Genomic DNA, 56,493 nt, shown 5'->3' with positions numbered 1-56,493 from the left:
GCGCTTCAGCGACCCTGTAGACAATGTTTGGGTCCTCCACCTGGGTTATCGCATCCCATCTTCAGGACGGTTAGAGCCACGGCGCCATCACGCCGCTCTGGACTCTGTGTTTGCTATGGCAGGGAGCACCTTTATTTTGCGGTGGAGACCGCCTGGTTTTTGCTTGCAGTATTTTTCAACGACAGTGCAAACTGCCGATGGAGACGTGTTGCCAAATCGACCGGATGCTTCCCGATATAGGACGTTGTCACGTTGGAAACTTACAAACAATATCAATCATCACGGTTCGATGTGTGACGCACTGTTGCCGCTGTACAACAGCATGACATATTTGCAGAGCTTTGCCGCGATACTCCTTCGCCTTTCGCCTGCAGGGATAATAGTGGAAGAGCGCTCCCACCCGGTTGCCTCACGCAATCGACCGGCGAAGACACTTGTGCCGCACCGTGTAGCGCAAGGAGACGACAGACAAACGGACATGATGTGCCAGATAACGGTACGCAAGCGATGGGATGTTATTGATGCCATTTCCCGAAAGGGTGACGACAAGAAGTTTCACCCCAACACGGTCATTGCGTCTCCTGCTTACCCTGACCGCTGGCACATTGGCTTTCGTCCCATCTCCTGTCTTGGCGTCCGAAAAGGTCACCGGGCAATCCAGTGCAGGTTCGCAAGACAAGCAGACATCCCATCCCTTGCGGGAGCAGGCTCAACTGCGGCAACAGCCACGCGAGGCAGTGCAATCGACAAGCGGAAAACATCGCCCGCCCCATTCCGTGCCCTCAAAACACGACGCGTTGGCTGTCGGCGCGGGGCAGAAAGCACCACCTGCAGAGATGATCTTCGTCACTGGCACACGCCTGACGCAATCGCGTCTGACCAATGTCATGGCTGGATCGTCACTGAGTGGCGAACAGATTGGCCGACGAGGCTATACCGATCTCGGGCTTGCCCTGCTGCGCGAAAACCCTGCCGTCAGCGTGCCTGACAATTCCTCACTCGGCACACAGAACATGTTTGGTGCCGGACAGTCCTTTGTGAGCCTGCTCAATCTGGGTTCACAGCGTACCCTTACTCTTGTCGATGGCATGCGCGTGGGCGGCGGGGCTACGGCTTCAATCTACGGTGTGGGATCGGGCTCGCAGGTTGACGTAAGCACGTTGCCGACCTCGCTCATCAAGTCGGTGGATACCCGTCTGGGCGGTGCTGGCGCAGCTTATGGCGCTGATGCTGTGGCTGGCGTGATCAACTATACGCTCGATGACCATTACAAGGGTGTTTCGCTTGACGGTCAGGGCGGCTGGACACAACAGCTCGACGCCGCCAGCCAGAAGATTGCGTTCAAGGCCGGCACCGGTTTCGATCACGACAAGGGGGGGCTGGTCTTCGATGTCGAATATCGCAATCAGGCCGGTATCGTCGCCAGTGATCGTCCGGATGTGTTCGGCGCCAACGCGGCTGTCTATCACCGGCCCGCACTGGGTGAAGCATCCCCTTACACCTATGTATTAAGCCCTGACCTGCGTTTCATTCAGGCATCGCTCACCGGTATGCCGTCCCTGACAGGCGCCTATGGCGACTTTCCCGTGTATGGCGGCAATTATGGTGCAACCTGGGCTGGGCTGGCGGCGTCCGGCATCGCAAATGCCAGTGGTATTCCCCTGACCTTCAGCCAGAACGGCCAGTCGCTCGTGCCGCTCAATGCAGGGACCTTGCTCAAGGGTGACACCGCTCAGGCCGTAGGGGGTGATGGTATCTCCCTGCGCAACTACAACCAGATCGTCACGCCAAATGACAAGCTCAACCTGACCTTGCTTGGCCATTACGATGTTGATCCGCACATCCACGCCCGCTGGCAAGGCTGGTACGCACGCGGCAGCGCCGAAAACCAGGTAGGTCAGGGAACATGGAGCAGCACGCTTTTCAACGATGCGCTGACGGCGAATAATGCCGGGCCCTATAGCAGCAGCTATTATCAATACGGTGTCACAACTGGCGCTTACGCCCTGAGCACCAGCAACCCGTTTCTGACAGGTGCCGAACAGAGCACGATCAAGCAGGCTCTGGCTGAAAACGGCCTGCCAACCGATACATTCTATCTCAACCGCCTCAATCAGGATCTCGATCAGGGCCTGTTTCGCACCACATCGCAGATGTTTCGTTTTCAAGGCGGGCTGAATGGCGATTTCCGGGCCTTCAACCGTCAGTTCAACTGGAAGCTGCAGGGCGAGTATACGCGCAATACCAATGCCACGACGGCCCCGTCGCTCGTTATTCCCAACCTTGTCAATGCGTTGAACGCTGTCACTGCTGCTGATGGCACGATCGAATGTGCTCCAGGCTACCAGAATGCCCCGATTGTCACGCGCAGCGCGGTATGTGCCCCGCTCAACCCGTTTGGCTACAACCAGATGACGCCGGCCGCGCGCGACTACGTCACAACGGAGTCACGCTCGACCAACCGCAACAAGCAACGCGATCTGCAGGCCGAAATCAGCTCGACCGTGGCGACCCTGCCAGCAGGGGCAATACGATGGGATCTGGGCTACGAACATCGACGCGAGGCCTATCATTTTGACCCCGGCGCCTATCTGCTTGGCTGGAAACAGGGCGATGGCAGCTATCTCCCCTACGGCAATAGCGCGTCGATCCCGTATACGGGCGGCGCCTATCATACGCATGAGGGCTTCGGCGAGCTCGATATCCCTTTGATCTCACCGGCAATGCACCTCCCGGGTGCCTATCATCTCTCCCTGACGGCCAATGGGCGCGTAACCTATAACAGTATCACCGGCACCTACTGGACCTATATGACCGGTGCGGCCTGGTGGCCCACACGCGATATTGGTCTGAGCGGCAATTATGCTGTATCGGTACGCAATCCCGGCATTGGCGAACTCTACTCCCCCCAATCCTCGACCTATCAGAACGGTGTCGATCCCTGTTCCGATACAGGCATTACGTCTGGCCCCAACCCGGCCCTGCGAGCCGCCAATTGCGCACGCGCCGGACTGCCTCAGAATTTTGTCTCGAACTTCAATTCCTACGGCGTCGAGGGTACAGCCGGGGGGAACCGGAATCTCTCCAATGAGCGTTCCAAAAGCTATACGGGCAGCCTTGAATTCAGGCCGCATTTCATGCGCGGGTTCGATGTCAAAGCCTCATTTGTGGATGTCAGAGTTGCTGATGCCATCACCTATCTGAGTGCCAATGATCTGCTCAACGCCTGCTACGACACCGGCATCTACCCGAATAATCGCTTCTGCTCGACATTCACCCGGGATTCATCGGGGCAGATTTCATCTTTCCGCTCCGGCTACTATAATATCGCCAGCTACGAAACCCAGGCACTTCAAACGACGATAGAGTACAACACCCCCCTCTCCCGTCTGGGTCTGCCCGAGAGCTCGGGGGCAATCGACCTTCGGGGCAACTACGTGCATTACGTCAAGAGCACGCGCAATTATGCCGGAAGCACCTATCTGCTTTCGGGTAATATTGCTGCGCCCAATGACAATTTCACGCTTAACACCACGTGGATACGTGGCCCCTTCAACGCCCAATGGCAGACCATCTGGTATGGCCCGAGCCTCGTGGCCCTTCAGGTGCCGACCACGCGCTATGAGGGCAACAAACGCCCGGCCTTCGCCTATTTCAATCTCTCACTCGACTATGCGGTGACCGAGCATTTCTCGACCAGCTTCGTGGTGAACAACATCACCAACGCCCTGCCACGCGATGCAGGCATCTATAGCGTGGGCCGTTATTACGAGGCGCTTATTGGTCGCGCCTTTCAGATGCGCATTGGCGCCCATTTCTGAACGCGATGCCCGCCGGTGGTTGTACTTGCGACCTCCGGCGCGCCAAGACCGTAAGCCCTTCGTCAGTTTTTGCGCCGTGCATCGACCCGGCTAAAAATCAGGGACAGCATCCAGGCCAGCACGAACAGCCCGATCACGATAAACCCGATCTGGTTGAAGCTGTCGCTGACAGAGGCCACCATGCCCCAGAACCGCCCTTCAAAACCGATCTGATCACCCAGCAGGCGCAGCGTTTCGATACTGCCAATCCCGACAGCCACGATCACCGAGATCAGGGTAATGATGATGTTATAGCGCAGCTTGCGCAACGGATCGACAAAGGCCCAGCGATAGGCCCCGAGCATGAGAACACCATCTGCCGTATCGACAAGGGCCATGCCCGCAGCGAACAGAGCAGGAAAGATCATGATCGCCGCAACCGAAACACCCCGGCTCGCCTGCGAGGCAGACAGCCCCAAAAGCGAAACCTCTGTCGCGGTATCGAAGCCGAGGCCGAACAGAAAGCCGAGCAGCACCATATGCCAGCTGCGCGAGACCAGTCTGAACAGCGGATAAAGCAGGCGTGACAGTAGCCCGCCCCGGTTCAGAAGCGCTTCTGGGTCGACCTCCTCGATCGCCCCGCCTGCCCGTATGTGACGCCAGGCGCGCCAGGCGCCGCGCAGGACGACAAAATTCGTGATGGCCAGGGCAAACAGGAAGCCCGCCGAGACAAGCGTGCTGGCAATGCCACCAATATCACGCCATGCGCCAAAACGATCCTGCATCGCCTGTGACAGCAGCGCCGTGCCCAGCGCCGCCAGCACAACAATCAGGGAATGACCAATGGCAAACCAGAACCCTGTCAGCAAGGGCTGACGCCCCATCTGGATGAACTTGCGCGTGACGTTGTCAATCGAGGCGATATGATCGGCATCGACAGCATGACGCAGGCCAAAACCATAAGCCAGCAGAGCATTGCCAAGCAGCAAGGGCCGATCGCGAAACATGACGAAGGTCCAGACCCAGAGCGCCATATTGGCCAGAAGCAGGCCAATCCCCAGCAGGGAAATGCGCCAGCGCAGCGACGGCGGAGACACCGGCAAGGTTTCAGCGCTCATCTCTGGCTCCCTCTGTGCCCGATCAAAGATCCCCGATGAGGAAGCAGTTCAGGCCTGACGGCATTTCGTGCACGTCGCAGCACGTCAGAAGGCAGGGTAAACTCGTTCACGAGAAGGGCTCTCCGCAACAACCGGATCATCCCGTCCGGTCTGGCCGTCAGACATGACAAGGGCAGGTCTCCTGGCTCACGGTTCATCGCTCCCCTGCCCCTTCCCGGATGACCTGCACCCAGTGGTTCCGGCAGGGCGCTCACCGCTCACAGTTGCGGGGACAGCTGCCGCCTCGCGCCCGATCCTTACAGGATCAGCCAGCCCGTCCGACATTCCCTTTTCACTCACTCGCGCAAGACCCTCGACGGGCTCGACCCTACCGTCTCAACCAGGCGAAAGCCAGCATTCAGCGGCCTCCCAGCGGGTGTTTCTTTCATGCCCGAACCGCACGTTTCAGGGGTTACCCAACCGATATTGCCACTCCCCTGCGGGAAACCATGCGCCTTTCCAGGCATTTGTTGGACCGTGACTTTGGTTCGGCCAAGCGCCGGACATCAGATAAACGGGAGCAGAAAACGATGAGCGCCTATCGTACGATCAACCCCGCCACAGGCAAAACCGAGCGCGAGTTCGATCTTCACACCAAGGCACAGGCCTTTGAAAAGCTCGAGGCTGCCCATGAATTCTACAGAAGTGACTGGCGTCACCGCAGCTTTGCCGAGCGCAAGGCCATCGTCAGCAAGGCGGCGCAGATCCTTGAGCAGAACAAGGAAAAATACGCCCGACTGGTTTCCATCGAAATGGGCAAGGTTCTGCCTGAGGCCATTGCCGAGACCGAACTCTCTGCGAAGATCCTCGCCTATTACGCCGAAAACGCCGAGAAATTCCTAGCCCCGCGTGATATCCCTGTCTCGGAAGGTCGTGCGACGGTTCTCAGCCAGTCTCTGGGTGTCATCTACTGCGTCGAACCCTGGAACTTCCCTTACTACCAGCTTGCACGCGTGGCAGGTCCCAACCTGATGGCCGGCAATGTCGTACTCGCTAAACACGCACCGGGTGTGCCGCAATGCGCCCTCGCCTTCGAAGCGCTGTTTCTTGAAGCCGGGGCACCCAAGGGAGCCTGGACCAATCTGTTCATCGACAATGATGTGTCAGAGGAACTGATTGCGCGCCCTGAAGTGCGTGGCGTGGCCCTGACCGGCAGTGAGCGTGCAGGCAGTGCTGTCGCCGCACAGGCTGGCAAGGCCCTGAAAAAGACCACGCTCGAACTTGGCGGCTCCGATCCGTTCATCGTGCTCGACGATGCCAATCTCGACGAGGTCATCCCCCGTGCCGTGGCAGGGCGCATGTCCAATAACGGTCAGGTTTGCACCGCCGCCAAGCGCATGATCGTTCATGAATCACTGGCCGACGAATTCGTGCGTCGCCTCTCCGACGCCTTGGCCGAATTCCGGTACGGTGATCCGCTGGAACAGGGTGTCACTCACGGCCCGATGAGCAGCGAAAACGCCATGAAGCTCGCACTGAGCCAGGTCGAAAAGGCAGTCGATCACGGGGCAAAACTTGTCACCGGCGGCAAGAGGCTCGATCGCGAGGGCTTTTTCATGCAGGCGGCCCTGCTGACGCATGTCACCAAGGATAACCCGGTTTTCTACGAAGAAATTTTCGGTCCCGCCGCCATTGTCTACCCGGTGGCCGATGACGACGCCGCAATCGCGCTTGCCAATGACTCTCCGTTCGGTCTGGGCGGTTCCGTTCATACGGCTTCGGTCGAGCGTGGTCGCAAGCTTGCCGAGCGCATCGAGACCGGCATGGTGTTCATCAATGATGTGACGGGCACCGCCCCGGAACTGCCATTTGGCGGGGTCAAGAATTCCGGCTATGGCCGCGAGCTTTCCTCCAACGGGATCGAGGAATTCGTCAATCACAAGCTGATCCGTTCAGCCTGATCGAAACCGGCCTGTCACGATCGTCCACCTGATCCGTGACAGGCCCTCAGGATGCCCTGTGCAAGGCCTTACGAAAGCCAATTCCTGACCTCACAAGCGCCGCGACACGCTTTGCCATGAAACTACGGCTCACGTTTTCGCGATGAACAGGGTGCAATGCACAGCCCGCGGCACTCGACCGCCGTCCGAAAAACGGAGCCTCATCATGACCGATTACGCAAAGCCCCCCTTTGATACCCCTCTTCAGGATCGCATCCCCGGACAGACCAAAGCCATGACGCCCCTCCCTGATCATGGTGAGGAGAGCTATGAGGGCTCAGGTCGCCTTGCGGGCAAGATTGCCCTCATTACAGGTGGCGATTCCGGCATTGGCCGTGCCGTCGCCATCGGGTTTGCGCGCGAAGGCGCCGACATCGCGCTTTCCTATCTTGACGAGGAAGCAGACGACGCCAGAGAAACAGCTGCCTGGATCGAAAAGGCGGGCCGCAAGGTGCTGCTCCTCCCCGGCGACCTGAAGTCACGCGAGATCTGCAAATCCGTGATTGACCAGACAGTCTCGACCTTCGGCCGGATCGACGTTCTAGTGAACAACGCCGCTTTCCAGATCGAACGCCTCACTCTTGAGGACATTTCGGAAGATGAGTGGGATGATACGTTTGCCACCAATATCGGCGCGACATTCCGTCTGACCCGCCACGCTGTTCCCCATATGAAGCGCGGCGCCTCGATCATTCATACCGTCTCGGTCAATGCAGACAGCCCCAAGCCGCGCCTGCTTGCTTATTCCGCCACCAAAGCCGCCATCCAGAATTTCAGCGGCGGACTTGCGCAGTTGCTTGGTGAAAAGGGTATCCGCTCCAACACCGTTGCTCCGGGCCCGATCTGGACACCGCTCATTCCTGCCACCATGCATGGCGACCACGTGCATGTCTTTGGCGAGGATACCCCGCTGGGCCGCCCGGGCCAGCCTGTCGAACTGATCGCGCCTTACGTGATGCTCGCCAGCGACGAAGCCAGCTATATCTCGGGTGCTACCATCGCCGTAACAGGCGGCACGCCTGTCATCTGAGGGATAGTGGGGCCTTGCCCCACGCCCCACCAAAGGGCCGTCGCCCTTTGGAAACCCCGGATGTTGGGGCTTTCTGAAGGGAAGTTCTGGTTTTGACTGAGGCAGGTCGCAAGATTACCGCTGCGCCGCAGTCCGGGCCAGAAACTCATGCTGTAGGCAGCTTCGCCTCGCTGACGGTTGCGATGGCGTCGCCGCTTCAAAACCCAGACAAATGAACTAGAGGGAGTTTCTCCCTTTTCAGGGAGCGGGGTAGCGCCAGGCGCCACCCTTTTCCTGCACTGATCCAACCGGAGATCAGCGATGGCCGTTGGTCAGCTCATCGGCGAGTGTTTTCTCGTTATAGACCACTCTGAGCGCGGTAATGATGGCGCTCGTATCGGTCGCGACAGCGCGGTTATTGCTGATGTCGTAATAGAGATCACCCGCAAGGCTCGGCAGATTACCATCGAAGATCAGGCCGACAGCCTTACCTTCGCGATTGATGACCGGAGAACCGGAGTTACCCCCCACAATGTCGTTGGTCGAAACGAAATCGAGATGCGTTGCCAGATCCAGATTGGCCTTCGCATCCAGCCAGCGCTTGGGCAGAGCAAAAGGCTCGCTGCCGGTGGCGTGACGATACATACCCGCAAAATCCGTGAAGGGCGCGACATCCGTGCCATTCTTGCGCCAGCCCTTGACGGTGCCATAGGACAGGCGGGGCGAGAACGTGGCGTCGGGATACAACGCATCGAGGCGATTTTCAGCCTTGGCCTGAGCGAAGCGCGCACGGGCAATATCGCCCTGAGCCTTGTGCAGCGGGGCGGAAACCTCGTCACGCATACGATCATGAAGTGACGCATAATCGGGATAAAGCTTGCGGGCAAAGACGATCAGCGGATCGGTCGAGGCTTCGATGGCCTTCAGACCCCCTTTCCACAGGGCGAGACGCTGCGCCGGATCAGACAGATGCGTCCCCTTGATGAGGCGCGCCGCCACGTCTTCCGGTGCATCATTGCCAAGGGCCAGATGGACAAGACTGTCATCAGCACCTGCCACCTGGCGCAGGCTGGTCAGGCTGAGAGCCAGCGAGGCGGTTTCAAGATCCGGATAGAAAGGCTCTTTCGCACCAAGGCTGGTCTCGATTTCACCGAGCTGGGCGTCATGGAAGCCCGCATGACGCTTGGCGTCAGGCTTGGCCCGCTCATGAGCCCCTTCCACCAGGGTCATGACGTCATCAAGGAAACCACGGAAGACCATACCGATGGCCAGATTGCGCGTGAACAGATCCTTCTCAAGCGCAACGGCCTTGTCCACCATGGCAAAAGGCTGGCCATAAGCAGCACGACGCGCCGGGTCAGCATCGATCCAGCGTTGCAGGGCGGCATCTTCCTTCTCACGTCGGCTCACGATATCGCCTGACTGAAGTGCCGCCTGAGTGCCGGAATAGGATTTCAGACCGTTCTGGATACCGAACAGCGTATTCTCCGCCTGCTTCGCGTGATCGGCGCTTTCACGGCTATATTGCCACAGCATCCCCTCACGCACGGAAAGCATGGCGATAATTGCCGGATTGGCGACATCACGCTGGAATGCAAGGGCTGCAGCAGGCAGCCCGCGCTGCGTGCGCCCTGGATTGCCGGAGGTAAAAACCAGATCATCCGCCTTGGGGCCGTTCGGATCGAACTGCAGGAACGGCGTGTTCACCGGCTTGCCGCCCTCATAGACGCGCAGCATCGACAGATCGATATCGTAACGGGGATAGTCGAAATTATCCGGATCACCGCCAAAGAAAGCGATCCCCTGCTCGGGGGCCATCACCACGCGCACATCGTTGTAGCGGCGGTAACGGTAAAGCGCGGTCTGCCCACCATGATAGAGGGAGACCATATCGCAGCGCCAATGCGCGTCGTCACCGCCCACGCAATCCTTGGTTAGCTTGCTTTCCACTTCCTGCAAGGCTGCCGAATAGGCGGCCCCCTGTTTGCCCTTGGTGGCTTCTGCTACAGGGGCAGACACGTCTTTCATGGTGTCGAGGCGATCGAGCTCCATACCAGGGCACTGACGCTCATCGGCAAGGTCCTTCGTGTAGAACCCGTCGCGGAAATAGTCGTGATCCTTGTCGGACAGCGCGGCAAGGCATGAATTGGCGCAGTGATGATTGGTCATGACCAGCCCGTTGCCTGACACGAAGGAAGCAGAGCATCCCTCGGCCAGACGTGCCGAGGATTGCACAACGTGCTGGATCCAGGCGGCATCTGGCTTGAAATGGTACGTCTTCTGCAAAGCAGCGTTGGGCAGATGATCGAATGTCCACATGCCCTCATCGGCGCGTGCCGTGTCCGCAAGCGTTACGGCCCCGAAAAGGGCCGATGAGAGGAAAAGCGATAGACGGGCACGGGTCATGGGCAGCAGCTCGGCTCTGGATGATGATATAATGTATCAATCCATAACATGCGCCAATTTGCAAATCGCAAAATCAGCGCGATGACCACGCCGCACTGTCCTGAAAGGTGATAGCCAGCGAATGACGGGGCGACCGCCTGTGACGCCACCTGAAATGCAGGCACCCAGGAATGCGCCCCGCTCAGGGGAAACAAGTTAATGGAGATGCGACCGGAATATGGCTCTTCCATGTCTTTGCGAGACCATGATCATTCTTATTGCGGGAGAGGCCCAGGGACCGGAACCGGCTTAATGACATCCGTGCTCCGTCTATAGACAGAGAGCACCCTGCGATGGGATCTGGGGGTCCAGCTGTAGATTCTGACATAATCCCGGGAGAGCGCCTCATACAGCGCGTTCCGCACTGTCTTGTTCTCCCCGGCAGCTTCCGGCTCCTGACTGATGATATAAGCGGGTTTCTGCGCGAGAACGGAGCGCAATTCCGCCAGAGGGTCCATTCCGGTAGCACCGGCCTCGCGCTGAAGACCGAAATGGGAAGGAAATGGATGCGACGTCAATCGGCAGTATGGCAAAGCATCATAAAGCTCGACAGGGCCGCTATAGACGAAGATACAACCGGATTTTCCATAATCCACGCTTTTCTCAAGCGTCAGGAAAAGCTCCTTCCCACCACTGGACCTCAGATGCTTCAAACTGCCCAACTGCGAGGCCATGATTCCGACAATGGCGATGAACCAGGCCAGATTGCGGCCGAGCTGATTGTAGAAGAGGGGGGCGACCTGAATGGAGAACGGGACGAGAATGGGAAGGATATAATGGATGTACCAGGTCCCGAAGATTGCGAATGCCCCAAACGCGACGGCCGACCACATAGTCAGGAATGAGACATAAGGCGCCTGCTGCTGCGAGAAATTTTTCCGGGAAAGGAAGTTCATGACCATGATCAAGAAAAACGGTGCCAGGAGACGTGAGATCTTGATCAACCTCTCTGCAATGATCTGATGACTTTCGGTCGATCTCAGAAAGACTGATGAGATGTTGGAAAATACCCATTCATGCCCATAGCCGATCGACACATAAAAAAGGACCGCAGCGACGGTAGGCAGGACTGCAAAAAAGATCCAGATAACAGAGTCGAGCATAACAGACCGGATGCCCGCACCGGATCTGATCTCCTTATATATCAAGAATAAACCGGCAAATATCCCTTCGAAAACAACTGTATATTTTATCTGGATTGCCACTCCGAACAGGAGCATGACCAGAACGCCGATATTTCTGCAGCGCTTTCGGTCGCTCCCCTCGAAATCACGCAGGTGATCCAGAATGAGACACATCGCACCAGCGACCAGGAGATTATAGAAAACAGGTGATTGGCCGCCTTCACCCTGCGCAAGGGTGGGCCAGATTTCATAAACAAGCGCCGCAACCAGTGCTCCACTGGCGGGAGCAATCTTCAACGCCATGCGACGTATCAGAAGCGCTGTGCCCCACAGGGCAAGCAGTGCCCCGATTTGATAGGCGATGACCCGATAGGCGCCAAAGAGATGAAAGACCGCATAAAGGAGAAACAACCCGATCGGTTTGCGATCCCAAAAATCGACGTAAGGCAGATGGCCCTGCAGAAGGCGCCCCCCGCCAAAGAGATAGAACTCCTCATCCCATTCAAGGATGGGATTCCCCAATGTCATGAACCGTATTGCAAAGGCCGCAAACAGCAGGAAGATATGCGGATAATATCCAGCAAGGGTTCTGATCGGTTGCTTCACGGGAACACCCCTTCGACTGACGTGATCACCTGAAGGCGTTTCGTATCTTTATTTCGACCAGAGCGAGGAAGAACTGGCCGATGACCCTTGGCGTCATCTTGCTTTCGCCATGGGCACGCTCCCGGAAAATCATGGGACACTCCTTGATCCGCAGTGATTTCGGGCTCGTCATGATGATCTCAAACAAGATCTTGAAGCCATGCCCGGTCAGACGAGGAGCCAGCGCCTCGAAATCCCGCTGCCGCATGAGAAAAAAGCCGCTCATCGGATCATTGATCGGGGCCGACGCCGACATGGCCACAAGATTGCCCAGACGGGAAATGGAACGACGCCAGAAGCCCGAAAGCCCTCCACTGTCGCCCCCCAGAACATGCCGACTGGCAACGGCGAGATCATAGTGATCATCCTGCACAGCAGCCAGCATAGGGAGAAGGCATGACTCATCGTGCTGAAGATCGCCATCCATGACCGCGACGAACGTTGCGGATGAGGATAATATCCCCTCGGTCACAGCTGACGACAAACCACGACGTCCAATACGGACGATGCCACGCACCCTTTGGTCCAGGGCAGCAATGTTTCGGACCGTATGGATCGTGCCATCTGGTGAATTGTCATCAACGAAAATGATTTCCCATGCGATGCCGCCGAGGGTTTTTTCCAGCGCATTGATGAGAGGCCTGACATTCTGTTCTTCACAGTAGCACGGTATTATTATGCTCAGGATTGGTGCTTCTGCCATTTTTTCCTCTGAAACTTCACCTCGATACTATCAAGACCAGGATCAGCTATACACCGGGTCTTTTGTAACAATTCTTGCCAGAACATGAGGCGGGCGGGCGATCGGGCTTACGTCTCACTGTCGGATTATCTTCCCCTGCGAAGCAGGAAGCATCCTGTAACAAATCGGTGATGACAGCCCGATGACCTTGAAAGCCCGCCACGCTGCATCTGAGAGGCAGAGGAGAGACTGCTGACGCGCCGTTACTCCATGATACCAGATCGAATGGTGGACACCACATGGTGCGGCATGACCAAGCCTTCAGCTGCTACGCTCCAGATCGGGACGCATGGTGCCGTATCATTGCCGTCAAACCACAAGGTCTTCGCTGCCACGCGCCAGATGGTGCGAAGAGGAATTCGCCAAGGCTTTCAGTACGCGAGCGCGCGATGAAAGGCCCCGATAAAATCGTCCAGTTGCAGCTTCACGGGTATCACCCTGACCCAATCCGAACCGAAAGTGCATGGATCCGGCGATGCCCCCGAATTCCGAGCCAGGCAAGGCTGCCAAACCCTGCCCCTCAGGCCTCGATGCTCGCAAACATTGAAACTGCATCCAGCCGACAGGCTTACGCCTTGAAGGCGTGTCACGACATGACATGACGCGTTCTTTCCCCGTATCTCCCGATCGCGTCCTCGTCGCCACCACATTTCCGCGCGCCTGCTTCGTTTGCATATATGCAATTGATCGGAAAACTTGATGATCATGGGCTGTCTCGGGGCCATTGCCTGTCGGATTGCCGAATTGGCTTGATGACAAGTTCATGACACAGCATGAAGCCATAACGCGTCTGCTTCATGCGCAATAACCAGAGCAATCCGATCGCGAACCGGAATAAAAATATATTTATAAAGTAGTGGCATACTTCCCGGCGTCCTGCGCTCCGCCCCCTCTGGCACTCGTGTGACAGACCGTCACCAGACAGGCGATAAAGATAACACGCAATGCAAAGGCTCTACCTTGGCCGCACAGCACCAGTCCATGTTATGGTTTATTGACACCTACTAAATTATAACAATTACTTGCGAGATACATACTTATAAAAATCATATTTCATGAATACAAATACGCCCATAATTCACTAACGATTTATGGAAATAGATAATAATATAATAGAAATATTTCGACATATTGCCACAAAAGCTTAACTTTACTCAGATGCCCCCGGTAACGCTTTTGCGACACGTTACATCCAAGACACGTGTCGGAGAGACCGGTGAAAAGACTTGCCCTGTTCCTCGTTGCAACGACTGCCTGCACGCCCTTCTTGAGCCGCGCCGCCGATGCCGCAAGCGCCACCGAGGCGCAGGACGTCGCACAGAAAAAAGCCGACAAGACCACGGCCCTGACGAAGAAAAACAAATTCGTCAAAAGCGCGGACGATGCCGAGCAGGTGGTCGTGACAGGCACGCGTGAAAGCCATGTAAAGGCCCGCCAGAGCATCAGCCCCGTCGTGGTGATCTCCTCCAAGACGCTGGAGCGCTCGGGCGAGCTGAACGTCGCCAATGCGCTGACGCGCACCTATCCCTCCATCACCATGAGCGCACGAGGGTCCAATACCAACTCGCTGGTATCATCCATCCAGATGCGTGGTCTGGGGCCGAACGAGACGCTGGTTCTAGTCGATGGCAAGCGCCGTCATTCCACCGCCAATATCGTGCAGAAGCCGGGGCCGCAATTTGCCTCGTCAGGCGTCGATCTGAACATGCTGGCTGGCAACATGATCGACCATATCGAGGTGCTCGAAGATGGCGCTGCCGCGATGTATGGCTCTGATGCCATCGCCGGTGTGGTCAATATCATCACCAAGAAAAAGGACCATGGCCTGAATCTCAGCGCACAGGGTGGCGCCAATGCCTATCTGGGCAGTGGTGAGCAATATCAGCTTGATGCCGATGGCGGGTTCAAGCTTGGCAGGGATGGTTATGTCCATCTGGGCGCGCAGTTTTATCACACCGAACATGCCATAGCCTGGGGGCCGGATCACGCCCTGCTGGGATACTGGCCGGCCGGCGCCGATACCAGGAACTATTTTGTGGGCGTCAAACCTGGATCGGAGAGCTGGCGTGGCCGCAAGACCGATTATCTGAGCACACCGCGCGAAACACGTGAGAATTTTGCACTTAATTTCGGCAAACCTCTCGCCGAAGGAATCGAATTATACGGTCAGGCCACGCTCGCCTACCGTCATGCCGATATGATGGCCTATAAATACCCCTATGTCGTCCCGGCTGCGGGGATCGAGGAGCTGCGCCCCATCACCGGCGATGACGAGCTGGATTATGCCGCCGAACTCGGGATCAAGGGCGAAAACCTGTTCGGCTTCGACTGGAATCTCTCGACCGTCTATGGCGGCGATAATTCGCGCATCAGCATTCGCGACAACGTCAATCTGGGCGAACTGGCCCGCACAGGTTACTCACCGAGCAAATTCTGGGACTACACCCAGAAAAATACGCAATGGACGAATAATCTCGACCTGCGTCGCGGCTTCAATATCTGGTCCATGCCGGTCAGTCTGGCTTTCGGCGGCGAACACCGCCTGGACTCCTATCAGATCATCTCCGGCAATCCTGAATCCTATCTCGATGGCGGTCCGGTGGAACATGCCGGTATTCCGCCGCAATCGGCAGGCACTTGGTATCGCAATATCTATTCGGCCTATGTCGATGCAACGTTCCGCCCCACACGCAAGCTCTCCATCGATGTCGCGGGTCGCTATGAATATTATACCGACACCGAGAACACCGAAAACGGCAAGCTTTCAGCGCGCTATGATTTCACCAGACGCTTCGCGCTGCGTGGCACCATCGCCAACGGGTTCCGCGCGCCAACACTTCAGGAATCGCATTTCAGCCGTCTGAATATCTTCGCCGGCACAGGCAGTGTCGGCGGTCAGCTGCCGGTGGAATCCGCAGCCGCCCGGTCGCTCGGTGCGCAGGGTCTGAAGCCGGAACGCTCGGTCAACGCCAGTGCCGGTTTCACCATGGAACCGGTGCGCGGCCTGCATGTCGAGGCCGATGTGTACCAGATCAATTTGCGTGACCGTATCGTACAGGGTGGTACGGTGCGCGGAGCGCAGGCACTCGAAGCAATACGGTCCTTCGGTTTCGATGTCTCTCCGACGGCCACCAATGCTGCAGCGTCTTCGGCTTATTTCCTCTCGAATGGTGCCAGCACGCGCACGCAGGGGCTGGACATCAAGGCCGATTATCTGGTGCGTATGCATGATTACGGCAATCTGGCTTTGACTGCCGCCTTCAATCTCAACCGCACACGCTTGCATCACAACGGCATTTCGACCATCGGCAAGCCGCTGCTGAACGAGCAGACCATCGCCTATATCACCACCGCCACACCGCGCAGCAAGATCATTCTCAACGCGCTGTGGACCATCGGCAAATGGGATGTGAATATCCGCCAAAGCCGTTATGGCGAAACCACCAACATGATGACCTATCAGGACTGGACCCCGGCCTCGGCAACCTGTGCCAGCGGTGGTGCCCTGCGCTACTCCAATTCCTGCTTCGGCCAGTTCAAGAACACCCCGCGCTGGCTGACCGATCTGGAGGTCGGTTACAAGATCACCTCGCGCGTCCATGCCTCGATTGGTGTGAATAACGTATTCAATGTCCGCCCCCGTCGTCTTCCGGGCAACCTCGTCCCGGCGGGTGGTTCGATGTACGACCAGTTCTCCAATCAGGTGCCCTTCACCGGCGGCTATTATTTCGGGCGCGTCAGCGCGAGCCTCTGACCGCACAGCGACAAGCCTCACATCGCAAATCGCCTGCTCAGGCCGGGAGTGGAAACGCTCCCGGCCTTTTTGCCGTATAGACCCCGCTTCCGCTTGCCTGCACCGCGCGCCTGCAAAGCGGGCTGGGGGGCCGGATTGACAGCCCTGCCCGATCTCCCGATCCTCCCATGCGGCAGAGCCTTCTGCCCCCGGATGGTGGAGGGAACCCGTCAAAGGCGCCCTCGGATGCCGGGTTCATCAGCAGGAGAGAGAGTTCATGTTCAGTCATATCACGATAGGCAGTGACGACCTCGAAGCCTCGAAAGCGTTTTACGACGCCGCTCTGGGCGCGCTTGGTTGTCCGCCGGGTGAGATCATGCCCCCGAACCGCCTGTTCTATACGCATGATGGTGGCAGGCTCATGATCACCACGCCGCTGAATGGCGAACCGGCAACCGGCGCCAATGGCGGAACGATCGGTTTCAAGGCGGACTCGCCCGAGGCTGTCGATGCCTGGCACAAGGCCGGTGTCGCGCATGGCGGCACCAGCATCGAAAATCCCCCCGGCCCGCGTGAATCCGCGATCGGCACGCTCTATCTCGCCTATCTGCGCGATCCCTACGGCAACAAGCTCTGCGCCCTTCACCGCATGGGCTGATCGGCCTCCTGCGCCGGAAACGACGCATCCTCCCGGCTGAAGAACCGCGCATAGAGCAGCGGCAGCACAAGCAGGGTCAGGAGGGTTGATGTGATCAGCCCTCCAATCACCACGCTCGCCAGAGGGCGCTCGACTTCGGCCCCGGCACTGCCGGAAAACGCCATGGGGAAAAAGCCGAGACTGGCAACCGAAGCCGTGGCCAGAACCGGGCGAAAGCGGGCTTTTGCCGCGGCAAAAGCCGCCTCGGCAGCGCCCATCCCCGTCAGGCGGTAATCACGTATCTGGCTGACCAGCACAACACCGTTGAGAATGGCCACCCCGAACAGCGCGATGAACCCGATTCCGGCGGCAATGCTGAATGGCAGCCCCCTGATGGCGAGGGCAAAAATACCCCCTGTGGCGGCAATCGGCAGGTTGATGAAAACCAGCAGCGCCGCCCGGGGTGAGCCCAGAGCGAGCACCAGAAAAACGAAGATCAGAACCAGAGCCACGGGCACAACCTGCGCGAGGCGCGTCATGGCCGAGTCCAGATTGCGGAACTGGCCCGCCCATTCGAGCCTGTAGCCCGGAGGCAGATGCAGCGATGCCCCGACCTTCGCTTGCGCAGCAAGAACGAATGATTTGACATCGCGCCCGCGCACATTCGCCTGCACGATCACACGACGGCGCAGACTGTCCCGGTCGATACGCGCCGTCGTTTCATCGACTGTGATATGCGCAACATCCTTGAGCAGAACCCAGCCGTGCCCATCCTCGCGCCTGATCTGCAACCCGCCGATACGGGCTGCACTGGCCACTGCACCGCCGGCAAAGCGGATCTGTGTCGGTATAAGGGCATTATCGATAATCACCGGCCGCCCGATATGACCACCTACCGCCTCGATGGTGGAGAGAATTTCCGGCACCGCAACGCCAAGACGCGCAGATGCATCGCGATTGATGTCGATATGAAGATACGCCACCGTCCCCTCACCCTGCTGGGCGACATCGGCAGCCCCCGGCACCGAGGCGATCACGCTTACAAGACGCGCGGCCAGCTTGTCGAGCATCGACAGATCATCGCCATAGACCGAAATAGCCAGCTGTGTACGCACACCCGACAACAGGTCGTCCATACGCATCTCGATCGGCTGGGTGAAGGAATAGGCCGCATCGGGAAGGTCATGACTGAGCTTGGCGCTCATGGCGCTCACGAGCTTCGACTGGGTCATCCCCGCACGCCACTGATGACGTGGCCTGAGGAACACAAAGCTGTCCGTCTCGTTCGTTCCCATCGGATCGGTCGGGATGGCGGCGGTACCGGTATTGCTCACCACGGTCTCGACTTCAGGGAAACTGCGCAGCAGGCGCTCTTCCTGCGTTGCTGATGCCAGAACAGTGGGCAGAGAGGCGCTTGGCAGGCGCATGGCATTGACCACCAGCGCCCCCTCCTCAAGCTGGGGCACGAATTCGCCGCCCAGCCGTGAGGCGAGCACGAGCGCGAGCAGGAAGATACAGGCTGTTCCCATGAAAACACTGCGTGTATGCGCAGCGCACCAGTCCAGAGCCGGCTCATAACGGCGCCTGAGATACTGGACGACACGCGTTTCGCGGTCCTGCGGCGCATGACGCATCAAAAGCGCAGAAAGGATCGGCACGACAGCAAAGCAGTAAATGAGCGAGGTCACGAGCCCCATGATGATGGTCTGCGCCATGGGTCTGAACATACGGCCCTCCACCCCCTGCAGGGTCAGGATGGGCAGATAGACCATGATAATCACGAAAATGGCGAAGCTGACCGGTCGCAGCACGGTGCACACGGTGTGAATGGCCAGTGAATCGAGGCTCTCCCCCGATCTGTTGCGGGCGCGCTCGACCATGAGATGCTCGACCACCACCAGCGAGCCATCCACTATCATACCGAAATCGATCGCGCCGAGGCTGAGCAGATTGGCCGAAATGCCAAAAACACGCATTCCGACAAAGGCCATGACGAGCGAGACAGGGATGACAGAAACAATCACCAGTGCGGCACGCCAGTTCCCCAGCACGACAAGCAGCGTCACAAAAACCAGACATGCCCCGAGAACGAGGTTTTCCTTGATGGTGCGTATGGTTTCATCGGTCAGGGTCGAGCGCCGGTAAAATGGCTTGAGCGTGACGCCCGGAGGCAGGGTCTGCTGGATGGCTGGCAACGCCGCGTCAATCGCATCGAGCGTCGCATTGGAACTGGCGCCCTTCTGCATGAGAACGACACCGTTGACGATTTCACCCCTGCCATCGCGCGTGACAGCGCCGAGGCGCAGGCGCGCCTCAAACGAGACGCGGCCCAGATCACGCAGGCGAATGGCCAACCCATTGGCCCCCATCGCCACAGGGATGGCCCCGAAATCGGCCAGCGAGCCAACGAGGGCGCGCCCCACAACCACCTGCTGCTCTGCCCCGCGTGAAATCCACCCCCCACCCGATGAGGCATTATTGCTTTCTATCGCGGCATAGATCCTGTCAAGCGCGATGTCATGGGCACGCAGGCGGGCCGGGTCGAGGGTCAGCGTATAGGTTTCTTCGGCCCCGCCATTGACATTCACATCAGCCACGCCCGGCAAGAGCCTTAACTGCGGCGCCACGGACCAGGTCATGAGCCTGTTGAGGTCGAGCGGCGAATAACGTCCGTCGCCATCGATCTGCATCTGCATGATCTCGCCCATGCCGGTGGCAAGTGGCCCCATCGCAACACTGACCGGCACGGCAATGGCCTCACGGGCCTTTTGCAGACGCTCATTGACGCGTGTCCGGTCGAGATCGAGATTGGAGGTATCGCTGAACTGCAGATAGACGACCGAAAGCCCCGTGCGCGAAACGGAGCGCAGATCGATCAGATCCGGCAGTCCCGTCAGGCTCGCTTCGAGCGGGAAGGTAATCTGCTTTTCCACTTCTTCCGTCGCAAGGCCCGGCGATGTGACCGAAACAAGCACCTGCTGGGGCGAGATATCAGGGACGGGCTCGACCGGCAGGCCCGGCACCACCATCAGCCCCGCCAGGACCAGCATCGCGCAAAGCGCGAGTACAGCAAGCTTGCTGCGCTGCAGAAATTCCCACATGACGCGCTCAGTCCGCTGTCATGGAAGAGAGCAGCGCCATTGATTTGAGCGTGAAACTGCCTTCGCCCACCAGCCTGTCGCCATCGTGCAAGGCCCCGCTCACAATGGCCTGCTCGTCGTCACGCGCCCTGACCTGCACGGAAACGGGCATGAAATGCGTGGCATCCTGCTGGACGAACACCACATCCTCACCATCAATCTGCTGAAGCGCTGCCACCGGCACACGCAGGCCCTGCGTCCCCTCGCCGGTCTGGAAAGACGCGTCGAGCATCATGCCCGGGCGCAGTGAAGAAGGTGGATGATCGAGCGTGCAGACCACGCGCACAAGTCCGGTGGCAGGATCGGCGAGCCCCGCCACGGTGGTAATCCGCGCCTCGATTACCCGTCCTTTTTCCTGACTGGCTGGGCGAAACCGCGCCTTGCCTCCGGGTGCCAACCCGGCAGCATCTTCGGGCGAGAGATCGGCGCTCAGCCAGAGGCGGGAGAGATCGACCACGGTCACGAGATTGTCGCCCGCATTGATATCGGCTGCGACAGAGGTGCGCACAGCCTGCACGACGCCATCGACCGGGCTGATCAGATCCGATGCCTCGTCCTGCACGATCCGCTCGGTTACGGAGGTGAATTCCTCCGTCTGCCTGTGTTCGAGCGTTGCAAGGTCTGCCTCTCGGGCTTTCACCAGTCCGCGCTGCTGTTCAAGCACCATCCGGCGTCGTTCAAGCTCCCCGCGTGAGACCGCACTCCCGACAAGCGCCGCACCGCGACGATAGAGCATCGTCGCCTCCGCCTCACCGGCACGCGCTGAAGCCAGGGCAGCATCGACCTGTTCACGCTGAAGCTGAAGCTCATGCAGGGAGTGATCGGTGTAGGAAATCAAGGCCTCGCCGCGTTTGACAGGCTGACCGGGCGTGACATGCACTGCCATGACCTTGCCTGCACCGGCTGCATGGATATCGATAACCCGGCTCGTATCGGCATCGACCCGTGCCATTGCCTGCACTGAAGGGAACACCTCGCCCTGTGACAGCGAGACGATCACGACATGCTCGTTGCGCTGCGCCTCCTCAGGCAGCGTGAAAACATGACGCCAGGACTCCGCTGCCCGCGCCGTGCCAGCGCAACACGATGAAACCGCGAGACCCGTCAGAACGACAGAGACCGCCAAAGTCCTGCGGCGCATCGAGGCGAGACATCTGATCATGCGACGCCCCTGTCAGAGATATTTAACGAGACGGGCAAATTCGCGCATGGCATCGTCGCGCCCGGTTCCGCCATCTTCCATCGCTTCAATCACGCAATGCTCGACATGGTCCTGAATCAGGGTACGCTTGGCATTGCGCAGGGTGTTTTCGACGGCCTGAATCTGCTGGGCCAGATCGGCGCAGCTTCGATCGGCCTCGATCATATCGAGGATCGTCGCCAGATGGCCGTGGGCCTGCTTGAGGCGAAGGGCGATTTTTCGATGATTCGGCGGGCTCATAAACGCCCTATACCCTAGGGGGGAGGGTATAGGAAAGAACGTTCAGACATCGAGCGTCACAATTGACGCCGGCGAAGGGCGATCCTTCCAGACTGCCTGGCATGATGGGTGCATTGCCTGCCCAAGCCCCATCATGCCCTGATAATCAGTCGCGCGTTTCGACAATCACGATTTCCGAAACGCTGGCTGCTTCGATTGTCACGAGAGCCTCGTCACGCAGCGCAGCCCCATCGCGTGGAGCGAGTTTCACGCGCGATCCGGGAGTGACGAGGGTGACATCGCCAGAGGCCAGAACGGCATAGCCCGACCAACCGGGCTCGAGCTGCCACTCAAGCGCGCTACCCTTCTCGATCGTCGCCGCCCGGACCCGTGCCGTAGCATTGATCCGCAGCGCATCGTCGTCACCTTCAACACCAGAGGCCAGCGTCACCAACCGATTGGCCCGCGCCTCGACCGGAAAGGGTCGTGTGCCCCACGAGGGCGCGTGACCACGCCGGTCGGGCTGGATCCAGATCTGAAAGAGCGTGGTGGTAATGGCCTCGAGATTGGCTTCGCTATGAACGATCCCCGTTCCGGCTGACATGACCTGTACCTGCCCTGCCTCGGTCCGGCCCTCGTTACCCAGCGAGTCACGGTGTGAAATGGCCCCCTGACGGACATAGGTGATGATCTCCATGTCCCGATGCGGATGAGACGGGAAACCGCTATCCGGTGCAATCTCGTCATCATTCCAGACGCGCAGCGCACCCCAGCCCATACGGGCAGGATCGTGATAACCGGCAAAGGAAAAATGATGCGAGGCCTTCAACCAGCCATGGTCGGCGTGGCCGATCGAAGCAAATGGACGGTAGTCGATCATGAGATAATCCTCCTGAGTGATGATCGACCATAGGCAATCGGGCATACGTCAATATATAGAAATAATGGCAACAAATCGGTTCCATTTCATGACACAACGCTTGCCTGACTTTGAGGCTCTGGCCATTTTTGCCCGTGTGGTCGAGCTCGGCTCCTTCAGTGCTGCAGCACAGGCTCTTGGCCTGTCGCGTCCCACCATTTCCAAGGCCATTGCACGTCTGGAACAGAGCACGGGCACCTATGTGCTGAACCGGACCTCACGCCAGCTCGCCCTGACTGAAACAGGACAGCGGGTACTGGCCCATGCCAACCGAATTCTCGGCGAGGGCGAGGCTGCCGAGGCCGAATTGCGCCAGGCCGTTCATCACCCGCATGGATTGTTGCGCCTTACCGCCCCGATTTCCTTTGGCCTTAATCATGTTGCGCCCCTGCTTCCGGATTTTCTGGCGCGCTATCCGGAAATACGCCTCGCCATGACCTATACGGATGCTCAGCTCGATCTGATTGGTGGCGGGTTTGATATCGCCATACGTATCGCAGCCCATGCCCCCTCATCGCTGCGTGCCCTGCATCTATGCCGTATTCCACTCTTCCTAGTGGCTGCGCCGGACTATCTCGCCCGACATGGTACGCCATCCCATCCCAGAGAACTCAGGCAACATGACGGCCTTGTCTATCTTGGCACGCAGTCATCCGCTGTGGTGCGCATGACCCGAGGTGAGGAAAACATTCAGGTCGAGCCACCGACAAGTCGGTACAGTTCGAACAACGCCGAAGCTTTCCTGCCCGTCCTCCGGGCCGGACTCGGTCTCGGCATATTCCCGGAATTCATGATTGCCCGCGATATGCAGACTGGCACATTGGTGAGGGTTTTACCGGAATGGACATTGCCGGAAACCGAACTCTGCCTGCTGACCCCTCCAGGCCGTTCGCACCCTGCACGGGTATCCGCCTTCCTTCACCAGATAGGCGGAGCGTTAAAACTGTCGCCTTGGCGTGAATCTGCATAATTTGACGAAAGACGGGGTAATAACTTATTAACCTTTCTGCTACGCTGGGCATGGGCATGTCCCGCAATAATAGAGACGAAAAAAAATGAACAGCGAAAGACCCAAAAAGATATCACCAAGTTTTGCTCTGACGAGACGAATTGCAATGCTCAGAAAGAGCCAAGGCATGAGCCAGCAGCAACTTGCCGATACATTGGGAGTATCGAGATCCGCTGTTGCTTTTTGGGAAACAGGACGCGTAGGTAGTCTCAGAAAGTATATACCGAAACTTGCCGACTTGTTTGGAGTCTCAACCGAAGCGTTTCTTACCGGCATGATCGAGGAAGACATTCCTGCCGTTCTGACGCCCGACGAAGATGATCTCCTGAGGCTTTATCGTCTGCTCAATCCGGAGATGAAGCTCACCGCCCAGAAATGGATGGAACGGCAGGTACACAAACAGAATGCATCCGAGAAAGCGACCGCCTGATGCAAGAGTAGCTTTCACGACTGTTGCGCATGGTTGGATGCGCAAATGTCCAGCCATCTCCTGCAAGAGCGACACAGGGCCAGATAACAGAGAAAATGCTGCCGTGTTGTACGCCTTCAGACAATCGGGCGCAGGATTTCAGGAAGCCTGTCATCCATGTCGCGACCACGAAACCGACGCTGATAGCCGGCATCATAAAGCGCGCTCTCCCTGAATACGCCCGGTTTGAGCGCCTTGCCGACGAGGACAAGCGCAGTTCGCACCTCAGGCTCAGCCGCCATGATCGAAACGATCGTTTCCAGGCTGCCCAGCACACAACGCTCCTCTGGCCAACTCGCCCTTGCCACAACTGCGACAGGACAGGTCGGGCCGTAGAATGGCAGCAGACGATCGACAATTTCATTCAGTCGATGCACCGCCAGATGAATGGCAAGTGTCGCGCCGGTTGCTGCGAAGGCTTCCAGAGTTTCCGCACCGGGCATGGCCGAAGCGCGTCCTGACAGACGGGTCAGCACTACGCTCTGCACGACACCTGGCACTGTCAACTCGCGCCCCAACGCGGCGGAGGCTGCGGCGAAAGCCGGTACACCTGGTGTCAGCGTATAGGCTATCCCCCGCCGCTCCAGCCGCACGATCTGTTCAGCCACGGCACTATAGAGCGAAAGATCGCCCGAATGGAGCCTCGCCACATCCTCTCCGGCCTCATGAGCTGCGACAAACAAGGCTTCGATCTCATCGAGACAAAGGGGCGCCGTATCGATCTGTCTGGTTTCAGGGCCGCAGAAAGCAAGGATCTCGGGCGGGATGATCGAGCCCGCGTAAAGACAAAGCGGTGCGCGTTCCAGAATGGCACGGCCCCGCAGCGTCATCAGATCAGCGGCTCCCGGCCCTGCACCGATAAAGTGAACGGTCACTGGCTCAGCGATCCTGCCTTGATGATGGCAAAGGCGCAGGTCACGCCGTCACCTGCAAGTCGCGCCCCCAGCAACTGGCTGTGAGGCCCCAGAACCGCCAGAGCGCAGCCTTCCGCGATGGAGCCGAATCCCATTGTCATACGGGCGCGTTCGGAGTGGGTCAGACAGCGCGGCTGGGCCGAGGCGAGAGACAGGAGATCGACCACCGTAACAGGCAATTTGAAAAGCTGGGCCACAGCCTGCACGGCGGCATGGTTCTGTCTGAACGGCGGAACGGCAAAACCATGCGGCAGGCCCCAGCGCTCGATAGCCAGCCTCACCACATCAATCATGGCCTCGGGGGATGCCTCGAGCCTGCAACCCAATCCTCCCATGATCATGGTTTGACAGCCTTGTACTGTGTGACCGTCATGGCCGGTCTGAATCCATGCATGGTCCCTATCGGTCCTAGACGCTCCATGCTGATGCGCGATAGCGCACCGCCCCATGCTTGAAAAGCCTCGAAAAGCCGTTGCTCGCCCTCAAGCGTGACAGCATTGGCCACCAGCCTGCCGCCGGAACGAAGCGCAGACCACGCATGGTCGAGCAATCCGGGCGTGCTGATACCGCCTCCGACAAACACGGCATCGGGCAATGGAAGATCAGACAGGGGCGCAGACAGGTCACGCTGTTCCACGTGAAGCTGATCAACACCCAGAGATTCTGCATTGCGGGCGATACGCGCACAACGCTCTGCGTTCCGTTCAATCGCGAAGCACTGGTTCGAGGGGTGGCGCAGCATCCACTCGATACCGATCGACCCCGATCCCGCCCCAAGATCCCACAACACCTGCCCCGGATGGGGAGCAAGGGCGCTGAGGGTGATCGCGCGTATTTCCTGCTTGGTGATCTGACCGTCATGCTCGAAAAAATGGTCAGGCAGACCGCAGGCCAGAGGCAGCAATGACGCGCTACTGCCGGCCACAATCTCGACCGCCATCATGTTGAGCCGCGCCACATCGCCGGGTGCACCTTCGCGAGCCCGGAACACCCGTTGTCGTTCTTCGGGTCCATCGAGCGCCTCGAGCAGATGGATCACGCTCTCGTCGCATCCCTTCTCATCCAGCCATACGGCCAGAGAGGCGGGCGTCGTCTCATCTGCCGAGAGGATGACAAGCCTTGCACCCGGCTGCAAATGGGGCAGAAGGCGGCTCATGGGCCGGCCGCAAAGCGAGACAAGGCCGACATCCTGTGCGGACCATCCCGTTCTGGAGCAAGCCAGGGTCAGGCAGGAGCGTGAGGGTATGACCTGAAGCCCATCAGGGCCAAACTGCGCAGCAATCTGCTTGCCAATCCCGAAGAAGAACGGATCACCCGAGGCCAGAACAACGACATTGCGTCCTTCATGACGCGCCAGGGCCTGCATGGCCTGCCCGTAGGGCGACGGCCATGTCTCGCGCAGCGCATGCCCCCTCCCCTCCACAAGCCTCAGATGCCGCTTTCCGCCGACCAGAACATCGGCCTCAAGAATTGCCCGTTGCGCCTTGCGTGAAAGCGCCTCAAACCCGTCCTCTCCCAGGCCGATGATCGTCAGCCAGCGTTTGGCGCCTGAACAGGGAGAGAGTGAGGGCAAGGAATGCATATCCTGATATTGGGGGGCACCACCGAGGCGCGCGAGCTCTGTCACGCGCTGGAGTCCCGGGGGAGAGATGATATCACGTTTTCTCTGGCGGGTGTCACGGCGTCGGCATTGCCGGTTCCGTCTCGTATGCGCATGGGAGGGTTTGGCGGCATCGCCGGGCTGAGCGCCTGGCTGACCCGCCATGAGGCTGACGTAGTAATTGATGCGACCCATCCGTTTGCTGCGCGCATGAGCCATCATGCCGTTGCGGCTACGAAGGCCTGTTCGCGCCCATTGCTGCGCCTCACCCGCCCGGCATGGCGAGCCGGACCAGGCGCGATATGGCGCCACGCGCCGAGTGTCAGCGCCGTGCCCGCCATGCTGGGAACGACGCCGCGCCGGGTTTTCCTGACGACAGGACGCAAGGATCTCGATCCATTCAGACATACGCCGCATCATTACCTTCTGCGCAGTATCGATCCGCCAGGCGATGCGCTGCCAGACGGCGCGACGCTGCTGCTCGCACGCGGCCCCTTCCGGCTTGATGACGAACTCGCCCTGTTTCGCAAGCATCGCATCGATTGTCTTGTGACAAAAAATGCCGGTGCGGCGGCCACAGCCCCCAAGCTGGAGGCGGCCCGACAACTTGGTATCGAGGTCATCATGGTCGATCGCCCGCCTCTTCCGCCTGCCGAGGAAGTCGACACGGTCGAGGCCGCCATGACATGGCTGGAACGGATCAGGATTCGCGGCTCATAAGTCGGCGTAACCAGCGGCGATCCCGGCTTCAGGGCACGCGGCGCAACGTGTAGAGCCAGGGTGGGGCACCGGGGCGTTCGATCAGATGAGTGAAGGCGCAGCCAATCAGCACCAGCGTACTCATATCCGCATCCTCGCCCCTAGCCTGAGCCAGGGACACATGCAGGACATGCTCTCCGGGGCGGCCTATGGCGCGGGCAAACACAACATGTGTCTCCCCTGGCAGCACCCGACGCAACACCTCGAATCCCTGATCGAGCTGGCCAGGGCGCGCCATCGAACGGGGATTATAAAGGGCAATCACAAATCCGGCTTCGGCCGCAGCCTTCAGGCGGCGCGCCACGATATCCCAGGGCTTCAGATTGTCTGAGAGCGATATCACACAGAAATCGCCGCCAAGCGGTGCCCCGAGCCTCGCCGCCGCGGCGAGCACCGCACTGATGCCGGGTATGACGCGTATATCGATAGCACGCCAGGCAGGTGGCCCGCCTGCCACGGCCTCGAACACGGCGCTCGCCATGCCGAAAATGCCCGCGTCTCCGCCCGAGACGACCACAGGCACCCGCCCGCTCATCGCCAGATCGAGCGCATGACGGGCGCGATCGAGTTCCTCACGATTATCCGTCACATGGGGCGTTGCACGCTCCCCTGCCCCCAGCGCAAAAGCGCGGGTGACATAAAGCCCGTAACCGAGCACATCGGTTGCCGCAGCCAACGCCTCACGCGCCTCAGCCGTGATCTGACCCGCAGCACCGGGCCCAAGACCAACTATATACAGAACAGGCTTCATCGGGCCCGCTTTCGCCCCGGCACGAGGACCATGGAGAAATAAGGGGCTTTTTCCGGCGCCTGATCGAGCGGCAGGCAGACCTGCCCGGCTTGTGTGCCGCGTTCGACATACACCGCCTTCTCATGGCGTCCGCTTTGCTGCAAGGCCGCACGCACCTTCGCGAAATTGCGCCCGATCTTCATGATCACATGCGCATCACCCCGTGCGAGCCACGCGGAGAGACTGGCTTCATCGAGCGTTGCGGGCAATACACTGAGGATATCATCACCATGCACCATCGGCAGATGGGCGGCTGACCAGCAACCGCTCATCCCGGTAATGCCCGGCACGATCTCGCAGCGAAAATACGGGCTGAGGCGGTCAAACAGATACATGGCCGACCCGTACAGAAACGGGTCGCCTTCGCACAAAAGCGCAATCCGGCGCCCTTTCGCCAGCTCCCCTGATAATTTCTGGGCACAGCGGTCATAAAATGCGGCCATATCGACCAGATAACGCGGGTCCTCCACCGGCACAGCCGTGGTGAATGGGTAGTCGAAACGCAGTTCTTCTGCACCTGATGGCACATGATCACCCGCAATGACACGCGCGTGGCCCGGTTTGCCGCAAGCAGCGAACCACGCCACGACATCGGCGGCCTGAAGATAGCGTACCGCCTTGAGAGTCAGTAACTCCGGGTCACCCGGCCCCATGCCGAGAATCTGGCAAAGACCGGTCATTCGCTCTCGCTGGCCAGCGCGTTGACACAGGCAGCCGCCATGGCACTTCCGCCCTGCCTGCCCCGTACGATGGCCCAGGGAATTTCATCGAAGGCTGCCAGTGCCTCTTTGGACTCTGCGGCGCCAATGAAGCCGACCGGGATGCCGATAATGGCTGCAGGGCGCTTGCCGCCCTGCCGAATGAGTTCCAGCAGGCGAAACAGGGCTGTCGGTGCATTGCCGATCGCCACGACCGCGCCCTCCAGGTCGCTCCCCCAAAGATCGACCGCCGCCGCCGAGCGCGTGTTGCCGATAAATCTGGCCAGCTCCGGTGTCCGCATGTCACGCAAGGTACAGATGACCTGGTTATTGGCTGGCAACCGCGCACGCGTCACACCGTGAGCCACCATTTCCGAGTCACACAGGACAGGCTTTCCAGCCAGCAACGCGGTACGCGCCGCGGCGACAAAGCCGGGAGCGAAAGCGAGATTGCGGGTGATATCGATCATGCCGCAGGCATGAATGACCCTGACCGCAACGCGTGCCTCGTCATGACCATAAGCCGAAAGATCGGCCTCAGCCCTGATTGTCGCAAAGGACCGGGCATAGATCTCCGCGCCGTCGCGGATATAGTCGTAACTCTCTTCGGTCATGCGCTCCCCTCGGTCATGGGCCATCTCGTTTCTTCCTGTCATGCCCGACGCAAACGCCTTCGCACGTCCTCGATGTCAAGACCAGACTCGGCAGGTTGATCACAGACACTCCCCTGCCAGACAAGATCATATCCTTTTGGCCCCGCCACCAGAGTCACATCATGACTACCGCGCGAAGCACATCCCTTGGCGCATCCCGAGACATGGAGCCGTCTGCCACTTAGTTCAGTCACCAGCGACAGCGCGTCGCGTTGTGTTGGCGCATAGGCTTGTGCGCAGCGCCCCGCGCCCGGACAGGCGACGAGGTCCGCTCGCCTGTCCTGAGGGTCGGTTATCAGGTCATGGGCTGCAACGGGGCAATCGAGCACCAGCCCGCGCCAGGGTGTCAGCCGTATTGCTGCGCCGGCAGAAGCGATGGAGGCAAGAGTCTGGGCACTGATTTCACCCAGAACCGCCACAGCACCAAAACAGCCGGGCAGAAAGGGACCGAGCAAGGGCGGTATCGCCCCCCTGAATGGAGCTGCCCGATGCAATGCCCGATCTGCAACGGCCTGATGCGCAGAACGCTGGAGCGCCGCCAGCACTTCAGCGACCAGCTCTGCCCTGTCCGTCTGATGGCGCACGGCACCCTCATACAAAACCCACGCCCCCGCCTCGTGGCGCAGGGCCAGATCACCCCGCAGCGCCCCTGAGGGGACCAGTCCCCCCCCGTCGACAGCAAGGCTGAATTTCTCCGGCGGACGCCATAAGGACGGCAAATCCTGCATCGCCTGCGTGATTTCATGCGCGAGAGCCAAGGTGTCGTCAGCGCAATCGGGATCGAGACCAGCCAGAGGCGATGCAAACAGGATGCGGCGTCGCGCTTCCTGCTGTGGCGCCTCCATGCCCAAACCGCGCGCCACAGCATGCGACGTGAAATCGAGCGCCGCCTGATGATCGAGCCCCCGAAGCTGGAGGTTGCCGCGCAGGGTGAGCGTGAGGCGCGCATTGCCATGACGCGCGGCATAATCCGCCAGAAAAGCCGATTGCCCGGGGTTCAGTCCTGTGGGGTCCGGGGTGACACGCACCAGCCAGCCATCATGCGTTTGCATCGGGGCATGGAGGGCTGGACACCAGCCTTTGCGAATGGGGGCGGAACTCATGACCCGGTGATACCTCTCCTGACCGGGCAATGCGCATAAAAAAAGCTGCACGCCCGTCGGACATGCAGCTTTCATCGACTTCCAATGAACTGGCGGCCATGCAGGCGCCAGTTCGAGAGAGCCTTTGTCAGGGCAAGGTTGCTGGCGCCGCAGGGAGAGGCGGGGCCACAACCAGAGACTGGCTGCGCTGGACCAGCGTGCTGGGGCAAATGCCCAGCAGGATGGTGGCGCAGGCCAGCACAGTGATCAGTGCTGCATTGACCGGCGTAGGTGCCGTCAGCTCCGCGCGGGTCTCGCGATCTGCTGGCGCAGGCGTCAGCATGATCAGGATCAGGCGCAGATAGTAGAACAGACCGATCGTGCTGCTGGCGATCAGGACGAAGAGCAGAAGCGTGCGATGGGCCGAAACGCCCGCAGCCGCCACATAGAACTTCGCGAAGAAGCCGACTGCCGGGGGAATACCTGCCAGCGAAATCAGCATGATCGACATGGCCAGCGCAGCGGCAGGCCTGCGACGGAACAGCCCGTGCCATTCACGGATATCGGTACCCTGGGGCAGCACACCGTTCATGATGGCAAACACGCCAAGTGTCGAGATCGCATAGGCCGCAAGGTAGAAGGCAGCCGAAGCCACGCCAAACGGCCCCGGTGACAGGAAGGCCACCAGCAGATAGCCCACATGCGCGATGGACGACCCGGCGAGCAGGCGACGCAGATCCGTCTGCACCACGGCCATCAGGTTACCACCCAGCATGCTGAGCACGGCCACGATCAGGATCTCGTTCACCTGTGCGCTGGGCGCATAGAGATTGATGGCAGAGAAGTAGCGCAGCATGGCCGCAAAAAGCGCGATCTTGGATGTCACGGCGACCAGGGCCGCCACCGGTACGGACGTGCCTTCAAGCACATCGGCGAGCCAGAGATGGAACGGCACGGCAGACAGTTTGAAGAACATGCCTGACAGGATGAGGATAACCCCCATCACACCAATAATTGGCTCAGGAACATGGCTGAGATCGGGGGCTGCAAAGCGCAGCGATCCGGTCTCGGCGTAGATCAGCGCAAAACCGAACACCATCGTGGCCGATGCGACACCCGAGAGAAGCAGATACTTCATCGCGGCTTCACCGGCGTCGAGACGCTGGTTATGGAACGCAATCAGGCCAAGCAGAGCCAGGCTGAGCGTTTCGAGACCAAGGAAGAACGACACGAAATGAACCGCGCCGGTCATGGCCACGCCACCCAGTGTGGCCAGGGTAAGCAGCAGGAAATACTCGCTGTTCACACTCGGGTCAGCACTGATGGCGCCATGGCGCGACATCAGCACAATCGCCAGTGCGGAGAGGATGATCAGCGCACCGGCAAAAGAGGCCCATGTATCGGGGGCAAAAAGCGGGGTGGCACCCGTCATGACGAGCACGGTCGGCAGCATGATCGAGGCCAGCGATGCCAGAAGCACGATCACGCACAGAATGGCATCACGAACGACATGACGCCGCCAGGAGATGGCTGCGAGCTGCACCAAGCTTCCGAGGCACAGTACCAGCACCGCATTGGGGAGGAACGAGAAAGACATTACTGGGCCTGCTCCTGAGCGATGCTCACGACATGGGGGCTGGCCGGTGCCGACAGGTTGAGAACCGGCTGCGGATAGACGCCAAGCGCAAGGAGAAGAAGGGCTGCCACACCAAGGACAGCGAGATGCGGCATGGAAGGCGCACCAAGCGGTGCCACGGCATCGGTCTTTTTCGGACCATAGAATACGCGCAGCATCATAGTGAGCGAGTAGACCGACGACAGCACCAGACCAGCCGCTGCGAAGAACGTCATGGTATGGCTGACCTGCCATGTGCCCATGAGCACCAGGAACTCACCGACAAAGTTGCCCAGCCCCGGAAGGCCGAGCGAGGCCGCGGCGAAGAACATGGCCAATGCCGAGAACTGCGGCATGGCAGGCCAGAGCCCACCCATGCGCGACATGTCACGCGTCCCCAGACGATCTTCCAGAAGCCCTGCGATCACGAACAGAGCGCCCGTGCTGAGACCATGCGCCACCATCTGGGCGATGGCACCCTCCATACCGATGCGTGTGCCCGAGAACACACCCAGCAGGATGAAGCCAAGATGGCTGATGGAGGAATAGGCGATGAGGCGCTTGATATCGTCCTGCGCCACGGCAAGCCATGCGCAGTACAGGATACCGACCACGCCAAGCGTCATGGCGATGGGTGCGAGATGCGCCGCAGCGCCGGGGAAGAGCATGACCACGAAGCGGATCAGGCCATAGCCACCTGTCTTTGCCAGAACACCCGAAAGCAAGATGCTCGCAGCGGCAGGCGATGCCGCATAGGTGTCTGGTAGCCACGAATGGAAAGGCACCATAGGCAGCTTGACCGCAAAAGCGATGAAGAAGCCAAGCATCAGCACCGGGGCGATGGGCGCAATGAGCGCCGTCTGCGACAGGGCAAAGTAGTCGAACGTAATGACGCCGGTGCGCTGGGCGTTGACGATGACGAGGCCAAGAATGGCCAGCAGCATCAGCAGGCCACTTCCCTGCGTGAACAGGAAGAACTTCAGCGCAGCGCGCTGGCGCCCTGCATCACCCCAGATCAGGATAACCCCGAAGAGCGGCAGGAGCATCAGCTCCCAGAAGAAGAAGAACAGGAACAGGTCGGTCGCCATGAAGACGCCGTTGATCCCGGCCACCGTTGCCAGCAGCAGGAAGTGAAACAGGCCGGCGCGATCTGCCACGTTGCGTGCGCTGAGCAGCGCGCAAGGCAGGGAGATCAGCGCGTTGAGCCACAGCATGACGAGGCTCAGACCGTCAATGTCGAGCCGGACATTGATGCCCAGCATCGGCACCCAGGCCATGGAGAAATGGCCAAGCCATCCCCCGGCACTGGCACCGCCTGACAACGCGCTGAGTGTGACCTGCGCGAGCAGGATCACCATCAGCACAAGCGTGATGAGCGAGGAAACCGACGCCGCGCGCGAGGCGCCGCGCAGCCCGACAAGCCAGGCTGCGAGACCCCCGATGAAGGGGATCAGAACAAGAGCGGGAAGTGCCAACATCATCATACCGCCAGACAAAGAGCTGCAACCGTTCCTGCTGCGATCCAGCCGGCATAGCGACGCACCTGGCCGCTCTGCAGCTTCGCAACAGCGTATCCACCGCCCTGGGTCAGGGCTGCAACCAGATCATAGAAACGATCGATGAAATCACGACGGTTCAGATGGGCAAGCACCATGAACGGCCGTACGAAAACCCAGTCATACAGCGTGTCGAAACCCCAGTCGGCGCGCAGCGTCGAAATGGCAGGGCTTTCGGCAGCAACCGGTGCTTCACCTTTCGGGCGCCACAGCGTCCAGGCGATGGTCACGCCGGCAATCGGCACGAGAGAGCCGAGAATGAGCAGGCTGGTATTGTGCTCTTCAGGCAGGGCACCGAGCACGGGGGAAAGAAGATTGGAGAAGATATGCACGTGTGCGATGGCATCCGGCATTTCCATCCAGCCACCCGCAATGGCGAGTACGGACAGGATCCCCATGGGCAGGGCCATGGCGATGCCCGACTTGCCATGTGCATGGGTGCGATGACCGCCCCAGAACACGATGAACACGCAGCGGAAGATATAGATGGAGGTCAGGAAGGCACCAAACAGCGCACCGGCCCAGAAGATCGGGCTCAAATCATAGGCGCTGCCCAGAATGAGCTCTTTCGAGAAGTAACCGGCGGTGATCAGCGGCAGACCTGCCAGCGCAGCCGAACCAATCAGGAAGGCTACAAACACCCAGGGCATGTCCTTGCGCAGACCACCCATCTTGAAGATGTCCTGCTCGTGATGGACGCGCAGGATGATCGAACCAGCCGCCATGAAGAGCAGAGCCTTGAAGAAGGCATGCGTGACGAGATGGAACATGGCGGCATGCCAGGCGCCGCAACCGAGCGCGAGGTACATGTAGCCGAGCTGGCTCATGGTGGAATAGGCGAGGATGCGCTTGATGTCGGTCTGGACCAGAGCGCTGCCCGCAGCGAGCAGAATGGTCACGAAACCCACAATGGCGCAGGCGAACATCGCCAGCGGCGTGAGAACGAACAGACCATGCAGACGCGCCAGAAGATAGACACCCGCCGTGACCATGGTCGCAGCATGAATGAGCGCCGAGACTGGCGTCGGGCCAGCCATGGCGTCAGGCAACCAGGTCTGGAGTGGCACCTGGGCCGATTTGGCCATTGCACCACCCAGCAGCAGGAACATGCCCAGTGTCAGCGTACGCGGCGCGGCATGGGGGCCGACGGCCAGAAGCGTCGGGATGTCCAGCGAGCCAACGGCTGTTGCCATCAGCAGCATACCCAGCAGGAACAATGCATCGCCCACACGCGTAACCACAAAGGCCTTGCGTGCGGCGATGGCATTGGCCTGCTCGCCATACCAGAAGCCGATAAGCAGATAGGAGCAAAGGCCCACGCCTTCCCACCCGATGAACACGCCCAGCAGATCCGATGCCAGCACCAGCAGAAGCATGGAGGCAACGAACAGGGTCATGTAGGTGAAGAAACGCGCGATGTCCTCGTCGTCATACATGTAGGCACAGGCATAGACGAGAATGAGGAAGCCGACGCAGGACACGACCAGCATCATGACCAGCGAAAGCCGGTCGAGCGTGAGCGCGATCTGGGCATTGAAGGAGCCGACATTCATCCAGTTCCACAGCACGACGTGCAGCGAACCAAGCGAGTCCGGACCGGAAAGGAAGCTATAGGCCGAAATGACGGCGAAAAGCGCACAAAGCCCCATACCGGCGCCGACGAGAAGCGTCGTCGCCCGTGCGGGAAGCTTGCCCCCGGTCAGCATCAGGATGATGGAGACCGCCAGGGGGCAGAAAATGACAAGCGGAAGCAGCATGGCCACGAGACTAACCCCCCAGACGATTGCCGGTATCGGCATCTAGCGTGGAGCGTCCGGCTGCATGCATGCGCAGGATGATGGCCAGGCCAACTGCAGATTCCGCAGCAGCGAAGGCGACCACCATGATGAACATGACCTGACCATCTGCCATATGCCAGCGATTGCCCGCCGCGATGAACGCGAGACAAGCGGCATTGAGCATGATTTCGGTCGACATCAGCATGAAGAGCAGGTTGCGGCGTACAAGGACGCCCAACGCTCCGAGTGAAAAGAGTATGACGGCGACAATGAGCGCGCCATTGGGATCGGCAGCAGTCATATCAGGATTTCCCTCCGATCCGGCGGCCGATGTGATAGGCGCTCACGAGCCCTGCCAGAAGCAGGAACGAGGAGAGCTCGACGGTCAGGATATAGGGGCCATAAAGCGTCAGGCCGACCGCCTTGGGGCCGATCGGCGCGCCAACGGTGCCCACCGCCATGGTGTTGTGGCTCACGCCATAGACCAGCAGACCCATCAGCAGCAGCGAAATCACGCTGGGGCCAATCCAGGCGCCACCGGCAAACCAGCCTTTTTCACGGAGCTGGTCGGGCTGGCCCAGATTGATCATCATGACCACGAACACGAACAGGACCATGATCGCGCCGGCATAGACGATGATTTCGAGCATGGCGGCAAAAGGCGCGCCCAGCTCTTCAAACATGCAGGCAAGCGCCAGAAGCGACACGACAAGGTAAAGCAGGCCGTGAACGGGGATGGTGCGGGTAATCGCCAACGCGGTCGCGCCGATGGCGATCAGCCCATAGAGTTCAAGCATGATATTCATGATCAGGGCATCAGTGCATGAATGTCGATAGGCTTGGCTTCATTTTCGGCTTCACCTTTGTTCTTGCCCGGGATCTTGAGCCCCGACACATTATAGAAGCTGTAATCATGTACCTTGCCGGGTCCGCTGATCAGGAGGTCTTCCTTCTCGTAAACCAGGTTCTGGCGCACATATTCGCTCATCTCGAAATCGGGCGTGAGCTGAATGGCGTAGGTCGGGCAGGCTTCCTCACAGAAACCGCAGAAGATGCAGCGTGAGAAATTGATCTGGAAGAATTCCGGATACCAGCGCCCTTCCTTCTCGCCTTTCTGCAGGCTGATGCAATCCACCGGGCAGGCCGCGGCGCACAGATTACAGGCCACGCAGCGCTCTTCGCCGCTCGGATCGCGGGTAAGGACGATACGACCGCGATAGCGGGGGGACAGGTACGGTTTGACGTCCGGATACTGCACCGTTTCATTGCGATGAAACATGTGCAGGAACGTCATCCATATGGTGCGGAGAATACCAAGCATGGCGCGCCCCCTCTCAGACGCCCGCGCGCAGCAGAACGACCGCGCCGGTGACCAGAATGTTAAGAAGAGACAGCGGCAGCAGCACCTTCCAGCCGAAGGACATCAGCTGGTCGTAACGAGGACGGGGCAGTGCTGCGCGCAGCAGGATATAGAAGCAGATCAGCAGGAAAACCTTGATCGCAAACCACAGGAAAGGCGGCAGGAACGGGCCATGCCAGCCACCGAGGTAAAGCGTGGTGATCAGGGCCGAGCTGAGCGCGACACCGGCATATTCGGCAAGGTAGAACATGCCGAATTTCATGCCCGAATACTCGGTATGGAAGCCTGCGCCGATTTCGTTTTCACCTTCCGGGAAGTCGAAAGGCAGACGATGCGTTTCGGCAATACCGGCAAGCAGGAAGATCACGGCACCCAGGCATTGCGGGATGATGAACCAGCAATGGGTCTGGGCTTCCACGATGTCGCGAATGCTGAACGAACCGGCCGCCATGACAACGCCCATGACTGACAGGCCCATGAACACTTCATAGGAGATCATCTGGGCGGCGGCACGCATGCCACCAAGCAGGGCGTATTTGTTGTTAGACGACCACCCGGCGAGAACCACCGAATAGACGCCAAGGCCCAGCATGCCGAAGATGAAGAGCAGGCCGACATTCAGCTCACCCGCCACACCCCAGATGGGGGTGATGGGCACGACGCCGAAGCAGAGCAGAACGGCCAGAAAGCCGATGATCGGCGCAACAAGAAAGACCGGCTTGTCCGCAAAAGGCGGAATCCAGTCCTGCTTGAACAGCATCTTCATCGCATCGGCGATAACCTGAAACAGGCCGAACGGGCCGACGCGGTTAGGGCCGGGGCGATCCTGGAACACGCCAAGCAGGCGGCGCTCCAGCATGGTCGAGACCGCTGCGACGCCGAGAACGCCAAAGACGGTCACGACGATCACAAGAATAGGCCACACGATGGGCATCATACCGCGCTCTCCGTTCCAATACGCTCGGCAGGCGCCATGATTTCAAGAGAAACCCAGCCCGGTGCCGACCAGGAGCGGGACACCATATGCGGCGGGCATGTGGCGACACCTTCGGGAAGAGAAGAGTCAGAGACGGCATCGACCGTGAACACTTCGCCATTCAGCGACAGACGAACCTGAGCACCCGTGGCCACGGTACCGCCGATACGCACCACTGCGGGGGCGGCGCGCTCAGCAATCGGCTGGGCCATCATGCTCATTTCATCCGTGCCGAATACGCGGGCTTCCGGCAGAAGCATGAACTGACCGGCACGCGGGGCGAAAGCCGACGGCACGTCCATGGCATAGGAGCCTGCCGCATTGGCTACCCCTTCCACCAGACGCACGCCGCAATCACCACCGCGCATCTTGCCACCAATTTCCTGCTGGAAGCGGTTCAGCGACTGCTCGGAGTTCCAGCCGGGCACCTGATAGAACGGCACGAGCGTGCCGGGCATGTCGGTGCTGTAGGAGCCTTCCATCGTGGAATGCAGCGGGGTGTCGGGCGAGCTCGGCGGCGGAATGTCGCGCACGCTGATATTGGCGCGAATGGCCGTGCGTCCGCTGACCCGATGCGTCTGGCTGCGGAGCGGCGTGCCTTCGAGCTCGTAGTCCGAACCCGGTGCCGCCTCGGGGATACGGGCGAAGACCGGCATCGTCGTGGCAATCTCGGCAATCAGATCGTCCAGCTTGCCCCAGGGCTGCACATGGCTGAGGCCAGCCGCCTGCGCCATATCGGCAATCCAGCGCCAACCGGCCTGAAGCGGGGCGTCGGGATAGACCACCTGGAAGAAGCGCTGGGCGCGGCCCTCAGCACTGACCAGTGTGCCGTCCGTCTCGGAATAGGCTGCCGAGGGGAAGGTAACCTGAGAGCGAATAGCCGTCGGGGTGACCGAATGATCGAGCACCACGAGATTGGCCGCACTTCCCACCAGCGCCTCGAACTGCGCACCATCGAGGCGGCGGCTCAGATCGTTTTCGAGAACGATCAGTGTGGCATCGGCGGCGCGGGCAGCGATCTCGTCGAGCGAGAGCCCGTCCATCAGCGCGAGGCCCATGGAGTTGGCTTCCGGCAGGACGAAGCTGATGAGCGGCGTCTTGCCCTTGGCAGCCAGAGCAGAGGCGATGTTGGCCGTTGCCTGGAGCAGGGCAGCCGAAGCGTATTGCAGGCCCGAAACCAGCAGGGGCTTCTCGGCAGCCAGCAGGGCTTCAGCAATGAGCGAAGCGGAAGCCGCCTCGGCTTCGGTCAGACCAGCCACATCGGGAGCCGAAGCGTCGATACGATGTGCAATGGCAAAGCCAAGACGCGCAGCATCTTCCGGCATGGCGCGGATGGCGTCCTGCGCGAAACCGTCCAGATCGGTCACGGTGGGCGACACCACGAAGAGCGGCGAGATCGTGTCCTGACCCAGCGTACGCACCGAGGCGTCCATCCAGTGAGGGACACGGGCCTGATCGGCAGCCTTGTTGAAGGCCGTACGCTTGATCTGGCGCAGCGCCAGGCTCATGCGCGGCGAAGTTGCCGAGACATCCTCACCCAGGATCAGCGCGCCGTCAGCGGTTTCCATCTCATGCATGGTAGCGATGCGCGCCGGACCAGTGGCCAAAAGCGACGCTGCCAGCTTGACCAGGCTATGCTGCGGCTCGGCCATACCGGTCGAGAAATTCTCGGCACCGACGAGTTTGCGCAGGGCGTAGTTGGATTCCAGCGACGCGCGCGGTGAGCCGATGCCCACCAGCTTGCCCGAAGCCGCGATCTTGCCGAAATGATCCAGCGCGGCCTGGGCCGGCACCGGCGTCATGTCGCCATTGATCACGTAACCTGCCGAACGCAGGCGTGTGGGGGCATTGACCCAGCCATGACCGAAGCGACCGCGATCGCACAGGAAGTAACGGTTCACCTCATCATTATAGCGGTTGAGCGTGCGGCGAACCTTGCCGGCGCGCTCATTGATGATGGTGTTGCAGCCTGTTGCGCAGTTGGAGCAGACAGACGGTGCACCGCGCATGTCCCATTTGCGGCTGTACATCTTCGAAAACGGCTTGTCGGTGAACACGCCGGTCGGGCAGACCTCGATGAGGTTACCCGAGAAGGGACTTTCCAGCGTGCCGCTCTCATGACGGCCGAAATAGACGTTGTTGTGCGAGGCAAACACGCCGAGATCCTGGCCGCCCGCATAATCGCGATAGAAGCGCACACAACGATAGCAGGCGATGCAGCGGTTCATTTCGTGCTTCACGAAAGGACCGAGTTCCTGATTGTTGTGGGTGCGCTTGTCGAAGCGATAGCGACGCTCGCGATGACCGGTCATCACGGTCATGTCCTGAAGGTGACATTCGCCACCTTCTTCACAGACCGGGCAGTCATGCGGGTGGTTCGTCATCAGCCACTCGACCACTTCGCCGCGGAATTCCTTGGCTTCGGGGTCTTCAACCGAGATGATCGCGCCTTCAGTCACCGGCGTCATGCAGGCCATGACGATACGACCGCGTGTGTCGTCGGCATTGGCATATTGCTTGACGGCGCACTGGCGGCATGCACCGACAGACCCGAGTTCCGGGTGCCAGCAGAAATAGGGCAGGTCTTCCCCTGCCTCGAGACAGGCCTGCAGAAGGTTCACGTCTGAACGTGCTTCAACCTCGCGGCCGTCGATTACGATTTTTGCCATCGGGCCGTTCCTCCTACGCCGCCTGCCCTGCGGCGCCGCTCTCTGCGGTACCGGAGGTGGGCTTGCTAACCATTCGCTGGAAATCCTCGGCGAACATCTTCAGGCCGCTGGCCAGAGGCGCAATCGCACCCGGCGCATGGGCGCAGAAGGTGCGCCCCATCGGGCCGATCAGGCGGGCCGCGTCATGGAGGCGATCAATATCCTCCGGCGTGCCGCGCCCTTCCTCAATGGCAATCAGAAGACGCTCGACCCAGGGCAGGCCGTCACGACAGGGCGTGCACCAGCCACAGGATTCCTGCGCAAAGAAATGCTCGAGATTGCGGATCATCCCGATCGGGCTGGTCTTGTCATCGAGCAAGATGGCCAGACCCGTACCAAGGCGGCTACCCGCCTTTTCCGGCGTCGGATAGTCCATGATGATATCAGCATGCTCGGCCCCGAGGAACGCGGTCGAGGCACCACCGGGCAGGAAGGCGCGCAGCTTGTAGCCGTCCTGCATGCCGCCGGCACATTCGTTCAGGATCACGCCAAGCGACGTGCCCAGCGGCAGTTCGAACACGCCCGGACGCTTGGCGCGACCGCTGACACCGTAAAGCTTGGTGCCACCATCGACGCAGGCGCTCAGCCCCAGATACCATTCCGTGCCATTGGCAAGAATATGCGGGATGTTGCTGAAGGTCTCGATGTTGTTCACGACCGTCGGCGCGCCCCACAGACCACCGATCTGCGGGAAAGGCGGCTTGGCGCGCGGGTTGGCGCGACGGCCTTCCAGCGCCGTGATCAGGGCCGTTTCCTCACCGCAGATATAGCGACCGGCGGAGGGATGGACGTGAAGATCGAAATCGAAGCCTGAGCCGAGAATGTTCTCGCCAAGGAACCCGGCCTCACGCGCCTGGATGACCGCCTGCTGAAGGCGCTCCAGACCCAGATGGTACTCACCGCGCAGGAAGATGATGCCGTGCCGTGCCTGGATGGCATAGGCCGAGATGATCATGCCTTCGATAAGCTGGAGCGGGTTGCCCTCGACAAGGATACGATCCTTGAAGGTGCCCGGCTCCATTTCGTCACCATTGGCGACGATGTATTTCAGGCGGTCCTTGGAGGATTCCTTGGGAACGAAGCTCCATTTCATGCCGGTGCTGAACCCGGCGCCGCCGCGTCCGCGCAGCTTGGAATCCGTCACCTCGGTGATGATTTCCGCGGGGCTCATGCCGAGGGCGCGGCGCAGACCGCGCCAGCCACCCTTCTTGTCGTAGCCAGCCGGATCGAGCGGCGTCTCGCGATTGACGAGCGCCAGAAGCGGCTGCTTTTCGGGGTTGAGACCAGTCATCACTTCTTCCTCGCCCGAATGTCGTCGATGATCCCGTCGATATCTTCCGGACGGACAGGACCGAACAGGTCCTTGCCGACCAGCATGGCCGGCGCATGGTCGCAGTGACCAAGGCAGACGATGGGCAGAACGGTGAATTCACCATCCGGCGTCGTCTCGCCCATTTTCACGCCCAGCTTCTTGCAAAGGCGCTCGCGTGTCTGTTCCGCACCCATGATGTAGCAGGACACGGAGTCACAGAGCATGACCACGTTCTTGCCGACCGACTTGCGGAACAGCAGGTTGAAATAGGTGGCAATCCCGTCCAGATCGGCCTGGGACATGCCCAGGATCCGTGCCGTATGGGCAAGATGGGCGTCATTGATCCAGCCGAAGCGTTCCTGCACCAGACGCAGCGCCTCAATGGCGGCGCCGCGCGGGTGATGCTCATGGGCCGCCATGTCGATGAACGTATCGACGAGATCCTTGGGGAGTTCGGCGTCCTGCGCCGTAAGTTCAGCGGTCGACATCGGCCATCACAAAATCGATGCTTCCGATGATCGCAATCAGATCGGCAATCATGGTGCCGCGTGACAGCATCGGAAGCTGTTGCAGATGAATGAACGACGGTGTGCGGATGCGCGTCCGGTAGGACATCGTGCCGCCATCGCTCACAAGGTAATACTGGTTCAGGCCCTTGGTCGCCTCGATGCAGGAGCGCACTTCGCCCTGCGGAATGACCGGCCCCCAGCTGACGCCCACGAAGTGATGGATGAGCGTTTCGATGTCATGCATCGTGCGCGGCTTCGGCGGCGGCATGGCCAGCGGATGCTCGGCCTTGTAGGCCCCGCCCGGCATGTTATCGAGGCAGTAGCGAATGATGCGCAGGCTCTGGCGGATCTCTTCGATATGCACCGCAGCGCGGTCATAGCAATCGCCATTGACGGCGGTCGGGATATCGAAGTCGATCTGGTCGTAGCCCGAATAGGGCGCCTTGCGACGGTAATCCCATTCCAGACCCGTGGCGCGCAGCCCCGGCCCTGTCACGCCCCAATCCACGGCCTCTTCGGTCGTGTAGACGCCTACGCCCTTCGTACGGGCTTTGAAGATCGGGTTCTTCATGACGAGTTCGTTGTACTCGTCCAGACGCTTGGGCAGATAATCGAGGAAGGCGCGAACCTCGCCATCCCAGCCCTGCGGCAGATCCATCGCCACGCCGCCAATGCGGAAGAAGGCCGGATGCATGCGGAAGCCGCAGATCTTTTCGATGATCTCGAAAACGCGCTCGCGATCGGTGAAGATGTAGAAGACCGGCGAGAGCTGACCCAGATCCTGCACCATGGTTCCGTAGAACACGAGATGGCTGGAAATACGGAAGAACTCGGCCAGCATGATGCGAATGAGCTGAGCGCGCGGCGGCACGGTGATGCCTGCCAGCTTTTCGACACCCATCACATAGGGGAAGTTGTTCATCACCCCGCCGACATAGTCGATACGGTCGGTATAGGGGATGTAGCTGTGCCAGGTCTGGCGCTCGGCCATTTTCTCGGCACCGCGATGATGGAACCCGATATCGGGCACCGCATCGACAATGAACTCACCCTCAAGCTGCAGCACGACGCGGAACACGCCATGCACCGAAGGATGGTTCGGGCCAAGGTTGAGGAACATGAAGTCGCTATTGTCGGAATGACGCTTCATGCCCCAGGATTCGGGGTCGAACTTCAGCGCTTCCTGCTCGTCGAAAACCTGGTCTTCCGAGAGCGTGTAGGGCGGACGCTCGGTCGCGCGGGCGTAATGGTCCTTGCGCAGGGGATGCCCGACCCAGGTCGGCGGCGTCAGGATGCGCGAGAGATGCGGATGCCCCTCGAACACGACACCGAAAAGATCCCATGCCTCACGTTCGAGCCAGTTCGAATTCGGCCAGATATCGGTGATGGAGGCGATATTGGCGTCATCGACTGCAAGCGGGACCTTGAAGCGCACTTCATCGATCGGCCCGTCGAAGGACTGGATGTGGTAGATGACCGTGAAGTCGGATGCCGGCAGATTGTCACGATGGATACGCTGGCGCTCGTCCACACAGGTCAGGTCGAGCAGCATGCGCAGCGCGCCACCGGCCTTGACCGCCTGAAGCACGGCACGGATCTGGCCACGCGAGACCCAGAAAGTCGGCACGCCATCACGCGTGGCTTCTTCCATCATGATCATGTGCGGCGGGAAAGCGGCGACCGAGGCCCCCATGCTGCCCGTGCCCATGCCTGCTGCGCGGCTGTTGTCGAAAACTTCGCTCATGGCTGCAGGTTCCTCAGATCGTGTCGGGCGTACGCAGCTTGGTGACCGCCATGCGCTCTTCACGCTTGAGGTCGCGCATGCTGGCAGGCGTCACCTTGGTCACGCCCTGATCACCCACCATCCAGCTGAGCGGACGGCGCTGCTTGCCGATGGAGTCCTGCAGCAGCATCAGCCCCTCAAGCAAGGCATCGGGGCGCGGCGGACAGCCCGGCACATACACATCGACGGGAAGGAAGCTGTCGACACCCTGCACGACGCTGTAGATGTCATACATGCCGCCCGAATTGGCACAGGAGCCCATGGAGATGACCCAGCGCGGCTCAAGCATCTGGTCGTACAGATACTTCACGATGGGGGCCATCTTGCGGAACACGGTGCCCGCAATCACGATCAGGTCGGCTTCACGCGGGGTGGCGCGCAGCACTTCGGAACCGAAGCGCGCAATGTCGTAACGGCTCGTGAAAGCCGTCGCCATTTCCACGTAGCAGCAGGACAGACCGAAATTGAACGGCCAGACCGAGTTCTTCTGCCCCCAGGAAATGAAATCCTGAAGCTTGCCCACGACAAGATTACGGCGCACGTCCTCGTGCGCCAGGAGTTCCTCAGGGGATTGCAGACGGGGCTCGCCGACGGCGGAGGTAAGAGTCCAAGTCATCGTTATACGACCTCGCGCTCGGGGATTTTGACAAGTTCAACAGGGGAATTGGGCGGTACCTTGACCGGCATGCGGCGGTGCTTGGGGCCCCATTCAAGGGCACCACTGCGCCAGAGATAGACCAGGGCGAGCGTCAGAAAGACGACAAAGGTCACAACCGAGATGAAGGCAGCCCAACCAGCTTCGACCACCACGGGAGCCCATGAGTAGATGAACACGCCTTCCACGTCGAAAATAACGAAGAAGACGGCGAGCAGATAATACTGCACCGGCAGGCGGATACGCGCCGAGCCGGTGGAGAGAATACCCGATTCATAAGGAAGGCTCATGGAGCGACCGCGCGCCGCACCAACACGACGAGGGCCGAGAGCAGCTGACAGCGCCACCACGATGCAAAGGAAAATGACCGTAAAGGCCACGTAGATCGCTAAAGCATGATCTGCGAGAAACTGAGACACTGGCGCAACCACCTATTCCCGACGGGACCAAAGGCCTGCGTGCCATCACGGCGTGTAACACCGGTCTGGAACTAAAAAGCCAGTGGTCGTGAGGTTTTTTTCTGCGCCATTGCCTAGCATCACATCAAGTCCCTGCCTATCACCTGAAGGGGAGCACACGAACCCGTGATTATTAGTATTTAAACAGTCCTGTTTTTGTTGATATTGATTATCAACTCCTTGCCCGTCATCGCGGTCCTGCCGCGATGACTTGTTGATACTTATTCTTAACTTCCCGCTACCTGCCGTGACAGGGCCTGGTCGAGATATTGTCCTGCCCTGATGAGCGCCAGATGCGTGAAAGCCTGAGGAAAATTGCCCAGATGCTCGCCAGCCGGACCGATTTCCTCCGAAAAAAGCCCGACGTGGTTGGCGTATGAAAGGGTCTTGTCAAACAGGAACCGGGCCATCAGCAGGTCTCCGGAACGGGCGAGACATTCGATGTACCAGAACGAGCACATCGTAAAAGTTCCCTCCCGGCCTTCCAGCCCATCCTCATTATCACCTTCGGCCACATGATAGCGGAAGACATGGCTGTCATCGAGCAACTGCTCGCCCACGGCCTTGAGCGTTGCCATCCATCGTGGGTCATGATCACCGATGAAACCCATGAGCGGCATGAGCAGACAGGATGCATCGATTGCAGTACCGCCCTTGTACTGTACGTAATACTGAAGCTGATCACTCCAGAAATTATTCTGCACGTCCATGTAAATAGCGTTCCGCTCACGCACCCATACAGCGATCCGGGCTGGCAGACCACGCTCTTCCGACATCCTGATGGCACGATCGAGGGCCACCCAGCACATGATACGTGAGAACAGGAAGTGCTTCTTGCCGCCACGGACCTCCCATATACTCTCATCAGGCTGGTTCCAGGCAGTACAGAGCCAGTCAATACCTTCTGCGATTGACTCCCATGCCTTCCAGCTGATCCGTTCGCAGTGACGATCGGCGTGATACACGGCGTCCATCATCTCACCGATGATGTCGAGTTGCAGCTGATCCTCCGCCCCATTGCCGATACGCACGGGACGCGAGTCCCTGAAGCCGCGGAAATGCGTCAGGTCGGTTTCAGGCACGAAGGCCTTGCCATCGATCGCATACATGACCTTCAACCGCGCCTCACCCGGCTGGGCGTCCAGTCGGCGCTCATGCAGCCAGCGGATGAAGGCGGTGGCCTCCTCCGTATGGCCCGTTTTCATGAAGGCATAGACCATGAAGGACGAATCACGGATCCAGCAATAACGGTAATCCCAGTTACGCACCCCGCCCGGATCTTCAGGCAGGCCGAAGGTCGGCGCCGCAACCATTGACCCGTATTCGGCTGAGGTCAGCAGCTTGAGGGCGAGGGTCGAGCGCGTGATGTGATCATGCCAGCGCCCGTGATACTTGGCGCGCGCCACCCAGTCGGTCCAGTAATTGGCCGTTGCCTTGAAGGCATTGGATGTCCAGTGGTCCTCAAGACAGAGATTTTCGTCCGTCGTCACGCTGTCGAGCATGAAAATGGCCGTCTCGTTCAGTTCGAGCACGAATTCGGCGCAGGCATCATCGCCGATGATCGTCATGGGTATGGTCGAGCTGATACGCAGGCTCGGCAGGTCGGGTCGCTCAGGCTCGAACAGGATCACCCGGTCACTCAGGGCACGGGCCTTATGGCCAACACGGGCATAGTCGAACCGGGGGGCGCAATGCAGCCTGAAGCGAAGCGTCCCGCGAACAGCTTTCACACGCCTTATCACCCGCTGCTCAGGATAATCAGGGGCCAGCGTCATGAAGTCGGAGATTTCACTCACGCCCTCCGGTGACAGAACGCGTGTCAGCAGGACATTCGTATCCGGCACATAGAACTGCCGGAAACGCCCGCCTTCGAGAACGGGCGCCAGCTCGAAGAACCCCGCGCTGGGCTCAAGCAGGGAGGCAAAGACGCTCGGGCTGTCAAAACGCGGCCAGCACATGAAATCGATCGATCCGTTCAGCGCGACAAGCGCTGTCGTGCGCAGATCGCCAATCACGGCATGATTCTCAATTGCCATACTCATTCGCAGTTCTTTCGACCCGAGGCTGGTGAAACCCTATGTGAAACAGGAATATGAACAAGGCGCCATCCCGACCAGGGATGACCCCCGCCCCCGCAAAGCCGACCAATAGCATCTGGCCGGCCGGAACAATGACCACGCGGGAAGGAGAGGCCCGACGTCAATCAGGCCACCGGAAGCCACTGACGCCCATCGCGGGCAAGCAGGGCATCCGCCTCGGCCGGTCCCTGTGACCCCGCTTCATAGAGGCAGGGCTTGACGGGAGTGGTTGCGACATCATCAATCGCCGCCCAGGCGGCCTCAATGGTGCCCGCGCTCTGGAAAAGCATCTGGTTGCCCGCCATGCAGTCATGCAGCAGCGCCTCGTAGCCGACATTCGGCGCCTTCGGGAAAAACGAGTCGTAGAGAAAACTGCTGGTCACCGGGGCAATCACCTCTTCCAGTCCGGGCTGCTTGGCATCAAACCCCATGGAGACACCCCGTACAGGATCGAGAAGAAAGCGGATGACATTGCCTGTGCGCGGGTCGTTCATGTCCTGATTGAAAAGCGCATAAGGCGGCTTTTTAAAGACAATGTTGATCTCGGTGCGTCGGGCCTTCATGCGTTTGCCCGTGCGCAGATAAAACGGCACCCCACCCCAGCGCCAGTTATCGATATCCAGTCGCATGGCAACGTAGGTTTCTGTCTGGCTATCGGTCGCAACACCCGGTTCGCTGCGATAGGCCGCGACGGGTGATCCGGCAATCTCACCTGCCCCGTATTGGCCAGTCACGTAATCCTGCGCGCGCACTGGGCGTATGGCTTCCAGCAATCGCGTTTTTTCCTGTCGTATGGCCTCAGCGGCCAGAGAGGATGGTGGCTCCATTGCAATGAGGCTGAGCAGGACGAACAGATGGTTGGGCACCATGTCGCGTAGAGCGCCTGTGTGCTCGTAGAAGGCGCCCCGGCTTTCAACGCCAATCGTCTCGGCAGCCGTGATCTGCACATGGTCGATATACTCACGGCGCCAGATAGGCTCGAACAGGACGTTGGAGAAGCGCGCGACAAGGATACCCTGATTGGCTTCCTTGCCCATGAAATGATCGATGCGATAGATCTGGCTTTCATGGGCCTGCCGACGCAGGGTTTCATCGAGTGCCCTGGCCGATGCCAGATCGTGGCCGAAAGGCTTCTCGATCACGATACGCCTGAACCCCGCCTTCTCCGCAAGGAGCCCCGCCTCACCCAGAGCGGTTGCAATCGGCGCAAAGAAGCGGGCCGCAACCGCGCAATAGAAAATGGCGCTGTCCCCACCAAGGGTTTCCGACAGGGTGGTGAAAAGCTCCGGCCGGGTAAAGTCGCCCGCTATATATTGTGCATTATGGGTCACCCTGTCCCATGCCGCACGATCGAGATGAGGGCATGAAAACTCGGCAGAGGGATCTTTTGCATCCTGCTCTGCCAGGGCAAAATGACGATCGGCCCAGTCCTGGGCCTTTTGCTCGTCGCGATCAATCGCGATGATCTGGAACCCGGCTGGAAGGGCGTCTGCCACAGCCAGATCATAGAGCGACGTGAGAAGCAGGCGGCGAGTCAGATCGCCCCCGGCTCCGAAAATGACCAGCTTGCAGGGTTGAGAGGCGGAAGTTTGCCCGAGAACATTCTGAAGCTGGTCAGCAGGGCTCGTCATGGTACTTCTCCATCCTTCTCAATGAGCAGGATGGAAAAGCTTACAGAGCCCTAATAGATCGCCTAATTATTTTCTTAAGTTCAAACAATAACGTGATCAGCCATGACGGGGACTGTCTTCGCCCAATTGCCGGATCGTGGCGTCTTCGGGCTTGTCTTGCGGGAACTGCACCTGCCAGCCGCCGCCCAACGCATTGTAAAGACGCGCCAGATTGCTTGCGATGGTGGTCGTGCTGTCAGCCAGCTGCAACTGTGCCGAAAGCAGGTCGCGCTGCGCCGAAAGTACGTTGAGGTAGGTTGTCAGACCGCTGCGATACTGCTCCTGCGACAGCTTGAGCGCGCGTTGGCCCGCCCCGACCGCTGCCTGCAGCCCATCGCGCCGGCGTTGCTCGTCACGATAGGCGACGAGCGCGTTATCCACATCGCGCCATGCACCCAGCACCGTCTGCCGATAGGTAATGGCCGCTGCCTTTTGGGCATAACGGTTAAGCATCAACTGCCCACGCAGTCGCCCACCCTGAAAGATCGGCAGTGAAATGGACGGACCGAGATTCCAGGCGCGTGCGTTCCAAAAACCGAGATCGCGGAACGAAAGCGATTGCAGACCGAAATCGGCGCTGATGGTGATCTTCGGATAGAACTCGGCTTCCGCCTCGGCCACATTGGCCACAGCCGCATGAAGCTGGGCCTCGGCCTGACGGATATCGGGACGACGCTGGGCCAGCTCGGCCGGCACACCGACCGGCACGCGCGGCGGCACAACCGGTATGCCCGCCGTACGGGTCAGTTCATCGTTCAGCGTACCGGGCGGCGACCCCAGAAGCAGGCTGATGGCGTTGATCTGCTGCGCAATACGCTGCTCGATCTGCGCGATCTGGGCCGTGGTGGAGTCAAGCTGGCTTTCCGCACTGGTCACGTCCAGTTCGGTGACGAGCCCGGTTTTCTGACGCTCCCTGGCAAGGGCGAGCGTCTGGGCCTGTGTGTCACGATTGGCCTGGGTGATACGAAGCTGTTCCTGCAACCCACGCAGGGTCAGGTAGTCATTCGCCATATCGGCCTGCTGGGCAATAAGGACGCCGCGGCGCTCCTCATCGGTTGCCTGCAGATCAGCCTTGGCGGCCTCGTACTGACGCGCCACGCGCCCCCAGATATCGAGCTCGTAAGAGGCGTCGATGGAATATTTCCACTGGTTCAGAACAGGGATCGTGGCAGACCCCACGCTCTGGTCGAGAAGCGTGGCATTCTGTTGACCCAGCGCCGTCGCATTATCCTTGGCGACACCGGAAAGGATGCGCTGCAGCGATTTGGTGCTGTACTGCGAGCGTGTGTAGGACCCGCTGGCAGAAAGCCCGGGAAAGCGCTCCGCACCAGCCATCAGCAGCTGGGCACGGCTCTGCGCCAGCTGTGCCGTGGCACGCTGGATATCGAGGTTCTGGGTCGCCAGTCGCGTTTCGAGCGAGGTCAGGGTCGGATCGTTGAAGATCTTCCACCAGTTGACATCGGGCGCGTCCGGCGTGGTCAGGCTTCCCTTCTGGCCAGCATGGGCATGCATGTCATACTGGGTTGGCGACCACAGGTCAGGCTTCTGGTATTTTGGCCCGACGCAGCCCGGCAGCGAAAGGACCACGGCAAGGGAAGCACCGCACAGCATGAGCGCACGCGGGGAACGGCCAGTCTTCAAGTCATGGCTCCGGGAAATCATGAAACGGGTCATCAATGGGCACCTCCGGCCGGGCCTTTCTTGGCCACCGGGGACAACAGGAAGCAGAAGGGCACGACAAAGAACGCCATGATGCCAATCACCATGAACGTCTGGTTGTAGGCCACCATCGACACCTGCTGCATGAAACTCTGATAATAGCTGTGTACGGCATATTGATGCGCGGCCGACTGGGTCAGACCGGCATCGGTCGCCACCTTCTGCACAGTGTTGAGGTAATCCTGTCCGTTGGCATTATAGTCGGACGACCAATGCGCCATCAGGCTCTGACGCACCTGCTTGGTTTCTGTAATCGCTGCCGTGGCGAGCGAGATTGCCAGAGAGCCCACATAGTTACGCGACATGCTGAACATGGCCGAAGCATCGGAGTTCAGCTCCTTGGGCAGGGTCGAATAGGCAATTGTCGAAATGGGCACGAACAGGAAGGCCAGAGCCGACGTCTGGAAGATACGATATTCCACCAGATGGGCATAACTCGTGGTCGGCACGAGCTGCGCCGAATAGAACATGGCCAGCCCCATCAGGAAGAAGCCGAACGCGATCAGATTGCGCACCTGAACGAAGCCCATCAGCTTGCCCACAATCGGGATAAGACAGATGATCACAGCCCCGCCCGGTGCGAGCACCTCACCCGAGATCGTGGCCGTATAGCCAAGGACCTGCTGGGCAAATTGGGGCACGATAATGGCTGAGGCGTAAAGCAGACCACCCACCATCGCCATCAGGAACGTCCCAACAGCAAAATTGCGATCCTTGAAGATGGCAAGGTTGAGCAGCGGGTTCTTGGCGCGCAGCAGCCAGATCACAGCACCCACCACCCCGGCTACGCCAAGCGCCGCCATGATGATGATGAAGTTCGAGCCAAACCAGTCATCATCCTCACCGCGATCGGCCATGACTTCGAGGCAGCCAAGACCGAGCGAGATCAGGCAGATGCCGATGACATCGACCTTTTCGCGCTTCTGCTTCTCCCATGGCGGGTCCTCCACAAGCGCCGAAACGCCGATGAGGGTCAGGATACCGAAAGGCACGTTGACGTAGAAAATCCAGCGCCAGGAATAGTTATCGACCAGATAACCACCAAGCAGCGGGCCGAGAATGGGGGCGACGATGGTGGCAATGGCGGTCAGACCGAAAGCCGCACCGCGCTTTTCAGGCGGGAATGTATCCAGAATGATGGATTGCTGGTTTGGCTGAAGCCCGCCCCCGAAGAAACCCTGCATCAGGCGGAAAACGATCAGCATGGGCAGGCTTGTCGATAGTCCACAAAGGAACGACGACACCGTGAACATGGCGATGCAGATCAGGAAGTAGCGCTTGCGCCCCAGAAGCTTGCCGAACCATGCCGAGATCGTCAGCACGATACCGTTTGCCACCAGATAGGAGGTGAGCGCCCAGGTGGCATCGTCATAGGAACTGCCGAGCGCGCCCGAAATGTGCGGGAGCGCCACATTGATGATGGTGGTGTCGAGCACCTCCATGAAGGCGCCCAGCGTCACAACCACTGCAATCAACCAGGGGTTGGCTTTGGGCTTCCAGTCGGCATGGTTGTTTTCGCTGGACGCGTCGCTCATTGGACGGTCACCGTCGGCACGACAGAGACGCCAAGCGGCAGCGGCACATTGGGGTCGAGCCCGCTATCGATCAGGATCTTGACCGGGACGCGCTGGACGATCTTCACGAAGTTGCCCGTCGCATTTTCGGGCGGAAAGGCGCTGAACGCGGCACCCGCACCGAGCTGGATGGAATCCACATGGCCGTGCAGGGTCAGGTTGGGGTAGGCATCGACCTCGATCTCGACCTTCTGGCCGGGACGCATCTTCTGGATCTGCGTTTCCTTGTAGTTCGCAACAACCCAGACTTCAGGCTCGACTACAGAGAACAGCTTCTGACCGGTCTGGACGAAATCGCCCTGCTCGACATTACGCTGCGAGATCCAGCCATCATGCGGTGCGCGCACTTCGGTCCAGCCGTAATTCAGCTGTGCCTGAACAAGATCAGCCTCGGCCGCCTTGAGGGCAGCGTTCTGCTGCTTCATCGTGGCTTCCTGGTTTTCGATGTTCGGCTTGACCGGGGTGGCCTGCTGCAATTCACCTTCAGCGCGCATGACCTCGGCATGAGCCTGGTCGAGCGCGGCCTTCGAGTAATCGATATCCTGCTGCGTGGTCGCAGCGCGGGACACGCTGTGCTGGCGACGATAATCCGTCTCGGCCTTGAAAAGCTGGGCCTGCGCCGAAGCAAGAGCGCCCTTGGCCGCAATCAGGCGACCGGGGAAGTTCTGCTTGGCAACCATCACCATCTGCGTGGCAGCGGCAAAATTGGCTTGGGCCTGTGCAATGCTGGCTTCAGCCTTGTGCAATGAGGCGATGTAGTCGCGGTCATCGATCTTGACCAGAAGCTGCCCGGCATGGACGAACTGATTGTCATTCACCAGAAGCTGGGTGACATAGCCGTTCACATGAGGCGCAATCGAAACCTTGCGTCCTGTCGTATAGGCATCATCCGTCTCGATCTGGTTGCGTGTCAGCAGCCAGTAGGCGATCCAGACGATCACCACGACAACGACAACAGCAATCAGAATGATACGCAAAAGGGGGCTGCGTTTCTTGCCCCCGTTTTTCTTGTCCTGCTTACCGTTTTTATCGTCATCACCCTGCGATGCGCGATTATCCTGCTCGTCGCCCTGCGCCATGTGCATCCTCTCGGCGTTGCCCCGCCCTTGCGCGCAGCAACTCAGTTTTTGGCTCTGTAATCCCGAATTCTCATCGCCTGAGCTGAAAATGACCGTTCGGTTCGGTCATGGACTAGCATAGGTCTCTGGGGCCTTCAATCATCTGTTTCAGACAGTGTCTGGGGCCTTCCTCACCACCGCCATGCCTGAATTCCTAAGCTCTGCGACATCCTGCCACGCCCCGGCTTACGCCTTCGTTACGCGCCAGAGACCAGGCGTTACTTGCCTATCCGGCACATCACGATGGCCTAAAGCCAACAACCCATCAGATCATCGCGAAGTTGCCCACTTAGGTCTCATCGTGCACGACACCGCCGTTTCTGTTACGCAAAAGACACAACACATGCGGGGATGTATTTGCCTTTGGCCCGGTTCCGCCCCATCTGAGGACCTGATGCCGGACTCGGCGTATCTGAAATATCGTGGCTGTCAGGGTTCCTTGGGGGGCGTATATGGGTGATCTGCTGGATATCGAGACCGCCGAGCGTCTGATTGGTGAAACGCTTGTGCCGTTTCCTGTCGAGGCTGTGCCTCTCGCTCAATGTACCGGGCGCGTACTTCGCCAGGACGTTCAGGCCGAGCGTGCGCTCCCGCCTTATGATCGCGTCATTCTCGATGGCATTGCCGTGCGCTGGCAGGCGCAGAACCGGATTTTCAGGCTGGCCGCGACGCAACCTGCCGGGCATCCTCCCCTCACCCTGCCCCCTCAGCCTGTGCCAGCAGACGCAGGGTCGTTTGTCGCGCCCTGCATCGCCGTCATGACAGGATCTGTTCTACCGACCGGCGCTGACACGGTCATCCCGCGTGAGCATTACAGCGTGGAGAACGACCTGATCACCCTGCACGCTTCAGCTCACCTGCAAACCGGACAGCATATCCATCGTCGGGGTGCGGATTGCGTCGCGGGCGACATCCTGCTGCGCGCAGGCATCAGCCTTTCCCCACCCGATCTGGCCGTGCTGGCCGCCAATGGAGTCAGCCATCCCCTCGTCGCGCAGATTCCCTCGGTCGCCATCATCTCGACAGGCGACGAGCTTGCAGCCCCTGATGCGCCTGTTGCAGACTGGCAGATACGCCGCTCGAATGAATATGCCATAGCCGCCTCACTTGCCCGCAATGGCTTCACCCGGCAGAGCTTTGCGGTGTTACCCGATGATCTGGCAACGCTGACCGATCAGCTCGGCGCGCTCCTGGCGGAACAGGATGTTCTGGTCATCAGCGGGGGCGTATCGATGGGGCAGTTCGATTTCGTCCCGCAGGCCCTCTCAGCGCTGGGCGTGCGCAATATATTCTATAAGGTGGCCCAGCGCCCTGGCAAACCATTCTGGTTCGGCGTCTCGCCCGCAGGCAAGCCGGTCTTTGCTTTGCCGGGTAATCCTGTCTCGGCCCTCGCCTGTTGCAGTCGCCATGTCGTGCCTGCCCTGCTGCGTGCCCAGGGGTTTTCGGTAACTCCTCGCCCTGTCCGGCTGGGGGCCTCGCTGGCACCGCTGGCCAACATGACCCGACTTGTTCCCACCCAGCTCGTTCAGGACGACACCGGCATGGTCATTGCGATACCGCGCCCCATGCCGACCTCAGGTGATTTCAACCGGCTTGGCGCAACGCAGGGGCTGATCAGCCTGCCCCCCGGCGAAGCGACATTGGATATCGGCTCGGTTGTGCTGTTCCATGACTGGTGAGGCGTCACAGACCAGCGCACCACGCGACCGGCTCGGACGCCCCTGGCATGATCTGCGCATCTCGGTCATGGACCGGTGCAATTTCCGCTGCCCTTATTGTATGCCGGAATCGGTCTTTCATGACGATTTCGCCTTTCTCGCCCCTGACGCTCGTCTGAGTTTCGAGGCGATCGAGCGCGTGGCCCGCGTGGCCTCATGGTTTGGTGTCAGCAAGCTGCGCCTGACGGGTGGCGAACCGCTTTTACGGCCCGATCTTTCCCTTCTTGTGAGACGGCTCGTGGCAATCGAGGGCATTGATGATGTCGCGCTTACCACAAACGCGGTTCTGCTCGAACGCCATCTCGACGCGCTGCATGACGCCGGGCTGACACGCCTGACCATCAGTCTGGACAGTCTTGACCCGGCAATATTCAGCCGCATGAGCGGCGGTCGCGCCGTGGTCGAGACCGTTCTGGCGGCCATCGACAAGGCTGCACAACGGGGTTTTCCCGGCGGTATCAAGATCAATACCGTCTTGCAGCGCGATGTGAACGAGAGCGAAATCCTGCCGCTCGTTGCCCGCTTCCGCCATACCGGCATTACGCTGCGTTTCATCGAATACATGGATGTTGGCACGCGCAACCACTGGTCGCAGAGTGCCGTCGTCCCCTCGGCGGTGGTCCTTGAGCGTATTGCCACCCGCTGGCCGGTTGAGGCCATCGCCCCCCGCTACAGGGGGGAAGTCGCCCGTCGATACCGCTTTACCGATGGCGCAGGTGAGATCGGTTTCATCTCTTCGGTCACGGCACCCTTCTGTGGTGATTGCTCTCGTGCGCGGCTGTCATCGGATGGGCAGATCTTCACCTGCCTCTTTGCCACAAAAGGTACGGATCTCCGGGCCGCGCTGACAGATGAGTCGGATGAGGCCCTGCGTGCGGCCCTGCGCGGCATCTGGCATGAGCGCAGCGATCGTTATAGTGAAATGCGTCATCCTGCACCGGTGCAGCCAGCGCCCCCGGAAGACGGACACGGGACGGGCCGGACGGGCGACCGGAAAATAGAAATGTATTATATCGGAGGCTGATGTGACATCGCTGACCCATGTGGATGAAAAAGGCGAACGGCCCCGTATGGTCGAGATCGGTGACAAGACAGTCACCCGCCGCGAGGCCCATGCCCAGGCACGTCTGCGCTTTCCCCCGGAAGTCGCCAATACCCTGGCTGATGCCGGTTACATGACCAGCAAGGGCGCGGTACTCACCGTGGCGCAGCTTGCCGGTA

Annotated in this window: 44 protein-coding genes and 1 riboswitch (1 of these 45 cut by a window edge); of the genes, 11 read left to right on the top strand and 33 right to left on the bottom strand. The window is 59.8% G+C overall.

Annotation, left to right across the window (positions count from 1 at the left end):
• The first annotated feature begins 836 nt into the window (after nucleotides 1–836).
• Entirely contained in the window at nucleotides 837–3,821 is a 2,985-nt protein-coding gene (locus ED655_RS13845; RefSeq protein ID WP_240993678.1) for a TonB-dependent receptor domain-containing protein, read from the top strand.
• A gap of 62 nt (nucleotides 3,822–3,883) precedes the next feature.
• On the opposite strand, the gene ED655_RS13840 is transcribed toward ED655_RS13845, so the two are convergent.
• Nucleotides 3,884–4,918: a HoxN/HupN/NixA family nickel/cobalt transporter gene (locus ED655_RS13840; RefSeq protein WP_122050659.1), complete on the bottom strand. Its 1,035-nt coding sequence runs from the start codon at nucleotides 4,916–4,918 to the stop codon at nucleotides 3,884–3,886.
• Between the two features lie 154 nt (nucleotides 4,919–5,072).
• Nucleotides 5,073–5,287: riboswitch (cobalamin riboswitch) on the bottom strand.
• Nucleotides 5,288–5,487: 200 nt separating this feature from the next.
• Here ED655_RS13840 and ED655_RS13835 point away from each other — a divergent pair.
• Together ED655_RS13835 and ED655_RS13830 are read left to right on the top strand one after the other, a co-directional pair.
• On the top strand, nucleotides 5,488–6,858 hold the full coding sequence (locus tag ED655_RS13835; protein WP_122050658.1) for an NAD-dependent succinate-semialdehyde dehydrogenase: 1,371 nt from the start codon (nucleotides 5,488–5,490) through the stop codon (nucleotides 6,856–6,858).
• Nucleotides 6,859–7,063: 205 nt separating this feature from the next.
• The gene (locus tag ED655_RS13830) at nucleotides 7,064–7,927 is read left to right on the top strand and encodes an SDR family oxidoreductase (RefSeq protein ID WP_122050657.1); all 864 of its coding nucleotides are present in this window, start codon (nucleotides 7,064–7,066) and stop codon (nucleotides 7,925–7,927) included.
• A 294-nt stretch (nucleotides 7,928–8,221) separates the two neighbouring features.
• Here ED655_RS13830 and ED655_RS13825 read toward each other — a convergent pair whose 3' ends face one another.
• The 3 genes from ED655_RS13825 to ED655_RS13815 form a co-directional block, all read right to left on the bottom strand.
• Nucleotides 8,222–10,312 carry a S46 family peptidase gene (locus ED655_RS13825; protein ID WP_122050656.1) on the bottom strand — a complete coding sequence of 697 codons (2,091 nt, stop codon included), beginning with the start codon at nucleotides 10,310–10,312 and terminating at the stop codon, nucleotides 8,222–8,224.
• A gap of 254 nt (nucleotides 10,313–10,566) precedes the next feature.
• Nucleotides 10,567–11,778: a hypothetical protein gene (locus ED655_RS13820; protein ID WP_162993537.1), complete on the bottom strand. Its 1,212-nt coding sequence runs from the start codon at nucleotides 11,776–11,778 to the stop codon at nucleotides 10,567–10,569.
• A gap of 328 nt (nucleotides 11,779–12,106) precedes the next feature.
• On the bottom strand, nucleotides 12,107–12,823 hold the full coding sequence (locus ED655_RS13815; RefSeq protein WP_122050654.1) for a polyprenol monophosphomannose synthase: 717 nt from the start codon (nucleotides 12,821–12,823) through the stop codon (nucleotides 12,107–12,109).
• Between the two features lie 1,255 nt (nucleotides 12,824–14,078).
• On the opposite strand from ED655_RS13815, the gene ED655_RS13805 reads away from it, so the two are divergent.
• A complete protein-coding gene (locus ED655_RS13805) occupies nucleotides 14,079–16,616 on the top strand; it encodes a TonB-dependent receptor plug domain-containing protein (protein WP_122050652.1) in 2,538 nt (845 codons plus the stop codon).
• 256 nt (nucleotides 16,617–16,872) lie between these two features.
• Complete coding sequence (locus tag ED655_RS13800) at nucleotides 16,873–17,253, top strand: VOC family protein (RefSeq protein WP_122050651.1); 381 nt, start codon at nucleotides 16,873–16,875, stop codon at nucleotides 17,251–17,253.
• On the opposite strand, the gene ED655_RS13795 is transcribed toward ED655_RS13800, so the two are convergent.
• From ED655_RS13795 to ED655_RS13780, 4 genes are all read right to left on the bottom strand, one after another.
• The gene (locus tag ED655_RS13795) at nucleotides 17,238–20,333 is read right to left on the bottom strand and encodes an efflux RND transporter permease subunit (RefSeq protein ID WP_122050650.1); all 3,096 of its coding nucleotides are present in this window, start codon (nucleotides 20,331–20,333) and stop codon (nucleotides 17,238–17,240) included. The two genes, ED655_RS13800 and ED655_RS13795, sit on opposite strands and share 16 nt — an antisense overlap.
• Nucleotides 20,334–20,340: 7 nt before the next feature.
• On the bottom strand, nucleotides 20,341–21,534 hold the full coding sequence (locus tag ED655_RS13790; protein ID WP_240993677.1) for an efflux RND transporter periplasmic adaptor subunit: 1,194 nt from the start codon (nucleotides 21,532–21,534) through the stop codon (nucleotides 20,341–20,343).
• Between the two features lie 12 nt (nucleotides 21,535–21,546).
• Nucleotides 21,547–21,813 carry a metal-sensing transcriptional repressor gene (locus ED655_RS13785; RefSeq protein ID WP_122050649.1) on the bottom strand — a complete coding sequence of 89 codons (267 nt, stop codon included), beginning with the start codon at nucleotides 21,811–21,813 and terminating at the stop codon, nucleotides 21,547–21,549.
• A 145-nt stretch (nucleotides 21,814–21,958) separates the two neighbouring features.
• Nucleotides 21,959–22,672, bottom strand: coding sequence for a pirin family protein (locus ED655_RS13780; RefSeq protein ID WP_122050648.1), 714 nt, complete (start codon nucleotides 22,670–22,672; stop codon nucleotides 21,959–21,961).
• 88 nt (nucleotides 22,673–22,760) lie between these two features.
• On the opposite strand from ED655_RS13780, the gene ED655_RS13775 reads away from it, so the two are divergent.
• Together ED655_RS13775 and ED655_RS13770 are read left to right on the top strand one after the other, a co-directional pair.
• The gene (locus ED655_RS13775; protein ID WP_122050673.1) at nucleotides 22,761–23,681 is read left to right on the top strand and encodes a LysR family transcriptional regulator; all 921 of its coding nucleotides are present in this window, start codon (nucleotides 22,761–22,763) and stop codon (nucleotides 23,679–23,681) included.
• 85 nt (nucleotides 23,682–23,766) lie between these two features.
• On the top strand, nucleotides 23,767–24,150 hold the full coding sequence (locus ED655_RS13770) for a helix-turn-helix domain-containing protein (RefSeq protein WP_122050647.1): 384 nt from the start codon (nucleotides 23,767–23,769) through the stop codon (nucleotides 24,148–24,150).
• Nucleotides 24,151–24,266: 116 nt separating this feature from the next.
• Here ED655_RS13770 and cobM read toward each other — a convergent pair whose 3' ends face one another.
• Genes cobM through cbiE form a run of 3 tightly spaced genes read right to left on the bottom strand, consistent with a single transcriptional unit; the run spans nucleotide 24,267 to nucleotide 26,676 of the window.
• Complete coding sequence (gene cobM, locus ED655_RS13765; protein ID WP_122050646.1) at nucleotides 24,267–25,064, bottom strand: precorrin-4 C(11)-methyltransferase; 798 nt, start codon at nucleotides 25,062–25,064, stop codon at nucleotides 24,267–24,269.
• Nucleotides 25,061–25,444: a cobalamin biosynthesis protein gene (locus ED655_RS13760; RefSeq protein ID WP_162993536.1), complete on the bottom strand. Its 384-nt coding sequence runs from the start codon at nucleotides 25,442–25,444 to the stop codon at nucleotides 25,061–25,063. Before ED655_RS13760 ends, cobM begins: the two co-directional genes overlap by 4 nt.
• On the bottom strand, nucleotides 25,441–26,676 hold the full coding sequence (gene cbiE / locus ED655_RS13755; protein WP_240993675.1) for a precorrin-6y C5,15-methyltransferase (decarboxylating) subunit CbiE: 1,236 nt from the start codon (nucleotides 26,674–26,676) through the stop codon (nucleotides 25,441–25,443). Before cbiE ends, ED655_RS13760 begins: the two co-directional genes overlap by 4 nt.
• A gap of 3 nt (nucleotides 26,677–26,679) precedes the next feature.
• Here cbiE and ED655_RS13750 point away from each other — a divergent pair, with 3 nt between their 5' ends.
• Nucleotides 26,680–27,423: a cobalt-precorrin-6A reductase gene (locus ED655_RS13750; RefSeq protein ID WP_122050644.1), complete on the top strand. Its 744-nt coding sequence runs from the start codon at nucleotides 26,680–26,682 to the stop codon at nucleotides 27,421–27,423.
• A 28-nt stretch (nucleotides 27,424–27,451) separates the two neighbouring features.
• Here the strand turns inward: ED655_RS13750 and cobJ are convergent, their stop codons facing one another.
• The 22 genes from cobJ to ED655_RS13640 form a co-directional block, all read right to left on the bottom strand.
• On the bottom strand, nucleotides 27,452–28,213 hold the full coding sequence (cobJ, locus tag ED655_RS13745) for a precorrin-3B C(17)-methyltransferase (RefSeq protein ID WP_122050643.1): 762 nt from the start codon (nucleotides 28,211–28,213) through the stop codon (nucleotides 27,452–27,454).
• Entirely contained in the window at nucleotides 28,210–28,932 is a 723-nt protein-coding gene (locus ED655_RS13740; protein ID WP_122050642.1) for a precorrin-2 C(20)-methyltransferase, read from the bottom strand. Before ED655_RS13740 ends, cobJ begins: the two co-directional genes overlap by 4 nt.
• Complete coding sequence (locus ED655_RS13735; RefSeq protein WP_408735684.1) at nucleotides 28,929–29,588, bottom strand: precorrin-8X methylmutase; 660 nt, start codon at nucleotides 29,586–29,588, stop codon at nucleotides 28,929–28,931. Before ED655_RS13735 ends, ED655_RS13740 begins: the two co-directional genes overlap by 4 nt.
• A 14-nt stretch (nucleotides 29,589–29,602) precedes the next feature.
• Complete coding sequence (locus tag ED655_RS13730) at nucleotides 29,603–30,706, bottom strand: precorrin-3B synthase (RefSeq protein ID WP_162993535.1); 1,104 nt, start codon at nucleotides 30,704–30,706, stop codon at nucleotides 29,603–29,605.
• A 127-nt stretch (nucleotides 30,707–30,833) separates the two neighbouring features.
• Nucleotides 30,834–32,282, bottom strand: coding sequence for an NADH-quinone oxidoreductase subunit N (locus ED655_RS13725; protein WP_122050640.1), 1,449 nt, complete (start codon nucleotides 32,280–32,282; stop codon nucleotides 30,834–30,836).
• Complete coding sequence (locus tag ED655_RS13720) at nucleotides 32,282–33,778, bottom strand: complex I subunit 4 family protein (RefSeq protein ID WP_122050670.1); 1,497 nt, start codon at nucleotides 33,776–33,778, stop codon at nucleotides 32,282–32,284. The genes ED655_RS13725 and ED655_RS13720 overlap by 1 nt, the downstream gene beginning before the upstream one ends.
• A 2-nt stretch (nucleotides 33,779–33,780) precedes the next feature.
• A complete protein-coding gene (gene nuoL / locus ED655_RS13715) occupies nucleotides 33,781–35,655 on the bottom strand; it encodes an NADH-quinone oxidoreductase subunit L (protein WP_240993674.1) in 1,875 nt (624 codons plus the stop codon).
• Nucleotides 35,624–35,935 (bottom strand): NADH-quinone oxidoreductase subunit NuoK, encoded by a 312-nt coding sequence (gene nuoK, locus ED655_RS13710; RefSeq protein WP_023979431.1) that lies wholly within the window; start codon nucleotides 35,933–35,935, stop codon nucleotides 35,624–35,626. The genes nuoL and nuoK overlap by 32 nt, the downstream gene beginning before the upstream one ends.
• Nucleotide 35,936: 1 nt before the next feature.
• Nucleotides 35,937–36,440, bottom strand: coding sequence for an NADH-quinone oxidoreductase subunit J (nuoJ, locus tag ED655_RS13705; RefSeq protein WP_023979430.1), 504 nt, complete (start codon nucleotides 36,438–36,440; stop codon nucleotides 35,937–35,939).
• Nucleotides 36,441–36,442: 2 nt separating this feature from the next.
• A complete protein-coding gene (gene nuoI, locus ED655_RS13700; protein ID WP_023979429.1) occupies nucleotides 36,443–36,955 on the bottom strand; it encodes an NADH-quinone oxidoreductase subunit NuoI in 513 nt (170 codons plus the stop codon).
• 13 nt (nucleotides 36,956–36,968) lie between these two features.
• Nucleotides 36,969–37,931 (bottom strand): NADH-quinone oxidoreductase subunit NuoH, encoded by a 963-nt coding sequence (gene nuoH / locus ED655_RS13695; RefSeq protein WP_031241233.1) that lies wholly within the window; start codon nucleotides 37,929–37,931, stop codon nucleotides 36,969–36,971.
• Nucleotides 37,928–40,639, bottom strand: coding sequence for an NADH-quinone oxidoreductase subunit NuoG (gene nuoG / locus ED655_RS13690; RefSeq protein WP_122050639.1), 2,712 nt, complete (start codon nucleotides 40,637–40,639; stop codon nucleotides 37,928–37,930). The genes nuoH and nuoG overlap by 4 nt, the downstream gene beginning before the upstream one ends.
• A gap of 13 nt (nucleotides 40,640–40,652) precedes the next feature.
• The gene (nuoF, locus tag ED655_RS13685; RefSeq protein ID WP_023979425.1) at nucleotides 40,653–41,969 is read right to left on the bottom strand and encodes an NADH-quinone oxidoreductase subunit NuoF; all 1,317 of its coding nucleotides are present in this window, start codon (nucleotides 41,967–41,969) and stop codon (nucleotides 40,653–40,655) included.
• Nucleotides 41,969–42,478, bottom strand: a complete 510-nt coding sequence (gene nuoE / locus ED655_RS13680) for an NADH-quinone oxidoreductase subunit NuoE (RefSeq protein WP_122050638.1) — start codon at nucleotides 42,476–42,478, stop codon at nucleotides 41,969–41,971. Before nuoE ends, nuoF begins: the two co-directional genes overlap by 1 nt.
• Complete coding sequence (nuoC, locus tag ED655_RS13675; protein ID WP_023979423.1) at nucleotides 42,465–44,243, bottom strand: NADH-quinone oxidoreductase subunit C/D; 1,779 nt, start codon at nucleotides 44,241–44,243, stop codon at nucleotides 42,465–42,467. Before nuoC ends, nuoE begins: the two co-directional genes overlap by 14 nt.
• A gap of 13 nt (nucleotides 44,244–44,256) precedes the next feature.
• Nucleotides 44,257–44,898, bottom strand: a complete 642-nt coding sequence (locus tag ED655_RS13670) for an NADH-quinone oxidoreductase subunit B (RefSeq protein WP_023979422.1) — start codon at nucleotides 44,896–44,898, stop codon at nucleotides 44,257–44,259.
• Between the two features lie 2 nt (nucleotides 44,899–44,900).
• Nucleotides 44,901–45,356: an NADH-quinone oxidoreductase subunit A gene (locus tag ED655_RS13665; protein WP_031241229.1), complete on the bottom strand. Its 456-nt coding sequence runs from the start codon at nucleotides 45,354–45,356 to the stop codon at nucleotides 44,901–44,903.
• A 266-nt stretch (nucleotides 45,357–45,622) separates the two neighbouring features.
• The gene (locus ED655_RS13660; protein WP_122050637.1) at nucleotides 45,623–47,437 is read right to left on the bottom strand and encodes a glycoside hydrolase family 15 protein; all 1,815 of its coding nucleotides are present in this window, start codon (nucleotides 47,435–47,437) and stop codon (nucleotides 45,623–45,625) included.
• Between the two features lie 161 nt (nucleotides 47,438–47,598).
• Nucleotides 47,599–49,104 (bottom strand): glucose-6-phosphate dehydrogenase, encoded by a 1,506-nt coding sequence (zwf, locus tag ED655_RS13655; RefSeq protein ID WP_122050636.1) that lies wholly within the window; start codon nucleotides 49,102–49,104, stop codon nucleotides 47,599–47,601.
• Between the two features lie 96 nt (nucleotides 49,105–49,200).
• Nucleotides 49,201–50,754 (bottom strand): efflux transporter outer membrane subunit, encoded by a 1,554-nt coding sequence (locus ED655_RS13650; protein ID WP_240993679.1) that lies wholly within the window; start codon nucleotides 50,752–50,754, stop codon nucleotides 49,201–49,203.
• Between the two features lie 62 nt (nucleotides 50,755–50,816).
• A complete protein-coding gene (locus tag ED655_RS13645; protein WP_023979420.1) occupies nucleotides 50,817–52,397 on the bottom strand; it encodes a DHA2 family efflux MFS transporter permease subunit in 1,581 nt (526 codons plus the stop codon).
• A complete protein-coding gene (locus tag ED655_RS13640; RefSeq protein ID WP_122050635.1) occupies nucleotides 52,394–53,515 on the bottom strand; it encodes an HlyD family secretion protein in 1,122 nt (373 codons plus the stop codon). Before ED655_RS13640 ends, ED655_RS13645 begins: the two co-directional genes overlap by 4 nt.
• Before the next feature lie 491 nt (nucleotides 53,516–54,006).
• Between ED655_RS13640 and ED655_RS13635 the strand changes: the two genes are divergently transcribed.
• The 3 genes in view from ED655_RS13635 to moaC are tightly spaced (at most 1 nt apart) and all read left to right on the top strand, a layout consistent with a single transcriptional unit that may run on beyond the window.
• Nucleotides 54,007–55,233 (top strand): molybdopterin molybdotransferase MoeA, encoded by a 1,227-nt coding sequence (locus tag ED655_RS13635; RefSeq protein ID WP_122050634.1) that lies wholly within the window; start codon nucleotides 54,007–54,009, stop codon nucleotides 55,231–55,233.
• A complete protein-coding gene (gene moaA, locus ED655_RS13630; RefSeq protein WP_122050633.1) occupies nucleotides 55,223–56,296 on the top strand; it encodes a GTP 3',8-cyclase MoaA in 1,074 nt (357 codons plus the stop codon). Before ED655_RS13635 ends, moaA begins: the two co-directional genes overlap by 11 nt.
• 1 nt (nucleotide 56,297) lies before the next feature.
• On the top strand, nucleotides 56,298–56,493 hold the beginning of the coding sequence (gene moaC, locus ED655_RS13625; protein ID WP_122050632.1) for a cyclic pyranopterin monophosphate synthase MoaC. 305 nt of this gene lie beyond the right edge of the window; only the first 196 of its 501 coding nucleotides appear in the window; the start codon lies at nucleotides 56,298–56,300; its stop codon lies beyond the right edge, outside the window.

Source organism: Asaia bogorensis, assembly GCF_900465345.1.
GTDB lineage: Bacteria > Pseudomonadota > Alphaproteobacteria > Acetobacterales > Acetobacteraceae > Asaia > Asaia bogorensis_A.
Note: the sequence above shows the minus strand (reverse complement) of the source record. Positions and strands in the feature narration are given on the sequence as shown.

Coding starts and splice junctions, on each gene's coding strand:
- ED655_RS13845 (WP_240993678.1), top strand. CDS start 837: ATGATCTTCGTCACTGGCACACGCCTGACGCAATCGCGTCTGACCAAT.
- ED655_RS13840 (WP_122050659.1), bottom strand. CDS start 4,918: ATGAGCGCTGAAACCTTGCCGGTGTCTCCGCCGTCGCTGCGCTGGCGC.
- ED655_RS13835 (WP_122050658.1), top strand. CDS start 5,488: ATGAGCGCCTATCGTACGATCAACCCCGCCACAGGCAAAACCGAGCGC.
- ED655_RS13830 (WP_122050657.1), top strand. CDS start 7,064: ATGACCGATTACGCAAAGCCCCCCTTTGATACCCCTCTTCAGGATCGC.
- ED655_RS13825 (WP_122050656.1), bottom strand. CDS start 10,312: ATGACCCGTGCCCGTCTATCGCTTTTCCTCTCATCGGCCCTTTTCGGG.
- ED655_RS13820 (WP_162993537.1), bottom strand. CDS start 11,778: ATGGCGTTGAAGATTGCTCCCGCCAGTGGAGCACTGGTTGCGGCGCTT.
- ED655_RS13815 (WP_122050654.1), bottom strand. CDS start 12,823: ATGGCAGAAGCACCAATCCTGAGCATAATAATACCGTGCTACTGTGAA.
- ED655_RS13800 (WP_122050651.1), top strand. CDS start 16,873: ATGTTCAGTCATATCACGATAGGCAGTGACGACCTCGAAGCCTCGAAA.
- ED655_RS13795 (WP_122050650.1), bottom strand. CDS start 20,333: ATGTGGGAATTTCTGCAGCGCAGCAAGCTTGCTGTACTCGCGCTTTGC.
- ED655_RS13790 (WP_240993677.1), bottom strand. CDS start 21,534: ATGATCAGATGTCTCGCCTCGATGCGCCGCAGGACTTTGGCGGTCTCT.
- ED655_RS13785 (WP_122050649.1), bottom strand. CDS start 21,813: ATGAGCCCGCCGAATCATCGAAAAATCGCCCTTCGCCTCAAGCAGGCC.
- ED655_RS13780 (WP_122050648.1), bottom strand. CDS start 22,672: ATGATCGACTACCGTCCATTTGCTTCGATCGGCCACGCCGACCATGGC.
- ED655_RS13775 (WP_122050673.1), top strand. CDS start 22,761: ATGACACAACGCTTGCCTGACTTTGAGGCTCTGGCCATTTTTGCCCGT.
- ED655_RS13770 (WP_122050647.1), top strand. CDS start 23,767: ATGAACAGCGAAAGACCCAAAAAGATATCACCAAGTTTTGCTCTGACG.
- ED655_RS13760 (WP_162993536.1), bottom strand. CDS start 25,444: ATGATCATGGGAGGATTGGGTTGCAGGCTCGAGGCATCCCCCGAGGCC.
- ED655_RS13750 (WP_122050644.1), top strand. CDS start 26,680: ATGCATATCCTGATATTGGGGGGCACCACCGAGGCGCGCGAGCTCTGT.
- cobJ (WP_122050643.1), bottom strand. CDS start 28,213: ATGAAGCCTGTTCTGTATATAGTTGGTCTTGGGCCCGGTGCTGCGGGT.
- ED655_RS13740 (WP_122050642.1), bottom strand. CDS start 28,932: ATGACCGGTCTTTGCCAGATTCTCGGCATGGGGCCGGGTGACCCGGAG.
- ED655_RS13735 (WP_408735684.1), bottom strand. CDS start 29,588: ATGGCCCATGACCGAGGGGAGCGCATGACCGAAGAGAGTTACGACTAT.
- ED655_RS13730 (WP_162993535.1), bottom strand. CDS start 30,706: ATGAGTTCCGCCCCCATTCGCAAAGGCTGGTGTCCAGCCCTCCATGCC.
- ED655_RS13725 (WP_122050640.1), bottom strand. CDS start 32,282: ATGTCTTTCTCGTTCCTCCCCAATGCGGTGCTGGTACTGTGCCTCGGA.
- ED655_RS13720 (WP_122050670.1), bottom strand. CDS start 33,778: ATGTTGGCACTTCCCGCTCTTGTTCTGATCCCCTTCATCGGGGGTCTC.
- nuoL (WP_240993674.1), bottom strand. CDS start 35,655: ATGCCGATACCGGCAATCGTCTGGGGGGTTAGTCTCGTGGCCATGCTG.
- nuoK (WP_023979431.1), bottom strand. CDS start 35,935: ATGACTGCTGCCGATCCCAATGGCGCGCTCATTGTCGCCGTCATACTC.
- nuoJ (WP_023979430.1), bottom strand. CDS start 36,440: ATGAATATCATGCTTGAACTCTATGGGCTGATCGCCATCGGCGCGACC.
- nuoI (WP_023979429.1), bottom strand. CDS start 36,955: ATGCTTGGTATTCTCCGCACCATATGGATGACGTTCCTGCACATGTTT.
- nuoH (WP_031241233.1), bottom strand. CDS start 37,931: ATGATGCCCATCGTGTGGCCTATTCTTGTGATCGTCGTGACCGTCTTT.
- nuoG (WP_122050639.1), bottom strand. CDS start 40,639: ATGGCAAAAATCGTAATCGACGGCCGCGAGGTTGAAGCACGTTCAGAC.
- nuoF (WP_023979425.1), bottom strand. CDS start 41,969: ATGACTGGTCTCAACCCCGAAAAGCAGCCGCTTCTGGCGCTCGTCAAT.
- nuoE (WP_122050638.1), bottom strand. CDS start 42,478: ATGTCGACCGCTGAACTTACGGCGCAGGACGCCGAACTCCCCAAGGAT.
- nuoC (WP_023979423.1), bottom strand. CDS start 44,243: ATGAGCGAAGTTTTCGACAACAGCCGCGCAGCAGGCATGGGCACGGGC.
- ED655_RS13670 (WP_023979422.1), bottom strand. CDS start 44,898: ATGACTTGGACTCTTACCTCCGCCGTCGGCGAGCCCCGTCTGCAATCC.
- ED655_RS13660 (WP_122050637.1), bottom strand. CDS start 47,437: ATGAGTATGGCAATTGAGAATCATGCCGTGATTGGCGATCTGCGCACG.
- zwf (WP_122050636.1), bottom strand. CDS start 49,104: ATGACGAGCCCTGCTGACCAGCTTCAGAATGTTCTCGGGCAAACTTCC.
- ED655_RS13650 (WP_240993679.1), bottom strand. CDS start 50,754: ATGCTGTGCGGTGCTTCCCTTGCCGTGGTCCTTTCGCTGCCGGGCTGC.
- ED655_RS13645 (WP_023979420.1), bottom strand. CDS start 52,397: ATGAGCGACGCGTCCAGCGAAAACAACCATGCCGACTGGAAGCCCAAA.
- ED655_RS13640 (WP_122050635.1), bottom strand. CDS start 53,515: ATGGCGCAGGGCGACGAGCAGGATAATCGCGCATCGCAGGGTGATGAC.
- ED655_RS13635 (WP_122050634.1), top strand. CDS start 54,007: ATGGGTGATCTGCTGGATATCGAGACCGCCGAGCGTCTGATTGGTGAA.
- moaA (WP_122050633.1), top strand. CDS start 55,223: ATGACTGGTGAGGCGTCACAGACCAGCGCACCACGCGACCGGCTCGGA.